Source organism: Proteus sp. G4380 (assembly GCF_963885725.1).
GTDB classification, from domain to species: domain Bacteria; phylum Pseudomonadota; class Gammaproteobacteria; order Enterobacterales; family Enterobacteriaceae; genus Proteus; species Proteus mirabilis.
In genome coordinates this window covers 1-54,395 of the sequence record NZ_CAWPAV010000047.1, presented here as the reverse complement: position 1 = coordinate 54,395, position 54,395 = coordinate 1, and the positions used below count along the sequence as shown (strand labels likewise).

Sequence of the window (54,395 nt, the reverse complement as noted above, 5' to 3'; positions counted from 1 at the left end):
TTTTAATCCTTTTCAAATTGCCCCGCGTATTTTAATTAATCTTGCTGATGTTGAAGCGACTGGTGCCGTTCAGCCGGGAAGCCGCTTAACTTACCGTTATATGTTTGCGGGTAATGAAGCATTAATTGATGAATACCAACAACGCTTTGATCCCTTATTAAAACCTGACCAGCGTTGGAATAGCTTAAAACAAGATAATGGTGCGCTATCTCAATCAATGGAGAGAGCAAAAAACTTTTTACTATTATCTGCATTATTAACACTATTATTGGCGATTTCTGCCGTCGCGGTTTCAATGACACATTATTGCCGTAGTCGACATACGCTAATTGCGGTATTAAAAACCTTAGGTGCCGATAATCATGCATTACGTAAATGGATTATAGGGCAGTGGGGGGTGATTATTGTTGCGGCTATCGTGGTCGGCTCACTGGTCGGTTGGGGCTTTGAATTAGTATTGTTGCAGATTTTAGCACCGGTATTACCAAAAAGTTTACCTGATGCGAGCTTTATGCCATGGCTATGGTCGGTTGGCTCTTTACTACTCATCGCGTTATTGACGGGGTTACGCCCTTATCATCAATTAATGTCAACGCAACCTTCCCGCGTGTTGAGAAGTGGTACTACGGCACCTAGTTGGCCACTACGTTATTATTTACCCATCGTTGCATTGATTGTTGTTGGCGCTTTAACTCTGTTTGCCGGAACGGGTGTTTTATTGTGGTCTATTTTATTAGGTATCGTCGTCATTGCTTTCTTGCTTGGCGTGATTGGTTGGCTTGGATTATGGCTTTTAAAGCAATTTAAATTTAAGCAATTGAGTGCCCGTTTAGCGGTGACACGTTTATTACGCCAGCCTTTCCAAACCATGACGCAATTAGCCGCTTTTTCATTATCCTTTATGCTATTGACGCTATTGGTTTTGCTGCAAGGGGATTTATTGGAAAAATGGCAACAGCAGTTACCTGAAGATAGTCCTAACTATTTCTTGATTAATATGTCAAAGCCTCAGGTACAGCAGATTAATACATTATTAGCCACTTATCATGTGGCACCGACAGATGCTTATCCGGTTGTGTTAGCACGTTTAACAGCGATTAATGATCACAATGCGAAAGTGTGGGCAGATGCACGGGATGCGGGGAATAATACCGTACGAAGAGAGCTTAATTTAATGTGGCACAGTGAACTTCCTAAAGATAATGTTATTGTCGAAGGCTCATGGCCTCCCGTCGGTAATGGCGTTTCAATCGATCAGGGGGTTGCACAAAAGTTAGAAATAAAGCTGGGGGATGAGCTAACTTTTGTTGGTGATACTCGCGAGTTTAAATCTGTTGTCACCAGCATTCGCCATGTTGATTGGGAAAATATGCGACCAAATTTCTTCTTTATTTTCGCAGAAGAAGGGCTAAGCAATCAGCCTGAAAAATGGATGAGCAGTTTTTATTACAATGGTGATGGAAGTTTGATCACCGCATTAAATCGACAATTTCCTACGGTCAGTGTGCTAGATACGGGTGCATTAATTCAGCAAGTTCAGCAGATCTTACAGCAAGTCAGCCGAGCATTAGAAATTATGGTTGGATTAGTTATGCTGTGTGGGGCATTGCTATTAGTGGCACAAATTCAAGTCGGTATGACACAACGTCGTATCGAGTTGGTGGTTTATCGAACATTAGGCGCGAGTAAGTCACTATTAAGACGCACGCTTTGGGCGGAGTTTGCCTTATTAGGGTTAATGGCCGGTTTAGCTGCAGCGATAGGGGCTGAAGTTGCATTAGGGTTGTTGCAAAAATCGGTATTTAATTTCCCATGGCAACCACAATGGATGATGTGGATAGTTGTTCCCGCTCTTGCCGCCGTATTACTTTCACTTTGTGGTAGTATTTTAGGGGTTAGGCTATTACAAGATAAAGGCCAATATCGTCGTATTCAGGGGGAATAGTCGCCATTAGTTATCTAGTTATCATTAAATGAAGTGATACGTGATATTGAATTAAAAATGCTGATATTGAACGGATATCAGCATTTTTTTATCGGATGCTTATGGTGATACAGGCGATGATTTTTCAATATATACAGTTTGTGATGGGAAGGCGAAGTCAGCGCCATGTTGATGCACAATATCAATCATTTTTAAATAAACTTCTTGCTGCGCATCTAACCATTCTGCCCATACTGTGGTTTTGGTAAAACAGTACACCATAATATTTAATGATGAATCGGCGAATTGATTAAAATAGACCAATAAAGTTTGTTTGGTGTCGATTTTGTCGTTTTGTTGTAGCATTGTGCGGATATCTTCGACAATAACCCCAACTTTGTCCGAATCTTCATAGCGTAACCCTAATTCTGTTTCAATACGTCGATTGGTCATTCTGCCGGGGTTTTCAACACTAATGGAGGAAAATACTGAGTTTGGAATATATAACGGGCGATGATCAAAGGTCATTATCTTTGTGATACGCCAGCCAATCTCAACAACAGTTCCTTCGATATTGCGATCGGGTGAACGTACCCAATCACCAATGTTAAAAGGGCGATCAAAATAGAGCATAACACCTGAAAAAAGGTTACTCATAACGTCTTTACTTGCCATACCAATGGCAATACCGCCTAAGCCACCAAATGTCATTAAGCCCGATAAACTCATGCCAAAATGCTCACCGAACAGTAAGATCATGATGACAAGAAGAGTGATTTTAAATATACGCGAAATAATACGGGCTGAGGTGGGATCACTGCCTTTTTTAATTTGTGATTTTTCTAATAAATTAATGAGTAAGAAAAATTTTCTCATTAGGATTAATGCGATAGCAAGATAGCTAAAGAAATTAATCATCTGAAAAGAGATAAAGTGTAGTTTAAAATCTACCACCGCCATTTCACAGTATTGGCTTACAATAGCCACTAAACTACAAAGCAAAATAGCTTGGATGATGTGAATAATTATGTTTCTACGACGTTTTTTTTGTTTATCATGTAAAAAAGATATGGCAAGAAAGGCGATAAAACACGCCAAAGCTATGCCGATACCAATTGAGTATTTCATGATTAATTCTTCATTCATCTGCTCGATCTCTCCTCGCTAAAACCGCTTCTCTATAATATTGATTGGATTTCTAAACTAGATTTGCGGTTTTATTTTTATCTTGGCGCATTATGTTTTTCACTGGCATGTTGGAAGTTAGGATAAATTGGTGGGCGCATAAATAGTGTGATCACCAAAATAACTAAAACAGGGATAGTGAGAATTAAAAATGCAGGTGTGAAGCTGCCTGAAATATCCTTAATAGCCCCAGCAAAGAAGGGGGCTAAACAGGCCAATGTTGAGATCAGGTTCATCACCGAAAATAGTTCTAAATAAGGTGCGCGACCAAAATAGTTAGCCAGTAATACACTTGAGGCTAAGAAGGTCATACCATAACCGATCCCCACACAAAGGGTAAATAGCATTAGGTAGATCCAACTATTAGCCATACTCAGTGCTAATAGACCGATAATAATAATCGTTAAGCTGGCAATCAGTAATTTTTTAGGCTCTAACCATTCACCAATCGCCCCACCGGCTAATCGTGAGAATGCATTGATAAAAGCCATGGTGCTCAGTAGCGTTGCAGCAATAGTTTCACTAAAACCATTTTCAATAATATGTGCAACTGCAAAACTATTTACTGTGATCCCGCACCATAGAAAAGCGGTGTAAGTGGCAGCAATGACATAAAATTGCCATGTTCGTAAAGCATGACGTGCGGTCCATATCGCTTTGGTTTGATAAATACGTTTGCTACTTTGTAATTGACTGATTTTTTTCGCATGCGCTTTTTCTGCTGAGCCTTCTTGTAATACTAAAATAGTCAGCAGGGTAATAATTGATAGAATAATAGCTGAAATAAGCCAATGCATACGCCATGTGTGCCAAAGGTGTGTGGCTAAAAAATAGATCCAAGGGCCTGCAACTCCTCCCAATCCACCAATAGTAAAATAGACACCAAAAGCAAAAGACTGTTTTTCAAATAGACGCGATAGCACGTAAGTGCCCGGTACGGTTGCTAATAGTGTAAAACCTACCCCAAGTAAGGCGGTACCAAGAAAGTAGCGTGTGATGGTATTGGTTTCATATAGAAAATAGAATCCACTGACAAAAATAATCAGTCCAATGAGGAGTGTGAAGCGGACGTTTAATTTACGGATAAGTAAAGTGGGTAAAAAGCTCGCAAGTCCACAGGTTAAGCCCAATAAAGTAAAACCAAGGCCAGCTTGTGTCCAGTTCCACTCTAGTTCAGCTATCATACTAGGTAGAACCACACCTAAAGAGGTAAATGTTGTTGCGGTAGCGAGAAAGTACACTAAACCTAGCAGTATCAGTATGCTCCACTGATAGATAGGACCAAAATTTTGTTGCGTGACTGGCATCCTGACTCCATAGAACGGGTGCAGTATCCTGAATGTTCAGGAAAAAATAGCGAATAACTGGCCTTGTATTCACAGGCCAGTACATTTAAAGGCTATTATTCTCTAACTTTCTGAGTCGGACTGCTAGCTTAATTTTTCTAGCGCCCATTTAATCGGATATTGGTAGGCTTCATCGAGCAGGGGACTTAATGCACTTAAGGTCTTTTGCAGAGCTTGATGGTTATTATGTACTAAGTTGAGATGCCCTACTTTGCGGGCTGGACGCACTTCTTTTTCATACCAATGTAGATGAACTAAAGGTAATGATAGCCATTTGGTGTCGATCTCCGTTCCAATAAGATTAACCATTACCGCCGATTGGCAAACATTAGGTTTGGGCATCGGTAAATCAAGAATAGCACGTAAGTGAAGTTCAAACTGGCTAATAGAAGCACCATTTTGTGTCCAGTGACCACTGTTGTGGACGCGAGGTGCGAGTTCATTAATCAGTAATTTATCACCGACAATAAAGCATTCCATGGCCATTACACCGATATAATTTAGTTTATTGAGGATCTTGCTAAGCATATCCTCTGCTAATTGTTGTAATGCCTCGGGAGGATTTGGTAGCGCAACACTCATGCGTAAAATGCCATCTTGATGAAGATTGTGAGTGAGTGGATAAAAAACACAATCCCCCTGACGATTTCTTGCACCAACTAAAGAGACTTCTCCAGAGAAAGGAATACCTTGTTCGACAATACATTCACCATATATTTCGGCTGGTAATTGTTGTTCGTCACCTGGGTGTATCCGCCATTGACCTCGTCCGTCGTAACCACCAACACGGCGTTTAACGATAATAAACTCCCCTAGCTGATTGAATAGCTCAGGCCATTGCTCAGCCGAAGTTAATGGTTGCCAAGGTGCCGTCGCTAAATGAAGCTCATCAAGGAGTTGTTTTTGTGGTAAGCGATCTGCGAGTAATGGAAAAATATCTCGGTTAATAAAGTTAGCATGGTGCTCTAACTCATTGGTTAATGCGGTTTCCGGCCAACGTTCAATTTCTGCGGTAATAATACTCTTTTGATAAGGTACCGCTTCGGGTTCAGCATCAAGCCCCACGGGATATACCGCAATACCTAATGGCTCACCCGCTTGACGTAACATTCGACCTAACTGTCCATTACCAAGAACACAAACCGGCTTCATAGCGCCTCCCTTGGATCAGGGTGATTAAGGACTTCTTGTGTCTGTGTTGCTCGCCATTGTGTTAATGCATTAAAAATATCAGCAGAGTGTAATGCTAAAATTTGTGCGGCGAGTAGCGCGGCATTAGCAGCCCCCGCTTTACCAATAGCCAGTGTGCCAACGGGAATACCTTTCGGCATTTGTACAATAGAATAAAGGCTATCAACACCACTTAATGCAGCACTTTGTACAGGAACCCCTAATACAGGAACTAAGGTTTTGGCTGCCAACATCCCCGGTAAATGTGCAGCACCGCCAGCACCCGCAATAATCACGTCAAAACCATTCTCTTTGGCCTGTTCTGCGAAACGAAATAATTTATCCGGTGTTCGGTGTGCGGAAACAATTTCAACATGGTAAGGAAGTTGTAACGTGTCTAGGACTTCTGCGGCATGACACATTGTCGCCCAGTCACTTTTCGAACCCATCACAATGGCGATACGAGGGGATGAGGTATTGAGACCAACTTGAGAAGACATTACTTAACTGCTCCTGTAAGCATAAACGGATATAGCCAGAGAAACTGAGCATGATAGTATCACGCTAACACGTCAAGGAAAACGTTTGCGTAAAGAAAAATATGCTACAATAGCCGAAAAAGTATCATCTATTTAAAATGGAAATTGGATCAGTTCGATTTTATCTGAGGTGACTTTAAACATTGAGCCTTCCGTATGCCAAGCTCCTAATACACCTCGATAATGTGGTTTCCCATCAATGTCGACGGTGTGGATCGCCGGTCGATGAGTATGACCGTGGATCATCCATTGGGTATTAAATTGTTTAAAGGTATTGATAACGGCTTGAGCATTAACGTCCATTATCGCTTCAGATTTGTATTGGTTGCTACTTTGACTACGAGAGCGCATTTTTTTAGCAATACGTAATCGAATGGTCAGAGGAAGGAGTAGGAATAAGCGTTGAATAAACTTATTGTGGACTTTTTTACGATAGCGTTGATAGGCATCATCATCGGTGCAAAGCGTATCACCATGTAAGATTAAAATGCGATGTTGCTCTATCTCAAGCACTTTTTCTTGTGGTAGCAGTGTCATTCCGCTCTCTTTTGCAAAGCGAGAGCCGATTAAGAAATCGCGGTTACCATGAATAAAATAGCAGGGCACTCCCGCATTTTTTAATGCCATTAATGCTTGGGCTATGCGCTGATGTAGTGGATTAGGATCATCATCACCAATCCAAAAATCAAAAAAATCACCCAAAATATAAAGTGCATTTGCGTGGATCGCTTGCTCTTGTAAAAAGCGAAGAAAACCGGCAGTAATTGCCGGTTCGTGCTCACTTAAATGCAGATCTGCAATAAACAGGGTGCACATAAAAAGCGCTACTTATTCGCTAACAGTAACACTGTTAATGATAATATCTTCACGAGGAACATCTTGGTGGAAACCACTGCGACCAGTAGAAACGGCTTTGATTTTGTCTACAACATCCATCCCTTCAACAACTTCAGCAAATACACAATATCCCCAACCATTGGCATTTTCTGCACGGAAGTTTAAGAAGTCGTTATCTGCTACGTTGATAAAGAATTGTGCTGTTGCAGAATGTGGATCGTTGGTACGAGCCATCGCTAATGTACCACGATTATTGGCAAGACCGTTGTTTGCTTCGTTTCTTACCGGGGCTTTAGTTTCTTTTTGCTTCATACCAGGTTCAAAACCACCACCTTGGATCATAAAACCATTAATAACACGGTGGAAGATAGTGTTATCGTAGAACCCTTCTTTACAGTAATCTAAAAAATTTTCTACGGTTGCAGGTGCTTTATCTGCAAATGTTTTAATCACGATATCGCCGTAATTGGTATGAAAAGTAACCATATTCAGATCCTAGTATAATTTTAGTTTTACCCAGATGTGGGCTGAAACAATAGACCGTTTTTTTATACCACAGTTACCTTATTTAGTCAGTATTCATCTTTTGTTCATGGCGACTTTCACGCTAAAAAGCGCGAAAATAGTAATAGAAAACATTTTTCGCCAATTATTTCACCAATAAACTCAATTTGGCGCCTTACTGTTAACGATTGAACAGTGAAAATAAACGCAGAGCAGAGTAATATAAGAGACTATTAATTGGATTACCTTTGAGTTTAGGCATTAAAACCCTTATAAAGGTAATGTTATGTGGTTATTTTTATCGCTGTAGTCGTTATTTTATATACATAAATACGTAATCAACACGTACAGTTAAAAATGGGAACGTCCTCTGATGCTAAAGATTTTTAATACTCTTACTCGACAAAAAGAAGAATTTAAACCTATCCATAAAGGAAAAATAGGTATGTACGTGTGTGGCATCACTATTTATGATTTATGTCATATTGGTCATGGACGTACATTTGTGGCATTTGATGCCATAACCCGCTATTTACGTTATTTAGGGTATGATGTGAATTATGTGCGCAATGTCACCGATGTGGATGATAAAATCATCAAGCGTGCGATTGAAAATAATGAAACTTGCGAACAATTAACGACACGTATGTTAGCGGAAATGCATAAAGATTTTGATGCATTGAATATCTTACGCCCTGATTCAGAGCCACGAGCCACACATCATATTGCAGAAATTATTGCTCTTACCGAGACATTAATTAAACGTGGTCATGCTTATGTAGCAGAAAATGGTGATGTGATGTTTGCCATTGATACCGATCCGGATTATGGCTTGCTTTCTCGTCAAGATTTAGAGCAACTACAAGCAGGGGCTCGGGTTGAAGTCGCTAACGTAAAACGCAATCCTATGGATTTCGTGCTTTGGAAAATGTCAAAACCCGGTGAACCAAGTTGGACATCACCATGGGGAGAAGGGCGACCAGGCTGGCATATTGAATGTTCAGCCATGAATGGTAAAGAATTAGGTCATCATTTTGATATTCATGGCGGTGGTTCAGATTTAATGTTCCCGCATCATGAAAATGAAATTGCACAATCAACCTGCGCTCATGATGGTCCTTATGTTAACTATTGGATGCATTCCGGTATGGTGATGGTAGACAAAGAAAAAATGTCTAAATCACTGAATAACTTTTTTACTATTCGTGATGTTCTTGCCTATTACGATGCTGAAACGGTACGTTATTTCTTATTATCAGGACACTATCGTAGCCAACTAAATTATACCGAAGAGAACTTAAAACAGGCGCGTACCGCATTAGAGCGTTTATATACTTCTTTACGTGGCACTGATGCAAATGCTCAACCTGCTGGTGGTGAAGCGTTTGAAGCGCAGTTTATTGAAGCAATGAACGATGATTTCAATACACCAGAAGCCTATTCTGTGTTATTTGATTTAGCACGCGAAGTGAATCGCTTAAAAACCGTCAATATGGAGGCGGCTAATGGTTTAGCAGCGGTGTTGCGTAAATTGGCCAAAGTATTAGGCCTATTAGAGCAACAACCAGAACACTTCTTACAAAGTGGTGCGCAAGCAGACGATGCTGATGAAGTAGAAAAAATTGAAGCGTTAATTCAACAACGCAATGATGCTCGTAAGAATAAAGATTGGGCAGCTGCGGATGCCGCTCGTGATGCTTTAACAGCAATGGGAATTGTATTAGAAGATGGCCCACAAGGTACAACATGGCGTCGTAATAGCTAATATTGCTACCTATTGATAAAGCAGATAAAGTCAAAAATATCGGGTAATCATTATCCGATATTTTTTTTAGATTTTTAGTGGCGTTAATTCAACTTCGGTCATCATTCTTGCCAATTGTTCACGATCAGTTATTCCAACATTGGTTTGACTGACGGCAAGAGCTGAAATTGCTGTAGCAAGACGTAAGGTATGTTCACTGGTTTGCCTCATCATCAAACCATAAATCAACCCACCTACCATAGAGTCACCGGCACCTACCGTGCTGACCACATCACATTTAGGCGGTTTTGCCATCCACGCACCAGTGGCGTTAACCCACATAGCGCCTTGTTCACCTAACGAGATAACAACATGAGCAATACCTTGCTGGCGTAATTCATGGGCGGCTTGTACCACGTCAGAGAGTTCAGGTAAGGGTCTACCTGCCCAAATTTCTAGTTCATGATGATTGGGTTTTACTAACCAAGGTAACGCTTTTAACCCCGCGACAAATGCTTCTCTGCTACTATCAAAAATAAGGCACATACATTCGCTACGTAGTCGCTTCATCCAAGCAGTAAAATCATTTAAATCAATACTAGGTGGTACACTTCCACTGACACAAATCATATCAAATTGACCCGCCCAGCTGAGTGTGTCATTTACAAAACGAGTCCAATCTTGTTTAGTGATTTCAAACCCTGAAAAGTTAAAATCAGTTACTTTACCGCTGGGTTCAGTCAGTTTGACATTGATACGTGTGCGACCTTCAACCATTTGGAAGCGATTAGCAATCCCGGCTTCACTAAACTCTTTTTGAAAGCCATCTTGATTCTCTTTACCTAAAAAACCGCCAACAGTGACATCAATACCAAGGCTTTTTAATACTTTGGCTACATTGATACCTTTACCGGCAGCATGAAATCCCGCCGTTGTTACTCGGTTAACTTCACCCAATTCAATAGGGGTACTTAATCCCACAAGATCATAAGCAGGATTTAATGTAATGGTAGCGACTCGACGTCTCATGCTTGTACCTTACCTGTAGTAAAATCATAGGTATCACTTTTCTGTTGCAAGAAAAGCAGAGAGACACCTTGGATTGGTAGGTTAAACATAAGAACTCCTATTAGATTAAGGATCAAATACAACATAAAAATTAAAAATAACGCTTCATACTTTATTATCAGGCTGAATCGTTTCAAACTATAATGTCTAATTTAGTATAAACAATGTTCTTTTGCCTAATAAAACAAAGGAAAAGTTAGATCTAAATCACGTTTTAGCATATTAAAGCGATTATTAATACGTAAAAATCATCCAACGGAAAAGGTTGCTGAAATTCTTACTACAAGCCAACTAAGCATTATTTATATAAAAAATAATAGGTTATGTAATCAATATTTAACTTATTCTTTATCAAAGCGTTAATGTGCTGAAGCGAGATAAAGTATTATCACTGATATGAATAGCAAAAATAATAACCTACTATTATTATCTTAAATTGATGCAATTAAATCAATTTAAAATCAATGGATTAGTCCACTAATTTTACAGACTTAAATAAAAGCTCGAAAAATAGCGTGTTTAGTAAAAAAAGGGTAGAAAGATAAAAAAAGCGTTACTAAAGAGTAACGCTTGAGTAACGAGTATGATTAGCTGAACTAGTTGCTGACAGTGACAGCAAACTCACCGAGTGTGACGACTTTACCGGCAGTAATTTTACAGCGTTTACGTGTTTCTACTTCACCATCAACGCAAACGAGGCCTTCAGCAATAATATTTTTTGCAGCGGCTCCGCTTTCTGTCCAGCCTTGGAGTTTTAATAGATCACACAGTTCTACATAGGGGTGACCATCTAATTGAAATGTTTCCATTGATTAATTATTTCCTATATCAGGATCGTGATATTCTTCGCAGGCTTGCAACGTATTTTGAATCAAAGTCGCTACAGTCATTGGACCTACACCACCCGGAACAGGAGAGATCCACCCCGCGCGTTGAGAGGCTTGTGCGAAATCAACATCACCAACCACTTTACCGTTTTCAAGGCGATTAATACCGACATCAATGACAATAGCGCCAGGTTTTATCCATTCACCAGGAATAAAGTTAGGTTTACCAACTGCCACAACCACCAAATCAGCATGTTCAACATGAAAACGTAAGTCTTTAGTAAAACGATGAGTGACAGTCGTTGTACAGCCTGCAAGCAGTAGCTCTAAACTCATTGGGCGACCAACAATATTTGAAGCACCAATAATTACCGCATTTAAGCCATTCATTGGAATATTGCAACGCTCTAAGAGTGTGACAATACCACGAGGGGTGCAAGGACGTAGCTTAGGTGCACGTTGGCACAACCGACCAATATTGTAAGGATGGAAGCCATCAACATCTTTATCAGGATGAATACGTTCTAATACTTTGACGTTATCAATTCCCGCAGGTAAAGGGAGCTGCACTAAAATACCATCAATAGTATTATCTTCATTTAGAGTATCAATGAGATTGAGTAAATCTGCTTCACTTGTAGTATCCGGTAGATCGTAAGAGCGAGAGATAAATCCTACCTCATCACAAGCTTTACGTTTACTAGCAACATAGATTTGCGATGCAGGGTTATCACCGACTAAAATAACCGCTAAACCCGGTGCACGTTTTCCTATCTTAATACGTTGTTTTACTTTTTCTGCCACTTCACTTCTGATGGTCTGCGCAATCGTTTTCCCATCTATAATTCTTGCTGACATCTATACATCCAAATTATTCAATTATGGTATTGCTCTATTTTGTCAGATCATAAGCAATCTGTCAGTTGATTACTTACCATATTTTAACCATCTAGTTTGATTTTGTGGAAAAATCGTTGACTCTCAGAATGTTGAAAGTATAATTCACACCCGTTATCAGCATAAATGCTAACGTCTATTTCCCCTCTAGGCGCCCTTAGCTCAGTTGGATAGAGCAACGGCCTTCTAAGCCGTAGGTCACAGGTTCGAATCCTGTAGGGCGTACCATTTAAAATCAAACACTTACACTCATTTTAAATTCTCTACTTTTCTTAAGTGGGACGTATTTGGGACACAAGTGCCAAAAATACTGTCTATTTGCTTTGCATGTTCAGTTAAATGATTAGGCGCTAGGTGAGCATACCTTCTAACCATATCAACTGATTCCCATCCGCCCATTTCTTGTAATACTGAAAGTGGAACTCCGGACTGAATTAACCAGCTTGCCCATGTGTGGCGCAGATCATGAAAGCGGAAGTTTTCTATTCCTGCTCTTTTTAACGCTGCTCTCCATGCTGTGTTAGAATCAACTCTCATTTTCCTAACACTTGGCGTTAATGTTCCGTCTGGTCTCTTCTTTGATTCAGTATGAACAAATACCCACTTGTGATGGTTTCCTATTTGTTCCTTAAGAACCTGACAAGCAGTGTCATTTAAAGCAACACCAATTGCTTGGCCTGATTTGCTATCCTCTGGGTTTATCCATGCAACTTTCCTTTGCATATCAATTTGACTCCACTCTAAATTGATAATATTGGATCGCCTTAATCCAGTGGCCAATGCAAATGTAACTACGGATTTCAGTGGTTCAGGGCATTCTTGAATCAGTCTTTTAGCTTCATGATGTTCTAACCACCGAACCCGCTTTTCTCTGATTGTTGGGACTTTGATGACGGGAGATTTTTCTAACCATTTCCAGTCACGTTCAGCAGCTCTTAACAGAGATTTCATGATGGCAAGATGCTTTGCTTTGGTTGCGTTACTGACAGGGATATCAGTAAATGCGGGGATTTCCTTTCCCTTTCTTTTAGCTGATTCCGCTTGTTTTTCCCATCTCTCCCTTGCTTTTCTGTTTACCATCTTATTGATAACGGAATATATTTTTGCTTCTGTAATATCCTTAAGTCGGTAACCTTCAAAGTGATCTAACCAAAAAGAAAGCCGACCTTTATCGTCATCCAGTGATTTTTTGTCTGCTTTCTCTTCAATCCATCGAACTATAGCCTCTTCGAAAGTAACATCAGGAAAGTCACCAAGACGTTCTATGCGCCATAACTCGACCTTTCTTGTGTCGTGCAACTCCTGCGCGAGCTTCTTGTCCTCTGTGCCAAGAGATTCCTTGATTCTTTTACCGCTTGGCGTCGTGTAGTTTCCGTACCATATTTTACCTCTTCTGAATAAAGACATGATTTTCCCTCTCGTGTCTCACCAGCGTTCACTGGTATATTGTGAATTGATTTATTAGCCGCCGCAATACACGCGGCTCTCGTAAATAGGTATGGCGAGTTTTTCTTTGATGGGTCCTTTCTTGTGTATGCAATCAATCCTAGCTTACACCAGCGAGAAAGGGTATCTTCTGATATACCAATATATGCGGCAGCTTCTTTTCTTGGCATGGTCATCCCTTCCATTTTACCCTCCTATCCATTCTTCCGTTTATATTGCTCATGGTCATCACCGCAATCTTTACTGCAGTATGCGCTATTAGGTGCTACAGGTTCTTCGTGACACCAGATACACATTCCGCTATATGATTTAATTGCTGCCTTGCGATTTGATAATGACACTTGAATATATAGTTCGTTTGTTTCATTTGCTGAGTCGATAATGTCCATAATTCACCTATATTAATTGAATGCTTTCTTCCGCTTGGTCGCCATATACATCCCAATCACCGTATTTCTCACGAGCGAATAGTTCGAGGCGTGGAACATCTCCGTATAATTCCTCTAAACGATGATGTATTTCTTTTGGCTTTTCGCTATGCTCACCTAAGCACGAGTAAATAACCTGTCTCACTCTTGCAGATTGACGAGGTAATCCATTTCCTCTTGTGGCTATTAAACACATTTCGACATTTTGACGGGTGTAATTACCGCAATTAATCTTTGTCTCATTGTTTAATATTTCCATGAAATCGAAAAAGTCTTCTGGCGGTTTTTTATTTATTCTATCTCCTGCATTTTTATTTAATTTAACCCATGCGAACCCGAACATGTTTTTAACTTTAAAATCCCACGCTTCGGCTAATTTAATAGCTTCGAGTGCAAAGTTGCCTGTGTACCACATAAACAGTACGGAATTTTTAGAGGAGTATTTTTCTACTGGCAATCTAGAGAGGGGGTATAAGCCTGTGGTGTTGTAATGATTATCTGCTGCGCCATTTGAAACTTTGTTATTGTAAGACCAAGGAGGGTCAGCAAGAATTAAGTCATACTTCTTCATTCTCCGCATCCTTCATACACAAGAAAATAATCATTGCTGCTTTTAATGGGTTGGCAATACAGCACTCTATATTCCCGTCATTAGTTGCAAATTGGAATTTCCTATCTTGATATATAAGGCTAATGCCATATTCGTTAATAATCGGCATTGCATCGGCTGGATTGTTGCATGGATTGAATTCACGCCACTGCTCTTTATTGCTCATCCTTGTAACCACGCCGTACCTTGTGACTTCGTACGCCAGTCCTAACTTTTCAGCAACCTTTTTATTAACTTCGAAGTCAGATAGTTCGGTGTATTTATTCATTGATTAACTCCAGCATTTTCTCATTGTACCAATCTCGGTTGTCCCACCAATCGTGCACTAAGTAGGGCGCGTAAAGTCCTTCTCGAACCAATTCAATAACCCCAATTTTCTCATACCCCTTAACTTTAACCTTATTGCCGACTTTAAATTTCATCTCCACACCTCACCACAAACTATCTCAACATTCCGCACCTGCATTATTTGCATAGCACGACTCTCGCATTCTTGCTGTGTGTATATTTGCTCAGTTACAGGTACAGCAGAACCCTGTATTACAAGCAGTAATACATATCCGATTATTAGTTTCATATTTAATCTAAAATAAATAGAGGGTAAATATCGTCTTTTATTTCTGGGTTTTTATTATTAAATTCTACCCATTCATTTAATACTGTATGAGATACAGTTAAATCCAGAGGTCTTTGCATTCCTGTATGTCTGGCAAATGCTACTGGCTCTAAATTAGTTATTCTCTCCAACTCATTACACAATGCAATAATAACTTTCTTTTCTGGCTCCTTATTATCTGCAATCATTCCTTTGGTATAATCGATTAATACTTGAAGTTCATTTTTATTCATTTTTTATTTTCACTCCGTTATCTAATAATGAATTTTCACATGCTGATATTCCACTGTTATATCCATCAGTGAAAAAATCATAATTTCCTTTATTCTTTTCTCTTTCTGGTAGGTCTAATACGAGTGACTCGCGTGATGCTTGCCATACATCGAATAGATTTATCGTTGATGATTTATTCTTACTGCGCCACTCTTCAAACTGCTGTCTTGACTTATCCATCACTCCACCTTTATTTGTTTTAATGCCTCACGAACAGCGTTTAATCGTGATTCCATTCTGAGATATTGAGGGTTAGGAGTAGTGGGCCAATAGTTATACCAAGCATCATCACCAAACAAGCTAAGCAATTTACCGCCTAAAAAACTATTACAGCACTCATCTTTAACATTGTCTGATGCTTCGATTAAATCCCAATATTCCCTTGCTTCATGTTTATCTATTTCATCATCGTTGCGTAGTTTGATAACTTGTTTTTTAGCGTATTCAGCATTTGCATCGTTATCAGCATCTATCTCAGAGATTAAATTAGAATCTAGTTTTCCTATCCAGTAGTGGTTGTTGATACGTTGAATAAAATCAACTAGTGAACTACCCATTGAACCCCAAAAACAAGACCATGAAACACCATATTCACTAATAGTGACTCTGCCGTTTTGATTATCACCGTAATCTTCAAGATAAACATGAATTGGGTCGTGATTTTTAACCTCTGAAATAACTAGCTTAGTAACTTGAGATTGTTCAACTTTCATATTCATTCCTCTTCATTGCATCCCTGCGAGTTAAAATAGCGATCATGTCCGTTTTTTCGTAGCATTCTATCTATTAGCCGAATATGTTTACTCCAAATCCTATCAGCTTCCTCGCATCCTCCACCAATCATTCCCGCGCAATCATCAGTAAGAGACTTGATAGCTTCAAGTTGAGCCTTGGTTACTTCCAATTTCATATATCTATCTCCTGTTTGCATCCTTGCAAATATATCCTTTGGTTAAAGGGGTAGGGTGGTTAGAAGGGTATTTCTTGGTCATCCCAATCTCGAGGTGGCTCACTTTGTGGTGTTTGATTACTCGATGCTTGTTTTGGTGCTTGCGGTTGCTGTGGTTGGCCCCATCCTTGATTCTGCTGTTGCTTCTGGCTTCCTGCCTGATTACCACCGTTACCACCAAAATCTAATTGATCAACGATAATTACCGGCGCTGATTTTTTCTCACCGTTCTGGCTTGTCCATTCTTCCATAACGAACTCACCAGTAACCGTAACCTTTGTTCCTTTGGTTAGGTGCGGAGGTAACTTTTCAGCTTTAGGGCCAAACATCTTGCAGATAACCCAAGATACTTTTTCGTGCTCTCCGTAGCCTTGTTTCACTGGTAAACTAAAAGATGCAACCGCCTTACCATTTGGCGTCCATCGCTGTTCGCAATCTTTACCTAAGTTTCCACTTGCCGTTATTGTGTTAATTGCCATATACACTCCATTGATTGCCAAATTGAATGCCTAACTTGTTTAATCCCTGATCCATCACCTCAATGAACTCAGGTACTAACTCGTCAAATTCTTTCATCATTTTTTCGTCACGCTCAACAGGGAAATATGCTATTTCTTTTCCTGCAGGCATTCGTGGGTCAAAATTTGCAAAATGCCAGATATCCTTACCTGTAACCCACATGGAATATTGAACTTGAGCCACATATTCCTTTTTCATTGCATCGATTCCATTCAATGCTAAGTCTATAAATACGTCCGTGTTATTAGGACATTTAAGCTCTAATCCAGAGCCATCACTGCAAATGCCGTCTGGTGAGCAAGCCATCCGTAGTTGCTCATCTTTAAATATTATTGGCACTTCCTTTGCCGTTAATCCGGTGTAAAACTCGAATGTCATCCTTGCTTCTAATTCGTAGTTTTTACCCCATTCCAGCGTCCTTGCTGATACCTCCTTGTAAACTCCCGTACAGACTTCACCAATAAGGGTGTTTAAATATGTTTTCTTTGTGTCTGTCCATTTTTTCCCTGACTTAGGCTTAGAAATAACTTTCCATGCCTCAGAGGCAGTTACTACACCGAGCCTGATAGACATCCATTCCTCGCTTCCTTGCTCTACTTTGGTTAAATCGATGCCTGTTTTGCTTAGAATGATGTCATTACTAATCATTTCCCTTCTGCCTTTTTCCTTAGCATGTCGATAATGGTATTGGCTTCAAATGCGGTTAATTGCTCTGGATGGGATATTTGATGGTTGAATTTTTTACTAATGAATGTGAAGAATGCGTCACTCCATTCGCCATTAACTTTAAGCATCAAGTCCGTGATAGCTTTTAGTTGATCCTCGCTTGCTGGCGTTATGTCCTTTGCTTTATTTGCTGGCACATCAAAATCATTGCCTTCGCCTGCCTCGGTGTTCACATAATCAATGGCTTGATCTAACCTTTCACGACGAGGCCAGTATTTGCTCGCTCTTTTCACAATTGTTTTACGAGCCATCTCATCCCACCATGTTTTCCATGGGCCATTTCTTGACTTGCTCGTAGCCTCAACAGCCTTTATCTCATCCAATCGCATCTCTTCCGTGAGATAGTCGCCACTTGCTGTTTTTACTGTGCAATAACCACCAATAACACTACCTCTATCACTGAATGCGTTATATTTGTGGGTTGGCGGGGTGTCTAGACCATTAGATTCATAAACGTCATTTTCATGGACTAACTTGCATTGACCCCATTCGATAGCTTGAGTGGCCTGAGCTAGGTGCATGAGACCCATATAGCTGATATCAAGGCAAACAAAACCCTTTCTTGGCACTAAATACGCCAACTTACTTGCTGGATTTAATGTAATCCCAATAGCCGCCACGTTAATAATGGCATTCTGAGCACTAGCGGGGTTTTCCATAGCCACTCTTGCTAGCTCGTCATTTCGTTGGAATGCCTGAATTGCAAACTGGCTTTCCTTAGCCCATGATATCGTTTGATCTGTTAGTGCGTTGCAAAATAATGACTCTTGTTGTTGCACAAACTCAATAATTGACGTGCTCACAATATCTCCTTGTCTATCCCAATCTGTATTGCTGTTCTAATTCCATCTAAAACCGCATCCAGTGCTTGGGGACTAATTTCAAATACAGGATTTAACTTCCTTGCTAAATCCATACATAACAGTTCTTCTGGCAGGCTATCCATAACCTCATCAACTGATATTTTCTCTTCATGAGAATTAACAAACGCTTGTTTTTCCATTTGGCGTTCGTACCAGTCGTTTCTGAGTCCGTAGGTATTCGTTAACATAAAGACTCCTTAGATAAACGCGCGCTCCTTGCGTGTGTTGATTTCATGCTGAATGAGGTTTGTGCGTTCCATAGACACTTTCATTTTCCATTGAAAAACTAAGTCGTCGATTTGCTCATTTGTCATTTCAGACTCTCGCAATAGTGCGAATATCTGATGTTTTGCGTGTTTCTGCTTTGCGTTCATGCTGTACTCCGTATGCCTTTTTTAATGTTTCGTTTGCTTCGCGCCATCCGTTCTCATCCTTGAGATAATGTGCAATTCCAGCTTGCGATTGAGCTAAACAAAGTTTGTATTTATCAATATTCATGCTTACCTCTGGATGTGCGAAATCTGCGCTAATCTTGCGATAGCGATAGGGTGGTTATCTGGTGTTGGTGCGGTGGGTTAAATTCCGAGGCGTTTTACTAACTCAACAGCCTTAAATAGACCACCTCGTTTAACGCTTCGCTTGTGCTGATATTTGTTTGTTGTTGGATAAAATAGAACCTTTCCTTTCTTTGTTTGAAAGTGAATAGTTCCACTTGAATCTCTGGTGTACGGAATATCTATATCCTTTAGTTGTTCCGTGTTATTTTTTAGTCGCTCCAATTTCCGCTCTTTTACCATTTCCTTGTATGCTCGAAAATCGTCTCCTACATCACCCATAATTAATTCCTTATGTGCTAGTAATTCATTGTCATATGAGGGATTTGTTTACTTGCGACTAGCTTAATAAATTCAGTTGCTAATTTTTCATCAAATCCGTTACTGACTAACGCCTGTAATGTTTCTTGGTTATACTTGCGACGATGCTCCTTATCAGCCTGACGTTTAGCTTCCTCCTGACGCTTACGTTCTTCTTCTGCTAATCGCGCTTGTTCTGCTTCCTGTGCTTTCTTGCGTTCGGCTTCGATAGCTAATTGTTTCTCACGTTCGGCTCGCTCCTGAGCTTCTTTAGCATCACGTTCAGCCTTTTCCTTAGCTTCTTTTGCTGCTTGCTCTGCACGTTGAATTGCTTCCTGCTTTTCACGCTCTGCACGTTCAGCGGCTTCTTTTGCTTCACGCTCACGCCGTGCTGCCGCTTCAATTTCTTGCTGTGCTTTGCGCTCAGCTTCAAGTCTTGCCTGTTCCGCAGCTTGTCGCTTCATTTCTTCTTCACGAGCAATGCGTTTGCGTTCTTCTTCAGCTTTGCGTAAATCAAACAGCTCGTTCATTTGCAGAGCTTCTTCATGATCAACTTCGATTTGCTTCTTAAGCGCTTCGGCTTCTTCGCGAGCTTTTTCTTGTGCTTCCCACTCTGTTAGTGGCTTGCGAATATCTGTGCTTAATGCATCTAGCTCGTCACGAAATATCTTACGACTAGCATCAACTTTTTTGGGTAACTCTTTTAACTTATCGACAACTGCTTTACCTTCCTTGTCGATATACGTTTTTGTTTGAGCAACTTTGTACGCCAGAGATGCAAAAGCCTTTCGGTTTTTAGCTACTGAGAAATCACTGTCGAGTTCTTTACGCTCTTCTTCTGCAAGAGACTTAATGTGCTCTAGCATCTGATTTACTTTTTCTGGTGCTGTAAATAAATCTAGCGCTGTTGCTTGTTCAATTACGACTAATTCATTTGCCATTTCCTATGTTCCTTATGTGCGTATTCCTCACTATTAATAGCGATATGAATGATTAAGTGGTGGGTTACTGCTGACCGAGGGCTTTTGCGATTGCCGCTCTGGCTTTATTCATCATATTTTCGTGTTTAACTGGAGCGCTTTCACCAGCGTCTATCTCATATCTCACCATTGCTGAAACTAGCTCTCTAAGGGATTCTAATAACTCTGGTGCTGCTGCGATTAGATGAGCATCTTCTTCTTTAATTTCAGTGAGAAAGGATGCTACAACGTTATGATTATCATCAATCAAAAGAGAGTTTTTAATTACTCCACCCCTTAAATACCACGGCGCTGGACTATGCTTAAATTCCATATCACCCCCTAGCCTTTAACATTGCATCTGCCATGCGGTAGGCTTCCTCAGAAATTTCATTCATAGAATAATCGCTAAATGCCTGCTCACCGAAATATGCAATCATTGGTTGCATAGCCTTAGCGGCTAGATAATCACGCAAACTCATGCCTGTGGTAGTGCCATGTAACTCTGTTGCTGGAACTGGAAAAGCCGCTCCACCTGTTTTATCTTCCATACTCCCTCCGTTATTAACTAAACACGATGCTATTTGGTTTCGCATTTCACGCCACAGAAAGGGCAGAATGAGAACGTAACAGGGAAATCCTGCTTTGTTAGGCGGGCTTTCGGCGTGCCGTCCTTTTTGATTTCTTGATAACTGGCGTTGTATTCAATGAAATAATTAACTGACATGATGCCACCAGACATAAATAATCCTGATTGTTTCCAGCCAGAAGACTGTAGGCTTGCACCTTCTGGTAGTTTCGCTTTAATGCGACTTTCCATGTCATCGCCTAATTTCGTAAAGCAATCACACATATCTCTATCTCCTATCTATTAATCAACTCACCACAGCCCACAGAATGGACTGTAATTAGTTAACTGTGCCTGCTTTTCTGATTCTCAAGCTCTCTTGCTATCATTGCAGTGGTGCGTATTGCCCATTTATCAATAATTACCCCGTTTTCCTTCACTAGAGCCATTTCCTCTGGTTTAACCATGCACTCCGCATCAAGTTTGCAGCCTTTGCATTTCTTGAACTGCCCACACCATTGGTTTGTGTCAATAGTCATGTTCATACGGATAATCCTGATATTGACTCATGTCATCGTCTGGATGTTCGTCGAATTCTTCGATATCGTCTTCCACATCTATCCCCTTACTGTGACTGAACTGTCACTCATAATCGGCTTGCGTAGCCGTTGTTGTTTGTGTGTGTCTATGCTCTTGCTGTCACTTCACCAGACTCTAATAATGTTCCTGACTTACGATATTTAGCTGAGTAAATACTAGAATTTGGCAAGCAACAGTTATCTCCACTTGGATAATGCTTTGTTGGTTTGAGAGAGAGAACAGGGCGTTCTTTCTTTTCAACGCCAAATATCGAATCCCAAATTTCTTCCACTGAGCGACTTCTCATAGCTATCTTTCGAGCCAAAAACTCACCTTGCTTTCTGCGTCTGCGAATTTTTGAGTTCTCTTTAAAAGTTATTGTTGCCATATTTGCCTCCTAAGTGATCTTTGGTGATTGGTGGTAGGTGCTGATCTCCTACTTGCAAGCCATGCCGAGGTAAACAGCTTTCGCCTCCCTCAATATCAGTTATTACGATCCAGTACCCGAAGGCATATGACGCTACTTAGCTGGTATCGCTCGCTTGCGGAAACTGTTAGCTTTTAAACCTGCCAATCAGCCTTAGCATTCACCAATCCCAAAAACCACTCAGTGGTTGCTCTGAAAATTTATTCTGAGCGTTCCTAATTGTAAAAGAGCGAACATCCTGTTTATCTATGGCTCCTTGCCTTCGATGTGATTAACTATACAAGCATTACTTTATTAAGACAAGTAAAACTTGTGTAAAAACTTGAGTTAATCTTTATTTAAACAATAAATGCTTGTTTTTGTTTGTGTTATTTTTTGTAAAAAATTTAAATTTTTTATTCTGTTGGCAGTTTTTGTGATTTGTGGGCATAAAAAATCCCTCATTAAAGAGGGATCTGTGATGTGGTAGGTGAGAGGTAGCTAGTTTTTACTTGATGTTATTTCTGCGAAATCCAGTAGTGCTTTCTGGCAATCGTTGGTCATATCAATTAAGGTGCTGTTTTTCTTTTTTGCTTCATTGCTCATGAACTTATCTATAAACTCATCCCCATTTGGCACATTATTTTCTTGCTGAAATTTATATAAAGAAGAGTAAGCGTTGCACTCAGATGCTTTCATGATTGTAGTTATCAATTTGAAGTCATCTTCATTAGTGATATCAATCTTATTAGTAGCATGGGCAGATATTGAAGAAACAGCAATTAGTAATAAAATTATATTTTTCATTTAGTTACTACCTGATAATTAAATAAATTTCTATCCATGAAATTTGTATTTTATAGATTGGCTAACTAAAACTTTGGCATGAATGTAGAGGCTATTGATACTATCTTCTTCTAAATACCAAGTTTCATATCTTGCGTTATCCGATATGACAGCCAGTCTCTTATATTGCTTTTGAAGCCTTTTTATATATAGCTGATTATCTAATACAAAGACATAAATTCCATCACCATCAAAAAAGTTAGTGGTGATATCTACGAATATTTGATCTCTGGGCTCAAATGTTCCAGCCATAGAGTCACCTTTAACAGTGATCATCTTGATTGTGGATGCAGATCTCCCACCAAACAGTCTTTTTGCTTCATCTGCTGAATACTCAATAGCCGTTATTGTCTCAATAAAATCATCAAGAACCATCACACCTGGCCCTGCACTAGCTTGGATATCCAGCATCTCCACCTTGTAGGTATTTTTATCTGAAACTTCAATATCTTGATTTATTTGAATACTACTGACTTTGTTTCTTTCATCAATATCAGTTATTCCGAATAACAACCAATTGGTATCAACTTCAAGTATTTCAGCAATTTTAATAACTCTGTTTTTTCTTGGCTCAGTACTGGTCTCCCACTGCTGTACTGATTGTGGTGACACTCCTACCAACTCAGCTAACTCAGCTTGGGTCATGTTTTTTGCAAGTCTAGCTTGCTTGATTCTTTCGCGCATAGTTTTCATTCGCTCAATATACAAGTTGTGCTTTTATTTTTCCAACAAGTAATACTTGCTTAAATAAAGCGTTTCTTGTATTCTTCTTGTTGTTAATCAGTTAAAGGAATATCTTTATGAATGCATTGGAAACAACAATTAAAAAAGCAGGTGGAATTCCAGCTTTAGCTAAGAAGCTAAAGATTAGCGATCAGGCCATTAGACAATGGGAGCAAAAAGGTCGCATTCCTCCTGCAAGATACGCTCAAATCAACGAACTATTCGGAATACCATTTGAGCATTTAGTAAAAGATAAAAATTAGTTTCACCCGCTCTTTAACATCGCTAGACCGCTCAGAGTAAATTCTCAGAGCAAACAATCCGCTCATATGGAATGAGCCACGGATCATTACTGCTGTTCTCTAACGAGAAGTAACCTAAGAAGGAATTTAACAAATGGAATTATCAAACGAACGCAAATTTCGAGAAATCGAATCAAAAATCATGAAAGGGATACTTGTTACTGGCGCTAGAGAAGTAGCGAAAAGAACGGGTATTCACGAATCACAAATATCTCGCTGGCAATCTCAACAATCTAAAACGCAATTAAGCTTCATACAACGTTGTGCAAGGCTTTTAGTTGCTATTGGGTATGAGACACCAGATGACACAGTGATATTGCAAGGTGATGAGGCTAGAGCATTAATTCAGATGCTTGAGCATATCAAAGCACCAAAAAGAAAAGCCCCAGCGGTAACTGAGGCTTCTCAACAAATGGACTTAATTTAACAACAACCCAATGAGGTAATTATGAATCAAATAACTACTTTAGTAAACAGTGGTGAATTAACCATGACTAGCTTAGAAATATCTGAACTAGTCGAATCAAGGCATGACAAGGTTAAACAATCAATCGAAAGACTGTCAGAAAGAGGGGTAATAACTTTACCCCCAATGGGGGAAAAGCCCACAGCAGGCAGACCGAGCACTTTTTACATTTTTTCAGGCGAAAAAGGAAAGCGCGATAGCATTATTGTTGTCGCTCAATTATCACCAGAGTTTACAGCGCGATTAGTTGATCGCTGGCAAGAGCTTGAATCTCAAAAATCCATCATCCCTCAAACGCTGCCAGAGGCTTTACGTCTAGCGGCAGACCTAGCAGAACAGAAACAAATCGTTGAGCAGAAATTAGCAATCGCAGCGCCTAAAGCTGAATTTGTTGATCGGTATGTTCAAGCAACTGGCTTACTGGGTTTTAGAGAGACAAGTAAATTACTAAAAGTAAAAGAGAACTTCTTTAGAGAGTTTCTACTTTCAAAACGAATTATGTACAAGTTGGCTGGAAAATTAACACCTTATTCAGAACACCTTGACGCAGGGCGTTTTGATGTAAAAACAGGTGAAAATCAAATCAACGGTCACGCATACACACAAGTTAAATTTACGCCTAAAGGAATTCAGTGGATCGCTGGGTTACTGGCTAGAGAGCAATTGGAGGCAGCATGAGTAACGTTGCATATGCTGATTTTGGTAATCAACGACGGCAAGAGAGGCCTACCGTGGCAGATCTTGATAATGGCTATACAAAACTAGCCAATGAACTTTACGAAGAATTAATTGGTGCAAACCTAACAAAGAATCAGGCAAAAGTTGCTCATGCTATTTGCAGGAAAACTTATGGGTTTAATAAAAAAACAGACCGCATATCAGACAGTCAGTTGGCAGAGTTAACTAGACTACCAAGGCAGAAAGTTAACAAGGCAAAAAATGAGCTTATCGCTATGAAAGTTATAGTGAAAGTTGGTATGGCGATAGGGCCTAATAAAAACCTAACTGAGTGGGATATTCCTGATTGTCACCAAAACGGTGACATTGTCACCAAAACAGTGACAAAAAGTGTCACCAAAAGCGTGACAGCGCTGTCACCAAAACAGGGACACACAAAAGAAACTATTACAAAAGAAAAGAAAGAAAGTAATACACCCCTTACCCCTCACGAGGTGAAAGGGGGAGAATCGGCAAAACCTACCAAGAGAAAATCAACTCCAATTAACTACGATGAATATCTCAATGCCTACAACGAGGAAGTTGGTGACAGACTGCCTCATGCTGTGGAAGCTAACGAGAAACGTAAAACACGGATCAGGAAGATAATCAAAAACCTTGCAACGTCAAATGTTGATGGTTGGCGAGCCTACGTTAGAGCCTTTGTCCGAATGGCTAAGCCATTTTATTTTGGTGACAACGATACAGGCTGGACGGCTGATATTGATTATCTGCTAAGAGAAACAACGCTGACAGGTGTTCGAGAAGGTAAATTTGCTGACAGGGGGTTTTAAGTGATCAATACGGAATTTGAAGCAAGTGTTATTGGCGGTTTGTTAATTTCAGGGTTAACACCTGATGCCTCGGATGTTTTGGCCACTTTAGAGCCTGAATCATTTTCAGTTAGGTTCTATCGAGAAGCCTACCAAGTTATTCAAAAACAAGCTAAGTCTCGCGGTGTCATCGATATGATGATGGTTGCTGAAGGAATGGGCAGTGAGCACCTAGCAAACATCATCCAAACAGCCAAGGATTGTCCGAGCGCAGCCAACCTAAAAGGCTATGCCAAGATGGTGACCGATAATCATAACCGTAGAGCTATGATCCAGTTAATGGATTCTGTGCGTGGTGTGATTGAAAACGGAACCATTGAGCAAGCCAGTGAGGCAATGGAAAGTTTTCTTGCTCAGGCATCTGATATGCATTCCTCAAAAGGTGATATTGCTCCCGTCCATGTTTCTTCGTTAATCGAAGATTACACCGAAGTTTTACAAGAACGTGTTAACAAAGGCGAGGAATCTGACACGCTAAAAACTGGGATCCGCGAATTAGATGAAATTATGGGGGGCATCAACCCTGTTGATTTAGTCATTATCGCCGCTAGACCAGGAATGGGTAAAACAGAAATTGCGCTGAAAATTACAGAGGGCGTTGCCTCTCAAAATGTTATCGGGTCTGACACCAAGAAAGGCGTTTTAATTTTCTCAATGGAAATGGACTCTCAGCAAATCGTAGAGCGTCAGATTGCAGGATCCGCAAACCTATCTGTTGGTGCATTGAGAAACCCATCTCGTATGAGTGACGAAGATTGGGGCAGGGTGTCAATGGGTGCAGGTAATTTACTTGGTCTGAATGTCTGGGTTGTCGATGCCAGCAAGTTAACCGTTGAACAAATCACCGCAATTTCAACACGACACAAGAAACGCCATCCTGAATTATCGTTAATCATGGTTGATTACTTAGGGTTAATCGAGAAGCCTCGTGCAGAGCGTAACGATTTGGCTATTGCTCATATTTCAGCAACGTTGAAAGGGTTGGCTAAAAATATCAGAACTCCTGTTATTTCACTAAGCCAGCTATCTCGTGATGTTGAAAGAAGACCTAATAAACGACCTACCAATGCGGATTTAAGAGACTCAGGAAGCGTAGAGCAAGATGCAGATAGCATCATCATGCTTTACCGTGATGCAGTTTATAACGAGAACTCCCCTGCAGCAGATTACGCAGAAATAATTGTGACAAAAAACCGATTCGGGAAACTGGGTACGGTTTATCAATTATTTAAAAACGGTCACTTTCTTGATACTGATCAGGCGCAGGCATCAAGCATCTGTCAACAAAGTAGCAGACCACAGCAACGCCGATTCCAAGGTGCCAACGTTTAACACGCAAGAGGATTTTTAGATGAAAGGAACAACTAGCGCTGTTTTGATGTGGATGTACGCATCAGAAGCAATGAGCCGAAAGTTAAAATATGTAAAAAGCGGTGGGGGAAGAGTTGATTACAATCGAACGTTACATAAAACATATCGCAGCGAACGAGTCTTGTATCGCCTAATGAAATTAGATGCAGATGTGTTTTTTAAATCGATTAAATCCATCCATCAGGAGACATCTAATGCAGGGAACTAATTGGGTTAAAGTGAGTGAGAGATTACCTGAACTGGACACGCCGGTATTTGCAGGTTGGTTTTGGAATGGCAAGTTTGTGTGGCATGTGTTCATGCGTTCAGATTCATGTTTTGAAGGTTGGATTTGGTCTCGTTCTTACAGCCATTTTATCAGCGATAACGATGAGTTTATTGAAGATGACGATTATCCAATAACTCACTGGATGCCACTCCCACCAATGTCAGAGGGTGAATGATGAGTAGAAAAAGATTTAAAAGCTGTCCAATGTGCGGCGGCGACAATGTTAAGCTATTTTACCCATGCCCTTTATCCGGTGGGCATTATATGAAGTGTTTGCAGTGCGGTCTAAAGATAGAGCGAGCATCTGCACATGAAACCATAGCAGCATGGAACAGGAGATCTAACAGTGAGTGAGCCAGTAGAAGTCATGGTCTATTACGTCAGCTTCAATACGAATAGCAGATTTTGGATGTTAAAAATAAATGTAGGCTGGATTGAGGAGCACTATAAATTCCCATGCAAACCAACTAAAAGACAAATCCGCAAAAAGAAAAAAGAATGGATCCAAGAAGCTAAATATTGGATAGAGGTATACGCAGAAATGCAAGGAGGTTAACTTGGAAAACTTCTGTCTACACGAATCAACGAAAAAGCTATTTGATAACAACGTAATTGAACTACTTAAGTCCCACCAAAAACTCAGCGTCACCATCAAGCCTTACAAACCAAAACGAAGCCTCTCTCAAAACTCATTAAGCCATGTTTGGTACAAAGAAATCAGCGACTATCTGATTAAGTCGGGTCGTGAGTTCTGTACTGAAGCGTGGGTGAAGGAAAGTTTAAAGGCCACTTACCTTGGATTTGAAGTAACTGAGTACACCGATGTGTTAACGGGTGAAAAAACGCAACGAGAGACACTTAGGCACACTTCAAAACTAGATAAAGGGGAAATGCATCACTTCTTACAGAGAGTTGAAGCATGGGCATCACAGTTCGGTTTAATACTAACTACTCCGGAAGATAGCGAGTATATGAAATTGAAAAGGAAACAGGAAGAATGAACCCAAAACTAAAGCTAATAGATGACTCAGTTGATTTTGTAATCATCGGTGAGAAGTCATTTAAAAGATGGTGTGTTGTTAAGAGAGCATTTAAATACCTATTTTTATCTGTCTTTGGTAAACAGGGCGCAGTTGATTATCTTGGCGTAATGTTTCGCCTCGGGTCTGTTCATACAGCGGAACGATTGAATGAGCTAACTGGATTTGATGCGACAAGGAAAATCAAATGAACTGCATGTCATGCAATAGACCGCTAACAGATGAAGAAATTTACGTGTGTAGCAAGTGTGCTGATGAATACGCTCATTTGGAAGTGATGGATAAAATCAAAGGAGAGGGAGATGGCGAACTTACGCAAAGAAGCTCGGGGTCGTGAATGCCAAATTAGAATACCGGGAGTGTGTAACGGTAATTCTGAAACTGTCGTCTTAGCTCATTATCGAATGTCTGGCATTTGCGGTACTGGAATAAAGCCTAATGATATTTTTGGCGCGTGGGCATGTAGTGCTTGTCACGATGAATCTGATAGGCGCACTCACTACGTCGATGCTGAATACGCAAAGCAATGTCATTTAGAAGGCGTTATTCGTACTCAGGATATTCTAATCAAGGAGGGTAAGATTAAGGTATGAATGAGTATCACTTAAAACTACCGTGGCCACCGAGCAATAATACGTATTGGCGACACTGTAGAGGACGGCATTATATCTCATCCAAAGGCACCAGCTACCGAAAGCAAGTAACAGATTACATCAAGCAACATAACCTAGACGTCAAAACCACTTCCCGCATCAAAATAGTCATCACAGCAAATCCCCCAGATAAACGACAAAGAGACCTCGATAACTTGCCTAAAGCCGTTTTCGATTCGTTAACTCATGCCGAATTTTGGGTAGATGATAGCCAAATTGATGATATGCGGATCCGTCGAGGTGAAAAGGTTACTCATGGCTCATTAGATATCAAGGTATGGGAGATAGATGATGTTCACTGACTTAATCGCAGCTATTGAAGAGTGCCGATACCGAGCAGAGACAGAGGCGACAGGAAATAAGCCTAAGCGTTACTTATCTATAGTTCAGAAAAAGCATGGCTTCATGGAAGTTGTAGAAACGGGGTGGGCTAGAAGAGCAAACCTACCGATCATGTATTCAGTAGGTTGCGATAGATATCACACAGTATTACCGGAGGCGAGATGAGGGAATGTGATCCGTTCAATCTACTGTCTCTTTATTCAAGTAAAAATGAATTAAGGCGGATTTGGGGTTCTAATCGAAAAAACGCATTAGGCAGTAAGCGAGTCTGGGTTCGCTACATGCTAATGACGTGGGGAAAGGAGTACGGTGGCAATGACTACCCTCATTCTGGGTCAGATAGTGTCATTGGACGATTAATGATTAGGACGGAATGGAGCGAAACAGAAGGGGAGAGAATAATAAAAGTTGTAAAAGACTTGTATAAAATGGGATATCAAGGAGAGGAGTTATTCAAAAAGTCACATGAGATATTAAATCCTAAAAATAAAATAAGCGACCTCATTGCTCTCGCCAAAGAATCAGATGATGCCGCTTTTGTAGAAAATGTAATAACGAAGACATTTGCTAAAAACAATCCGATTCGTCATGTAGCTATTAAACGATATTGTGAGCGCAAATACCCGCAAAAGATGGCGCGTGAATTGAGTTATCAAACTAAAATCAGCATACAGCAAGCGGTGAGGAGGATCGGCTGGGCGGAAAGCATTCTTGAAGAGGAGATGTTTTACGCAATGAAACATGAATTAGAAAGGGAGTTATGTCTGATTTCATAAATATTTAAAATATATATTGCAAATGCGAATTTTATGTGTATAGTTTGTGATATGCTCGGGCAGTAAAACAAAGAGCACTGAAAGCCTGATAGAGATATCGGGCTTTTTTGTATCTGAAATCCGAACAGTGCCCCTCATAACCTCTACGTAGAACGGAGAAATCTGGTTTGCGATACGTTTGGGGCTTTCTATTTTAATTCCCCCGAATTCGAGGGAATAAGTTATTGATATTTATCCAGAGTGCTTATTTGCATTGTGGTAATCCAACTCTCCGGAATTTCCGGATAGTTCACATATTCGGTTATTCCGAACAACTCATTCAGAAGATCGCTTAGGCGGTCTTTTTTCGTATATGCCGACCACAGAATCAATCACAACACCTCACGTTCACACAAGAGCTGTGAGTCGGCTCCTATTAACTAATCAGGACTACATATATGCAAGAGCCGTTAACAGGCACAGCAACCGCCTCGTTAGCGGGTGTCTCTATTGTAGGTCTCTATTCAGGTATGGACGCAGGCGTTGTAATCGGTGCGTTCGCAGGGGCGGTGATATTTGTATTGTCTGCTCATGATATCCGTCTGTTAAAACGATGGGCGTATTTCACAGTTGCATTTGCGATTGGGATATTAGGCGCTGATTTCATGTCGTCACTACTGAGTGGCATTATCGGAGATAGAGAAGTCGATCGCTCTGTTGGTGCTATGTTCTCATCGGCTGGTTTGGTTGGCGTATTGGTAACAATATCTAAACCCGGTGCTCTCACAGACAGTATCAACAACGTTATTAACAACCTGATAGATAAATTCAGAGGAGGTGGAAGATGACCATCTCAATGTTTTGGATTTACGTCAATTTTTTCTCATGCTTATTCGCTGTTATTCGCCTTGTTAACTATGAGCGTAACGGCGCTAAATACAAATTCTTTCCGTCACTTATAGCATGGGTTCTCATTGTTATGCTGGGTTCTATCCCACTACGCATATTAACGAATGACTACGCCCATGCAGATCCATTTGAAGTCGGAATCAATATCACGCTATGCGCACTAATAATTCTTAGCCGTGGGAATGTAATGCAAATATTTAGAGGGGTTAGTAAAAATGACACTCGGTGAGAAACAACGAAAATTCACTCGCATGATTGCGGACTTAATTATCTTTGCTTATGACAACGGCTATGAGCTGACGTTTTCAGAAGCATACCGAACGCCTGAGCAAGCACAGTTAAATGCCAAATCAGGTGCTGGTATTAAAAACAGCTTACACACACAACGCCTAGCTGTGGATTTCAACCTATTTAAAGACGGTAAATATCTAACAGCATCAAGTGATCATAAATTGCTTGGCGAATACTGGGAATCTATCGGCGGTACGTGGGGCGGTCGTTTCAATGACGGTAATCACTACTCGTTAGAGCACAATGGCGTTAAGTGATATGAACACGCTAACTAAGGTATTAGCTGGGCTACTGGCAATATCTGCATTCTGGCTTTGGTGGGTAATAGATGATTACGACAAATTAAGCAAAGATTACAACACAGCAACCACTCAATTATCACAACAAGTCGAAATCAACAAAGACTATCAAGCCCGTATCACTCGTTTAAATCAACTCGATATTAAATACTCACAGGAGTTAGCCAGTGCAAAGAATGAAATCAACACTCTTCGTGATGCTGTTAACTCTGGTTCTAAGCGGGTGTACGCCAAAGCTGAGTGTCCAGCAGCCACCAAGAATTCAACCGAAAGCGGAAGCGATGAAACCACCGCACGACTTAACAAAGCAGTTGAACAAGATTATCTACGTCTCAGAGAAATGATAGTTGAGAACGAACAGCAAACTTTGTATTTGCAGAATTATATTAAAACGGAGTGTTTACGATGAATGAGCAGGTTTCAAGGGCGCTTACTGATTTATTGGAAAAAGCATCAAATGGCATTGATTCAACAGTTGCATTTAGTCAAGCCAATTTGCCAGAGGTAATTCATCAATTACTGACGTGGAAAATGACAATGGGAGTTATCTGGTCTGTTGTTGGTGTAGCTCTTATTGCACTGGCGATTTTTATGCCTATATGGGCTAAGAAAGCTAAATCTAACGGTGCTATATGGACTTATCATGCAGGAGAAATAAATTATAACATTAACTCAGTTATGTATGATTTATTCAGGGCGATATTACCAGTACCAATTCTGTTTCTTGGTGTCGTTATTTTCATAGGCGGTTTTTCTATGTGGTTAAAGATACTTTTAGCTCCAAAGCTATATCTAATCGAATACACAGCTTCACTAATTAAGTGACAAAACGACAAATACGGGAAATTGAACAACAACGAGCCTCGCAATAGCGGGGCTTTTTAATGGAGAAATATCATGGCAGTAGAAGGTTCAGATAATCCAGTTAAATTCCGTGAAGAATTGGATAAAAGCATTCCCAAAGAATAACCCCGACAAGGTAACAGGAGGTGATCCTTCTTGCTGACGGGTAAGCCGTAAGTGACCAAAGTAACGTAGTGATACGTGATGATGGTTGCGATTAACTTCACACAGGAACATCAAATGACAGAAATTACAGCACAGAATCAAATGCGCTTAGAGCTATTACGGTTAGTTGGCAATGATACCGCAGCGGCTCAGGCAGCTATCGAGTTCGTAAAAGACGATGCACTCAAGTTTGAGTTATTCAAAGATGCATATAAGCAGTGCCAGACTGAAAGTGAGTTTGTATCACGAGCACAGAAAGCTGCGCGAGAAGCTCAAGAAGCACTAGACCTATTCACATAGGAGTTAACAGTGATATATCCATGGCCCGTATTTTCGGACGGTGAAAAATTAGTATCCGGCCAAAAAATTACCTCTATTAAAAATAGAATCCTGAGTAATGACGTTTATATCGAATTGCTTAATGTGCATGAATTGGTTTACGTCACATTTGAATTTCTTAAGCGCACACAATTACAGGTTGGTTGGTTTTATTTTAGAGATGAATCTGGTCAAGATTTCGCAATTCCAGAAAGTGAATTCTTGGCTAAGTTCAAGCCTGTTGCGGGTGGTAATGGCGCCAAAGGAGATAAGGGCGATAAGGGCGATAAAGGTGATTCTGGTAAAGATGGCGTTAATGGTAAAAACGGAGTTGATGGCGTGGGTATCAAAACTATCACTGCGTCACAGGAAGGCGGTGTTGTTACTTTAAACATTGAAATGACCGACGGAACACAACAAACGCCTAGCTTCACATTACCATCAGCTTAGTTAATTACACAGCTCATTTACGAGTGGGCTGGATAATTGATTAAAGGGGGATATGTGAAATTACATAAAAAAATAAAAGTCCCCATATACGGACTTAACATTCATATCTGCGCTACTGAGGATGTTGCAGGCGGTATCTATGGTTCGGACATACATACCCCATCAAATATGGGGCAGGTTGTTCAGATTGAAAATACAAAAACTGGCGAGATGATAATCCTCATTAGCTTTAAAGATGTCGATTGTTTTAATGCCGACACTATATCTCATGAGTCAGTGCATGCCGCATGGAAGGTGTTAGAAATAGTTGGTATTAAAGTAGACTATGAAAATCATGAGGCGTTGGCGTATCTAACTGGTTGGATTAGTAATGAGATAAATAAGTTTTATTACAAAATTAGTGCTAATGATTAGGTGGATATATGGCAGCACCAAAAGGAAATAGATTCTGGGAGGCTAGAAGTAGTCACGGAAGAAAACCCATATTCGAGTCTCCTGATGATTTATGGAACGCTTGTTGCGAATACTTCGAGTGGGTCGAAGAGAATCCACTGCATGAAACTAAGGCGTTTGCATTCCAAGGGGCAGTGACTAAAGAGACATTGCCTAAAATGCGAGCTATGACGCTATCAGGGCTTTGTTTGTTCTTGGATATACATGAGGACACATGGCGACTGTATCGAGACAGAGAAGATTTTATCGAGGTCACTACGCGAGCTGAGAAAGTTATCTACGATCAGAAATTCTCAGGCGCAGCCGCTGACTTGCTGAATGCAAATATTATTGCTCGTGATTTAGGTCTCAAAGACAAACAAGAGGTCGAGGATGTAACTCCAGATAAGGGAGACCGTGACAAGCGACGCTCTCGAATTAAGGAGTTATTCAACCGTGGAAAATCTGGATCAGATACTTGATAACCTGAGCGACGACGAACAATACGAATTGCTTGAGTTATTGGAAGAAGAGGAAGAGTACAGGAAAACGCACCGCTTATTTGAATACTCTCCCTATGACAAGCAAAGAGAATTTATTGAGGCAGGTGGTAATTATTTCGAGCGTTGCTTTATGGCTGGTAACCAATTGGGTAAGTCATATACAGGTGGTGCCGAGGTTGCATTTCACTTAACCGGAAGATATCCAGGCACTAAAGGTTACCCTGAAGATGGCGCTTGGAAAGGAGAGTGGAAAGGTAAGCGGTTTCTTGAGCCTAATGTGTGGTGGGTTGGCGGTGAAACCAACGAAACAGTAACCAAAACAACTCAGCGTATCTTGTGTGGGCGTGTGGAGGAAACGGGTGAAATAGGTTATGGCTCAATTCCAAAAGAGGATGTTATTAGCTGGAAGAAATCACCGTTTTACCCAAATCTTGTAGATCACATACTTATCCGACACCGCAATGCTGAAGGCGTGGAAGATGGGATGTCAATCTGCTACTTCAAACCTTACTCGCAAGGGCGCGCTAGATGGCAGGGTGACACAATACATGGTGTGTGGTTCGACGAGGAACCGCCATATTCCATTTACGCTGAAGGGCTCACTCGCACCAACAAATACGGTCAGTTTTCAATTCTAACATTCACCCCTTTAATGGGGATGTCTACGGTAGTAGAAAAGTTTCTCAAGAACCCATCTAAAGCTCAGAAAGTAGTCAACATGACTATCTATGATGCTGATCACTACACCGAAGAAGAAAAAGAGCGAATTGTCGCTTCATATCCAGAGCATGAAAGAGAGGCTCGTGCTCGCGGTATTCCAACAATGGGTAGTGGTCGAATTTACCAAATACCTGAAGAGTCTATTAAGTGCCAGCCTTTCGAATGTCCTGAACATTTTTACGTTATCGATGGTCAGGATTTCGGCTGGAATCACCCACAGGCTCATATCCAGTTGTGGTGGGATAAAGATGAGGATGTCTTTTATCTCGCTAGAGTGTGGAAGAAATCGGAAAACACAGCAGTTCAAGCGTGGGGGGCTGTTAAGTCATGGGCTAATAAAGTTCCTGTGGCATGGCCTCATGATGGTCATCAGCACGAGAAAGGCGGTGGTGAGCAGCTAAAAACTCAGTATGCGGATGCTGGCTTCTTAATGCTGAAGGAGCACGCAACATTTGCAGAGGGTGGCAACTCAGTTGAGTCAGGCATTAATGAGTTACGTGATCTGATGCTTGATAACCGATTCCGTGTATTTAATACCTGCGAGCCATTCTTTGAAGAGTTCAGGCTATATCACCGTGATGAAAACGGGAAGATAGTCAAAACAAACGACGACGTGCTTGATGCTGTTCGCTACGCCTACATGATGAGGCGCTTCGCTAAGCAGTTGCGTGATATCAAAAAGCCTAAAGAAAAGAGAATTCCCGCCCCAATTAGACCTATTAGGAGATAGAGATGGTCGATAGAAACGAGCGGCTTGAGAAAATACTTCGCAAATTCGACCTCGATTACTCTGCATCTGAAAATGCCAGAACGGAGGCGAGAAGCGATTTATTCTTTAGTCGCGTTAGTCAGTGGGACGACTGGCTGGAAAATTATGTCACATTGCAGTATCGCGGACAATTCGATGTCGTGCGCCCTATGGTGCGTAAGCTCGTCGCTGAGATGCGCAAGAATCCTATTGAGGTTCATTATCGACCGAAGGATAACGCGCCAGCCGATGCCGCCGATATTCTTATGGGTATGTATCGAACTGACATGCGAAACAATAGCTCAAAGATTGCCGTTAACGTGGCAGTTAGAGAGCAAATCGAATGTGGTTACGGTGCTTGGCGTTTAGTTACTGAGTATGAGGACGATAACCCAACCAGTAATAATCAGATTATCCGACGAGTTCCAATGCATGAGTCTTGCACTCACGTTATCTGGGATTGTAATGCTAAGGCAATGGATAAGTCTGACGCTAAGAATTGCACCATCATTCACGCAATGAATATTAATGGATGGGAAGAATTCGCAGAACAATACGGGTTAGATCCTAGCATTCAACCATCATTCCAATCACCGAACAATGACTTACTTTTCACTTGGTCGAATGGAAAGACAATTCATGTTGCTGAGTATTACGAAGTTGAGGAAAAGAAAGAATTAGTATTTGTCTATCGTGACCCGCTAACCAATGATCTCCAAACGTACCCAGCAAAAGAAGCGAAAGAAAAGATTGATGAACTGGCTGATGCTGGTTATGAAAAAGTAGGCGAGCGTAAAGTTAAAAAGCGCAGAGTCTATAAGTCAATCATCACTAGCACTGGTATTTTGAAAGATAGAATGCCGATAGCTGGCGAGCATATTCCAATCGTTCCCGTGTATGGTGAGTGGTCATTCTTTGATGATAACGAGCTATACGAAGGCGTGGTTAGGTTATCAAAGGATGCTCAACGACTACGCAACTTTATCTTATCCAAGTCTGCTGACACGGCCGCTAAATCGCCTAAGAAAAAGCCGTTTTTCTATCCTGAGCAGATAGCAGGGTATGAACACATGTTTAGCGGTGAGGACGATTACCCTTACTATCTACTCAACCGTACTGATGAAAATAATAATGACCTACCTCCTTCACCCGTTGCTTATATGGAGAATGCCGAGGTTTCACAGGCTGATGCATTACTACTAGAAGTGGCAACGGAGGCGGCTAAATCAACTGCTCGTGTCGGTGTCGATACTGAGGCAGCTAATGGTCAAGTGGCGTTCGATACCGTTAATCAGCTCAATAGTCGCATCGACCTAGAAACATACGTGTTTCAGGACAACTTAGCTATCGCAATGCGCCGTGATGGTGAAATTTACGCATCAATCGCGGCTGAGATATACGACACCAACCGAACAGTAACAACAACTGCTGAAGATGGAGGTGAGAATCAGATTGAGCTAATGCAAGAAGAATTAGACTTCCGCAAAGGTGAAATGATTGTTCGCAATGATATCCGAGGCAAGTACGAAACATTCACTGATGTAGGGCCATCTTTCCAATCACAAAAAGATGCTGCTAGGGCTGAGATAGGCGAGCTTATCACCAAGTTTCCAGTGGAGCATCCAATGTGGAATGTCATGATGCTGACATATGCAAATATGATGGAAGGTAAAGGGGTCGAATACATCAGAGATTACGCCAACAAGGAATTGATTGTTAATGGCTTGAAGAAACCAGAGACCGAGGAAGAACAACAATGGTTGATGGAAGCTCAGCAAGCAGCACAAAGCAATCAAGATCCAATGATGGTAGCAGCACAAGCCGAGCAGAAGAAAGCAGAAGCCGAACTGGTTAACGCACAGAATCGCATGGCTGAAACACAAATCAAAGCATTTACCGCTCAGAATAATGCGCTTGAATCACAGGCAAACACTACATTGACCTTAGCTAAGGCTGAGGACTTGAAGCAAGGTGCAGTGATGCAAGCAATTAAACTTCTGAACGAGGTTGCACAACAGCAACAACAAAATATTCCTACCGACAATAACGTCGAGAACAATCCTCAATCCATGTAAGAGAGTTAAATATCATGAGTACAACCACCGAAATTCAGAATAACTCTGAAGAATTAAACCTGTCCGACGATCAGGCGGCGGCATCCGTAGAAAGTCAGTCTGCTGAAAATGCCAACTCAGCAGCAGGACAGGAGGAAGGCTTCGAGATTGTCCTGAAAGACGATGAGAAACCACAGGAAGGAAAACCAAGCAATAATGCTATCCAAGCAGCGAAACGCATAGCTCGTAAGCGTCAGCGAGAAATTGAGCAACAGATAGCAGCAATTGAAAATGGCGAACTTCCTGAAAACTTGCGGGTAAATCCTGAGCTACCAGAAATGCCTAAACTGGATGATTTTTTATCTGATGAGGCACTTAGTAAATATGACTATGACACGCATAAGGCTAACGCTGCGTTTCAGGCTGAGTTGCTGAAATGGCAAAACAAGGCTTTAGATGCAAGAAGTAAAGCTGTGGCGGATCAGGGTCGTAAAACTCAGGAATACACACAGCAAGGTCAACAAATCGCTAATGCAATCAAGGCTCATTATGATGCGGCTGAGAAGTTAAACTTGCCTGACTATCAGGAAAAGGAAGATTCAGCGTTGCAAGTGTTACCTCAAGGTGTTTATGAGGGTATCGCGCAGAACTTTCCCGAAAAATCAGCCGCTATCATTTACTACCTAGGTGCAAACCCTGAAAAAGCACAAGATCTATTTAGCAAAAATCCAGTTCAAGTCACTATCGAACTCACTCGATTAGCTGATCGTTTAACTCTCAAGCCTCGCGGTACACAACGTTCATCTGCACCACCCGCTGACGAGCCTATTAGCGGTGATGTTACGGCGGCAAATGTCGCGGCATTACAAAAGCAAATGGATGATGCAGCAAGTAAAGGTGATGTTCAAAAGTACCGCGCAATCAAGGCTAAATTACAAGGAATAAAATAATGGCTTTAAATGAAGGTCAAATCATCACCTATATGGTGGATGAAGTAGTAAACACTATCGAAAATAACTGTCCAATGGCTCAGCGTGTAGGTAAATACACACCTCCAGCCGGTGATATGCAACGTTCACAAAACACTATCTGGATGCCAGTAGAGCAAGAAGCGCCAACGCAGAAAGGGTGGGATTTAACAGATAAAGAAACTGGCATCTTGGAATTGTCTGTTAAATGTAACATGGGCGTTCCTGATAACGATTTCTTCGGTTTACGTGCTGATGATGTTCGTGATGAAACGTCGTTACGTCGTCGTATTCGTGCATCAGGACTTAAGCTGGCAAATAACGTCGAAACATCCATTGCTAAACAGGCGGCAGAAACTGCCTCACTGGTTATTGCTGATGCAGGTGATTTATCTAATGGAGCAGATTCTTGGGGTTTTGTATCTCAGGCTGAATCTCTTATCTTCTCTCGTGAGTTAAACCGCAATGAAGGATTGAGTTACTTCTTTAACCCTGATGATTATCTCAAAGCTGGTTATAACTTGGTGGGTAAGGATTTATATGGACGAATTCAAGAGGAAGCGTATAAATCAGGAACCATTCAAAAGCAAGTTGCAGGTTTTGAAGATGTTCTTCGCTCACCTAAGCTTCCAACTCTAACCGCTGGAACAGCAACTGGTGTTACTGTTGATGGCGCGCAGAAGTTTAAACCTGAAGCATGGAAGGAGGATGTTGACGGCAACCGTGAGAACGTTGATAACCGCACAGCAGTAGTTAAAGTTAGTGACGGTTCAGCATTTAAACGCGGTGATAAGATCAGTTTTGCTGGTGTTAAGTTCATCTCGCAAATGGCGAAAGACTTACTGACTCAGGATGCAACATTTGCTGTTGTTGGTGTTGAAGGTAACAACATTACCATTATGCCTAAGCCGATTGCGCTTGATGATGCAGATTTAAAACCAGAACAACGCGCATATGCTAACGTGAATACATCTCTTGCAAATGGCGCTGCGATTAATGTTCTTAACGTGAAAACGTCTAAGACAAACATCTTCTGGGCTGATGATTCAATCACTCTGCTATCCCAACCTATCCCACTTAACCATGCGCTGTTTAGTGGCATGAAGACAGAGGCATTTAACATTCCTTCTGTTGGTTTAAATGGCGTTGTTGCATATCAGGGTGATATCTCAACACTGGAAGGCAAATGCCGTATTGCCGTTTGGTATTCTGCATGTACCAAACGACCTGAAGCAGTTGGTGTTGGGCTGACAGGTCAAAAATAAACCCTCGTTGTTATTCGGGAGCTTCGGCTCCCTTTTTTTATTGGAGATGACAATGAAAACGATGCTTTATAAAGCTAATGGTGATGTGAAAGTTTGGGGTATGAACCTTCAGATTGTCACTGTTAACGATGATGAAATTGAAGATTATCTAAATGATGGTTGGCATAAAAACCCAAATGATACACAGGAACTGCCAGAACCAGAAAAGAAACCCGCTACCAAGAAAAAGGCGGTGAAAGATGCAGATCACAACGAAGGGTGAGTTAGTTGTAGCGGCGTTACGTAAATTAGGCGTTGCTTCCGATGCTACATTAACCGATATCGAGCCTCAGTCATTAGAAGATGGCGTAGTTGATTTAGAATCAATGATGTACGAATGGTTTGAAGATGGTGCAGGAATTCATACTGGCTATAAGTTCGCTGATGAAGACACTCCTATCGATCAAGGTGATGAACACGGGTTAAACAAGCAAGCCATCAACGCAGTTATCTACAACCTAGCTACTCGTATCGCTCCCGATTATCAAATTGCGCCGCTTGATAAGGTTATTACAACTGCTAGATACGGCAAAGAAAGACTTATGCGAAGCTGTGCGTTAAAGAGAGCTAAAAATGCCAGATCTCATCATCCAGATGGTTTCCCTATTGGCTCAGGTAATCGATTATTAACGATGACTGGTCAGCGATACTTCCACAGGAGAAAACCAAATGCCAAGGATCCAGATACCTCTTGCTAGAGGTTTGCGAAAAGACCCGCACACAGCAGATTACATTGACGGTCTTCCGGTTAATATGTTGGCCACACCGAAAGAAGTATTGAATGCGTCCGGTTATTTGCGTTCGTTCCCTGCATTAGAAAAGCGTCATAGTGTTGATGGTGTGTCTCGTGGTGTCCAGTACAACACGAAAAACAACACGGTCTATCGCGTGTGTGGTAATAAGCTTTATCGTGGACAGAATGCTATTGCTGACATTCAAGGTAAAGACAGGGTTACCATGGCGCACTCGGGTTACAGTCAAGCAGTGGCGTCAGGCGGTAAGTTAAAACTCTATCGCTATGACGGTGAGGTTAAAGAATTATCTAACTGGCCTGAAGAAGAGGTAATTACCGAAGGCTATAAACGTGACGTTAAAAAATGGACTCACAAAGAAGGTAATGATGATTTTGTACCACTCACAAAGAATGATCTGGATGGGTTCTTAACGTTAAAAATCACGCCTAAAACTTCTGATGGTAAAACCGGTAATGAGATGCTTATCACTGAGCAAATGGTAGGCGTTAAATTATCTCAGCAGGAAGAAGATGATAAGCCTTATCTTACTGATGTTCTTGTAGAAGGTGTTAAGCGTGCAGGTGGTAAAATTACAGTCACGTATAAAATGAACCTTGCTAAATCTAGCGAGCAAACAGCCAAAGACGTTACTGAATTTATAATGACACAAGAGGTACTAGAGGTAGTCGAAAAATACCCTCAATACGAATTAGGTGACGTTGTTGATGTTGCTCGTAACCGAGGGCGTTATATTTGGTTACAGAAAGGAGGTGAAAGGTTCGGAGTTACTGACTTAGAAGATGAGTCTAAACCTGATCGCTATCGTCCATTTTACACCGCTGAATCTCAACCTGACGGCATCATTGCTATCGATTCTTGGCGTGATATGGTGCTTTGCTTTGGTTCTTCAACTATCGAATACTTCACAATTACCGGTTCAACGAGTGCGTCACAAGTAATATATGCGTCACAACCATCTTATTTTGTTCAGATGGGTATTGCTGGTCGTGATGCTAAGTGTAAGTTTGGAGAATCATTCGCATTCATCAGTAACCCTGCAAACGGCGCGCCTTCTATTTATATTCTTGGTGCTGGAACGGCTAGCCAAATTTCCACAGCAAGTGTTGATAAGATCATTCGTAGCTATACGTCAGACGAGTTATCACATGCGGTTCTTGAGTCTATTCGATTTGATGGTCATGAGTTACTCATTGTTCACTTACAGCGTCACACGCTTTGCTTTGACGCAGCAGGCAGTCAGCAATATCCGCAGTGGTGCATTCTAAAGTCTGGACTGTATGAAGAAACCTATCGTGCAATTGATTTTATGTACGAAGGTAATCAGATCACTGTTGCGGATAAAGCCGAGGGGATTGTTGGTAATCTTGCTTTCAATAAATCATCTCAGTATGACAAGCAAGTAGAGCATATTTTATACACGCCTATGGCTAAAGCCGATAACGCAAGGGTGTTCGATTTAGAGCTTGAGGCATCAACGGGTGTCGCTCAAATTGCTGATCGTTTATTTTTGTCGGCAACGGCTGATGGCATTAACTTTGGTCGAGAGCAAATGATTGAACAGAACTCACCATTCCAATATGACCGACGTGTTTTGTGGCGCCGAGTAGGAAGAGTGAGAAAGAACATAGGGTTTAAAGTTCGCGTTATCACTAAGTCACCTGTAACGCTGAGTGATCTGTCTATGAGGGTTGAATAATGGCAAATGAAAACCTTTCTACCCCCATAGAAATTCAAGCCTCTTATATTGTTCCAAATATCCTACCTGATAACTTTAGCGAAGCCTATCGACGTATAGTGTTGAGTGGTGCTGATGATATGGCAAAGGTAGCTGGTCGTGCAAATGAGGCTGGCGCTGAGGCTTTTGATGCTCAAAAGAGGAATGATGAGCAAGATGTTGTTCTTGAAGATCATGAGGAAAGACTTGGTGAAGCCGAACAAACAATTGTTGAGCATGGTATTCAGCTAGCAAATCATGAAGAGAGAATCACAAAAACGGAAGAGGATTTATCTAAGTTAGAGGCAAGGGTCCTTAACGTTGAGCAAGACATTGATGGGCTGAAAATAAAGATACAAGACCTTGATGGAAGAATATCTGAAATTAAAGTTGATTACGTTTCTCTCAGCAAAACAGAAAAACAAAAGCTTTTATCGCCCATCGATGTTTCAACATCCTACTCAGTAAACGGAACTAAAGTTGTTGGCTCTCGTGTTACTGGCTTTACATCAGCAACGGGTACGGCATTTAAAGGCTCGTTTAATGCTAACCAATCCTACTCATTCAGCGCCGATTACACACGGTCAGAAATACAAACTTTGGCTAATGGATTAGTAGAGGCAAGGCAACGAATCAAGGCGCTAGAAGATGCACTTCGCTCACACGGATTAATAGACTAATGGAAATTAAAATTATTGATAACCCCATTCGGCTATCTGAGTTTTTAAATGATAAGTCGAACACGGGGAATATCGTTGATAGCAATGATCAGTATTTCATTAAACCTGATGCGCTTTACTTAGGTATTTATGAAGGAATTCTGTTGGTTGGTGTTTTCGAGGTACGTAATTTTTGGCATACAGTTGTTGAGTGTCACGCCATATTTGATGCTGGATTCCGTGGTAAATACGCCTTTGATGCGCACAAATTATTCTGCAAGTGGTTGCTGGAAAATAGTCAATTCACTAACTCAGTAACTATGGTTCCTGATACCACAAAATACGGTCGCGTTATTGTGAAAATGCTTGGTGCTACACGTGTCGGTCATTTAGATGATGCGTACATCAGTAATGGTAAACCGGTAGGTGTCACCATTTATCAACTAAAACGCGAACAGTACGAGGAGTTATTTAAATGCTGATTATTTCAGAGAAATTCAGAAATTCACTGCTACCCATGCATGGATATATGAAAGGGGGCGGTGATGGTGGTGCGGGCGCTCAAGCTGATGCGACTCGTGAAGCCACAGCGTTACAGCGTGAAATATGGCAGACAACCATGAATAACTTGGCGCCTCTTACACCTATGGCGCAACAGTACATTGGACAAATGCAAAACCTGTCAACATTAGAAGGGCAAGGAAACGCACTAAACCAATACTACAATTCTCAACAGTTTAATGATTTAGCAAACCAAGCCAGATACCAGCAATTATCCAGTGCAGAAGCTACCGGTGGGTTAGGCTCAACAGCAACAAGCAATCAACTTGCATCTATCGCTCCTACGCTTGGTCAAGGTTGGTTGGCTGACCAAATGAACAACTATCAGAATCTGGCGAATATTGGTCTAGGCGCATTGCAAGGGCAGGCAAACGTAGGTCAGAGTTACGCCAATAATACAGGGCAGTTACTACAACAGAATGCAGCTGCTCAAGCGGCCATGGCTAACCGTCCTTCATCTATGCAACAAGGAATTATGGGTGGATTAGGTGGTGCTACTGCCGGCATGGCTATTGGTGGTCCATGGGGCGCTGCAATAGGTGGTGGTCTTGGTGTTCTTGGTTCATTATTTTAAGGTGATGATATGGCTACATGGAACCAGCAGGGATCAGGGGGATTTCTTGGCGGTATTGGTTTAAATAATACTAATGCCCCCAAAGCAAGTGACGCAAACGCAACTCTTGCTATGATCCGAGAAAATAATGACCTACAACGGTCTGGAGCTAATAATATCGGGTTGCAGTTAGCTCAAGGGCTTGGTGGGCTTGGTGAAATGTACAAGCAACAGCAAGCTCAGGAGAGAGATAAGGAATTCCAATCTTTGTGGGGTAAGGCGTACGCGTCTGGAGATAGAGACGCTATGAGGCAGTTGATGGCCATATATCCAGATCAGGCTGAGAAAATAACCTCAGGTATGCAGGGAATATCAGAGGATGTCAGGGAATCTTTAGGAAACATAGCATCTGGCTACCGGATGGCTATTAATAGTGGTAATGCTACTGATTACATCCGTAAAAACGCTGATGAGTTAAGACGATTAGGTATTGACCCTCAGCAGGCTCTGGCAATGGCAAATGAAAACCCCAAAGGGGCTATAGAGTTAGCTGACCATATCGGCATGTCTGCATTAGGCCCTGATAAGTATTTTGATATTCAGGATAAAATCGAAGGTCGTTCTATTGATAGAGATAAGCTTTCCGAGACAGTGCGTAGTAATCAAGCCAGTGAAGCGTTGACACGAGAAGGTCATCAAATACAAATTAGAGGGCAGAATATCTCCGCTCAAAACTCTATTAGGTCAGCTAACTCTTCAGGAAGTAAGCCTGCATCTGTGCAAGAGTACGAGTACATGGTATCTCTTACCCCTGAAAAACGTAAGCAGTTTTTAGCGTTAAAAGGTAGGGGAGAGAGTGAATTACAACAGGCTCAGTTATCCAATGGGCAAACTGTAATGATTGATCCTAAAGCTCAAGGTGCAGGAGACTCTAAATATTACAAGGGGTTCGACGCTAACGGTAATGTAGTAACCATTCCTGTCAATGCTTTATCATCTGTTTCCGATCCTTCTGGCAATGCGGGTAAAAACTTAATGAATGACGATTTATCCATGTTAGCCAATGCTACAGATGAACAATTGAATGCAATAACAGGAATTACAGGCGGTACTGGCTCTAACCCTCTAACAGCTGATATTGGAACGAGGACATTAAACAAGGACGCTAGACCTTTATATAATTCGGCTCAAAGAATACAAGGATACATGCAAAACCAAGGTATTGGTGCAGCAAGAGCTATGGGTGCTAGCGGTATTAATACTGTTGATGAAGCTAAAATGTATTTCCAATCTATGCCTCAGCTTGATTTTTCAACACCACAGGCATTAAGAAACTCTATCAAGATTATTAATAAATACACGCAAGATTACAACGCAAGAAATAATGCTAACCTAGGCGCACCGTCAAATAAGCAAGCAACACAGCAACCGGCTAGCAGTAATCAAAGCGGATATTCTTCATTATGGGGTGATTAATGGCCAAACCATGGAAAGAGGTGATCGCATCACCTCAGTACCAGTCACTATCTAGCGAACAAAAAGCAGAAGCGCAAGAGCAATATTTTAATGATGTGGTCGCTCCTAATGTTGGTAATGATATAGATAATGCAAAGCAACAGTTTTATAAGGCATATCCGCCTCCTCAACCTCAGCAAGAACAAGAAACCCAACCAGCACAGCCAGAAAATAGTTATATCTCCGGCATGAAGCAAACCAATCAGAATCTTTCTCAAGGTTTACAGAAATCGTCTGATGATGCTAAAGGGTTCCGTGAAAATGTGATAGATGCTTTTACTGGTGAAAGCAAAATGACTCCTGAAGTTCAAGGACTAGAGGGGATCATGTCTTCGCCAGAAATGAATGCATTTAATACTGATGCAATGAAAGCGGCTTGGGTACAAATGTTCGGCAACGACAACGACTTTGTAAAGGTGATAGGTAATATGGGGGGTAAGGTATCTCAAGATGAAAAGGGGAACCTGTTAGTTGACTTACCATCTGGCCGATATGCATTAAATAAGCCTGGTCTATCAGCTGAAGATATCATGCCGTTTATCGCGAACGCGGCCGCATTCACTCCAGCGGGTAGAGCATCAACTGTACTAGGCGCTACCGCAAAATCAGCAGGAACAGACTTGGCCCTACAATCATCAGTAAACATGGCTGGCGGGGGTGATATTAACCCGCTACAAACAGCATTATCAGCAGGGCTTGGAGGTGGGTTTAAAGCAGCAGAGAAACTTGTTAATAGTGGCTATCGAGTAGCAACTGGTAAGCCAACTCAAGAGGCATCTGAGCTGTCAGAATTCGCTAAGCAGAATAATGTTCCTTTATACACAACTGACGTTGTACCTCCACAATCAAAAACTGGAAGGTTAGCTCAAGGGGCTGCTGAGAATATTCCTTTTGCTGGTACGGCAGGTTTACGTTCAAATCAACAAGAGGCGAGGAGTAAACTTGTTCGTGATTTCGCAGACAGGTTTGGCGAGTACGATCCTAGCCAAGTTGTTGAGAGTTTAAAGCGAAAAACATCAACAATAAAACAGGCGGCTGGCGAAAGGTTAGAGTCAATCCAGAATGCGTTATCTGGTGTGCCTATCACACCTAACCGAGCAATAAATCAGATTGATAGCGAAATATCTAAATTATCTAAACTTGGTGAGGTTGCTGACACACAGACCATCTCAAAATTGCAGTCTTACAGGAATGAGCTTGCATCTGGTAACGTTGATATTTCTCAATTACGAGATTTAAGGACTCAATTTAGACAAGACGTTAAGGGTGAGAGAATAGCTATGCCTAATCGCTCTGACGCTGCGATAAATAGAGTTTATAAAGCCATGTCTGATGATGCTAGTGATGCAATATCAACAAACTTAGGCGCTGATACTTTACGTAAATATAACCAAGCCAATGCTATCTATGCAGATGAAGCAAATAAAATATTAAATACTCGATTGAAGAACATCTTAACCAAAGGTGATTTAACGCCAGAGGTAGTTAATAATATTTTATTTAGCAAAAACAGATCTGAAATTAGGAGTTTATATAACTCAGTTGACACCCGAGGTCGTGCTCAAATGAGGAATGCCATTATTGGTAAAGCAATTGAGAAAGCTGGTGATTCTCCAGATCAGTTCTTGAGGCAACTAAATATCATGTCAAACCAAACAGGGATAGCATTTAGAGGTCAAGATGCTATTTATATAAATGGCTTGAAGAAGTATTTAGAAGCAACAAAACAAGCCGCAAAAGCTGGTGTCACAACGCCTACTGGTCAGCAAGCAATTCCTTTCATACTTGGTTTAGGTGCAGCCATAAAACCATCAACTGCAATTGGCGCTGGAACTTATGGCGCACTAGCTCGCATCTATGAAAGTAAACCAGTTAGAGAGGCTGTAATGAGACTAGCAGGAACTCCAGCAGGAACAAGTAAGTTCGAAAAGGCAGTCTCTACAATATCACAAAGTTTAAGTGCTGGTTCGCAGGCTGAATTACGAGACTGATCGCTTCATATATCTATTCATTACAATATAATATAAATAATAAATTTTATTTACGTTGGGATTGTGATGAATAGAAGGCAATTAATATCTAAATTATTTACAGGAACTTTAACCTCTTTGTTTGGGGTTAAAGCGTTCGGTTATTTAAAGGAAAAAGAAATGATTCCAAATATTGTCGTCAGCATGCCGTCACAATTATTTACTCTCGCTAGGAAGTTCCAAGCGGCGAGCAACGGTAAGATTTTTATTGGTAAAATAGATACTGATCCAACACTGCCTGAAAATCAAATTCAGGTTTATGTTGAGAAAGAAAATGGTGGCTTACTTAAAGCCACTCAACCAATCTCCATAAATCAAGCTGGTTTTCCTGTTTACAATGGACAAATCGCTAAATTTGTGACAGTTGAAGGTCACAGCATGGCAGTGTATGACAGTTACGGTGTGCAACAATTCTATTACCCAAATGTATTGAAGTATGACCCAGACCAGTTTGAGAAAAGATTCCTTGATGAGTTATCATCGGAAAATGGAGCTGAAATGATTGGTGCAAAGCCATCAGGAACAGTACAAGACAATCTGAGCAGGTTAAATGAAAAGTTTTTATTAGGATTATCTTCTATCCCTAAAATTAACATACCTACATCGATAGCTTCCAATCCATCAATTAATACTAGTGAGCTTATTTTAGGGAAAAATAACTCACTTAATGAATTTGTTGAGTTGATTGTCAAGGTAAACAAATCAGATGATATTGATGTTTATATACATGGAGATTTGGCGTCAAAAGTTAATACATCACAAGCAGCAACTCATGTTGTGTACGGCGGGTGCGACAACCTAGATCGTAGTGGTTATATAAATATTCCATCAGGCGCTGATATTATTAATCAGTCTGATGATAAGTTGCACGTCAGGTTAGATATTAGCTCGTTAACAAAAGATTACTTAGCGTTTAGTTATAGAAATCAACCTAACTCAACCTCAACGCAAAAAATATTAAAAATCATTGTAAAGCAGTCTGGATCAGTGATCGCTAGAACGCAATTTGATTTTATTGGTAGTAGTGATGATTGGAAGCCATCTGGAACATCAACTAAAAATATCAACTTTAACAATGAATTCGCTCAGCGATTACAAATTGATAGAAATGTTTCAAGATTAAAATCATCAGGAATACTCAAAATTTCCCCAGATGGTGCAGATAGATACAAAGGGGATAATTTTGGACTTAAATTTGCCTATAATGTTATTCGACCATCATTTATGGCTAATATTAAGGAGATTCAAGTAACTGCGGGAGAATATAAAGAAGGTGGAATATCGCAGGCTTTCCTTATTAATTCACCAACAAGAATTATTTCTATTGGAGGATATGCGGATATTTATCTTGGTCAATATCCATCCACGGATAGTTGGGTGCAAATACAATCATCGCCAAGATATACCTTTAGCGCCCCTTACGATTGGAAAACCAATCCTGATCTTGGGGTTCAGAATGGAACTAAACAGCCTTACCTTGGGGTAGAGGTGCCTATCTGGAAAACTAAATCAATGAGAAGTTACAAGCTTAAGCAAGTTGGATCTAAGTCACTTGTGTTAAGTACTGATTTTAGCTACTGGTATGATTGGGAAAATAAAACCATTTATTGGTCATTTGGTAAGGAGAACGATACCGCTTATATCTTTATCTCTGAATCTGATTATGGGCTAAATATTGAGTCTAGCGTTGTCTGCTCGATGCATGGGGTTCGTTTTTATGGGTGCAAGGATAATCCTGTACGTGCTAATTCTGGAACTTACCTGCCATTTAAGAGAGGTGGTGGATTGCTATCATTACACAACTGCGAAGTTCATGGTAGTTACACTGGTAATGGGTTCGCTACCAGCAATATCGATTCCGAGTTAATTAACTGTAAATCATTCAGTGTGAATAATGACGGTTTTAACGCTCATAGCGCTGGAATTATGAATATTGTTGGCGGAGGCGCGTATCATTCAGGTGACGATGGGGTATCGCCACATGAAGACTGTGTTTTATATATGAAAGATGTTGACTTGCATTACTCATACGCAGGAAACGCAACGATAGCATTTGGCGCTAGATCCTATGGGTATCGACTATCATCAATTGCAGCTAACGAATTATCATCTAAACCCTACTCAGGTACATTATCCTGCATTTCTGGTCAAGGCAGGAATGCGACAGCTTTTTTTGATGAGTGTTATACTGATGCTAGAGGGGTTGCTCCTAGTGAATATTATGCTCAAAGCCAAGAGCAAGGAAAGATAGCAACATTAAACATCAGTCGCAGAAGAAGAGCTTCTGATATCGAAAATAGTGTCATTGGTGGTGACGATACCAGTATAAACATTTCTTAATAACAGCGCCCAAGAGGGCGCTATTTTCTTTAAGACACAAAACTTTTCCTATCAATCTTCTTAACAACAAGAGAGAATACTAAACTAGAAAATAATACTATAATAGTTATAGTTGGGATCATGATTATAGCGCTCATATTTTGGTACGGCAGGAGCTTTTTGATTACAGCTAATATAAACGCGTGTATGCCAAATATAGCTAATGAATTTGACGATATTAAAGAAATAATTCTATTTTGTTTCTCAAATCCTATCTTCATTAACAAAATAAATGCCGTTATCGACAAAAGGAAAACAAGTGGTGAGGTGTAAGAGTAGAAATCGAACTGCTTATTCAATCCCATGTTAAATGATAGGGAGTTCAGGTAGAAAATAGATAGAGTTGCAAGAACAATAATTAAAATAAGTGATGTTACACTCATGCTAATAATTTTTATTTTGCTTAGTGCGCCACCAATCACAGCATAGAAGAACAAGTAGAAAAATTGCCCATCTATCATTAGGAATAAACTCACATCTAAACCAGTTGTAAATTTAATGAGGTTTGCCGTTTCTGGATTTGCAATTATGAAAATAAAGAATAGAGATAAAATTAACCCTTTATTACTTACAACTCTACAACTGATTATGTATGAGATTGCATAGATCACTATTAATGGGTAAAAGAACCATAAGTGATAAAATGACGGTGATGAGAAGAAATTAAACTCATCATATGATGAGTTTGGAAACACTTTTTTTGTAGTTAGGTAAAAAATGAGAGCTATAAGGCTGTAAAATAGTAACGAGAAAATTAACCTTAGAAAATTTTTTGCTTTTGGTTTTTTATCTGAAAAGAAAAAATATCCAGAAATCATAAAAAATAAAGGAACACACATTCTTGAGAATGAATCAAACAGGTTTGCCACTTCCCAGTTTAATGTAGATATTTTCCCATAATTGTTTATATAAAATGAAGACGTATGTAGTACTATTACTAGTACACAGGCAATAGCTCTGATGTAATCTATCCAAATAATTCTATTTTTCATATAAGTCCCAACGGAATTTCTTGATTTGGTGATCATAAATTATTTATTGATATTTTCAATTATTACTCAACCTTCAAATACTGCACCGATTTTCCATCTGGCAGTTTCTTACTTCTCTCACGATAAAACGCTAATCGTTCATTAAAGTACGCTCTCAAATGTGCTGGTTGTTGTCGTTCAACTTCGGACGCAACAACTGGCATATTGAGGCGTTCTTTATATGCGACACCGCTTGCAGCTAAATCGACGTTGATTTTATCTTTTTCTTCTTGAGTTAGGTTTGCGAGGTTCATAATGGATCCGGTTAGTTTTTGGAGAGTATAGCAAGGTGGGGGAATTAATGGGACGGATTTGGGACAAGCAACATGAAGTAGCATAAGACAACTTCAAGTAACTTTAGGTAAGGTGGGACGTGTGAACGCTTGGTGAGACTGTATTTAGTTGATATTAAAGCATAATTCTACGCTCTTCTAAGCCGTAGGTCACAGGTTCGAATCCTGTAGGGCGTACCATTCTCAAGTATTTCAACGTCTACAACAGTCCATAAAACCCTTATAAAATCAGCTATTACAAGAATTCCTAGTATTTCAAGGTCTAGTTACGTCTATTGAAATCTACATATATGTGGGGGCATAATTGGGGGCATTACCCCGTTCAATGAAAATTGGTGCCCCCAGATGAAGCTAACAGCCAGACAAGTAGAGACTTCCAAGCCAAAAGAGAAAGCTTATAAACTTTCTGACGGAGGGGGCATGTATTTAGAAGTTGCTCCGAATGGTTCTAAGTATTGGCGTATGAAATATAGATATGCTGGTAAAGAGAAAAGGCTGGCTTTCGGTGTATACCCATCAATATCACTCGCACAAGCTAGGGCGAAGAGAGAAGAAGCCAAGCGCATATTAGCGTTAGGTGATGATCCATCTTTAGTTAAGAAAGCAGAAAAGAGAGAGAAAGAATCTCAAGTAAATAATAGCTTTGAAAAAATTACGCTTGAATGGCATGACTATAAAAAGCCGAATTGGTCAAAAGGTTATGCGGATGATTTACTAGAAGCCTTCCAGAAAGATATCTTTCCTTATATTGGTAAAGTTAGCATTACGGAAATTAAACCGTTAGATATGTTAGAAGTGCTTCGGAAGTTAGAAAAACGCGGCGTGTTGGATAAGCTTAAAAAGATAAGGCAGGCATGTAACCAAGTATTCCGCTATGCAATTGTGACAGGACGGGCTGAGTATAATCCCGCATCAGAATTAGCCGGCGCACTGTCTACTCCAAAAGCTAAGCATTTTCCTCACTTAAATGTGAATGAGTTACCTGAGTTTTTACAGGCACTATCTGTATGTAGTGGAAGTAAGATCACTCAGATTGCGACAAAGCTATTAATGATAACAGGTGTTCGTACTATTGAGCTTAGAGCTGCTGAATGGTCAGAAATTGATTTTGATAAAGCTATTTGGGAAATTCCAAAAGAACGTATGAAAATGCGTCGCCCTCACATGGTGCCATTATCTACACAGGCCTTAGAATTATTCAAAGAAATACAAACCATAACAGGAAAGTTTAAGTATATCTTTCATGGTAGGAATGATGCTTCTAAACCAATGAGTGAAGCGGCCATAAATCAGGTTATCAAGCGTATTGGTTATGATGGTAGAGCCACAGGTCACGGATTCAGACATACAATGAGCACCATCCTACACGAACAAGGCTATAACACTGCATGGATTGAGACTCAACTTGCACACGTTGATAAAAACTCTATTCGTGGAACGTATAACCATGCTCAGTATATTGATGGCCGTAGAGAAATGCTTCAATGGTACGCTGATTATATGGATACTTTAGAGAACGGGGATAATGTTGTGCACGGTAACTTTAAACGTGCTTAACCCACCAGCAGGCACATACAGACCAGACTATTAAAGGTCTGGTTTTTTTGTGCCTAAAATAATCATGACTGGACAAATAGACAGTAATTATAGACTGTAGTAGACTTGCATAGACTATAAAGAATAAAGCTATGCCTAGGCTGATCTCCGAAAACTAGTACACCTCTACTAGCCGGCATAGCTCCTATCAAAAGAGGGCGTGAGGTAGCAAAATGGATAATAATTATAATTCTTTTACGATGCTAAAGAGTATGGTTTCTGATAAATCGAAGAAAGAAATGCTACTTGAAATATTACCATCTGTGAGTAAAACTGAAATTGACTATTTTTTACTCAATGGATTCATTAAATTTGTTGAAGATGATCATATTGATATTACTGACCTATTTTTTAAGATAATTGAATTTGCAGAAGTAGAAATCAGACAGTCAGGTAATCAGAATCTTTGTTTGATGATTGATGAATTAAAAAAACTTGCTGAATTATCAAGAAATGATCAGCATAAATTATTTGAATTAGCTAATTATTTTAAAGAATTATCATCAAAATATAATGATGCTGGGTTGATTTATAAGACCTTTGATGATGATTTTATTGATGAAGGTAGTAGATATTTTTTATTAGTGATTAATAAATATTTTATTAAAGAGATTCCGCCGTCTGATGAAGTATTAATTTCATTCTTAAAAAAGAAACCGATTACTGGATATGAAGATTATTACTCTCGTCTAGAACAATCTACAATCGATATGGTTAATCTACTAGGGCTACCAGTTAATGTATTCAAGCCAATAGTTTATCAAATAGTTTTGCATTTAAAAAACAAAGAACACCTTTTAGCCAAAGAGTTAGCTAAACTATGCTTTTATCATACGTTGTCGCTTGAGCATGCCTATAAGATAGGAAAAAGTGCCCCTAAAAGACTTGGATCAAAGGGGGGGAGAAGAGAGCATTTAAGAAAGACCTATTGCTTAAAAGAAGCGGAGCTTAAATGGGGGGAGAATCCATCACTCTCATTAGAGGAAATGAGTTTATTAGTACACGATAAATGCAAATCATTGTATAACGATTCTCCCAAAGCGAAAACGATTAAAGATTGGTTAAGAAATTCTAGTTTCAGACCAAAATAAACCGCTTAAGGTATACCGTAACCGCTTTAGGTATACCTTAAGCGGTTTATATCAATATTAT

Annotated in this window: 73 protein-coding genes and 1 tRNA gene (1 of these 74 running past the window's edge); 41 read left to right on the top strand and 33 right to left on the bottom strand. The window is 40.5% G+C overall.

Features of this window, described 5'->3' with window-relative positions; all coding sequences use genetic code 11:
• Window positions 1-1,945, top strand: the 3' portion of a protein-coding gene (gene ybbP / locus AACU98_RS03955) for a putative ABC transporter permease subunit YbbP (RefSeq protein WP_161735575.1). 497 nt of this gene lie to the left of the window's left edge; only the last 1,945 of its 2,442 coding nucleotides appear in the window; the start codon falls outside the window, past its left edge; the stop codon is at window positions 1,943-1,945.
• Between the two features lie 99 nt (window positions 1,946-2,044).
• On the opposite strand, the gene AACU98_RS03950 is transcribed toward ybbP, so the two are convergent.
• The 6 genes from AACU98_RS03950 to ppiB form a co-directional block, all read right to left on the bottom strand.
• The gene (locus AACU98_RS03950; RefSeq protein ID WP_004244256.1) at window positions 2,045-3,070 is read right to left on the bottom strand and encodes a mechanosensitive ion channel family protein; all 1,026 of its coding nucleotides are present in this window, start codon (window positions 3,068-3,070) and stop codon (window positions 2,045-2,047) included.
• 77 nt (window positions 3,071-3,147) lie between these two features.
• Complete coding sequence (locus AACU98_RS03945; RefSeq protein ID WP_161735573.1) at window positions 3,148-4,416, bottom strand: MFS transporter; 1,269 nt, start codon at window positions 4,414-4,416, stop codon at window positions 3,148-3,150.
• 123 nt (window positions 4,417-4,539) lie between these two features.
• Window positions 4,540-5,607, bottom strand: coding sequence for a 5-(carboxyamino)imidazole ribonucleotide synthase (purK, locus tag AACU98_RS03940; protein ID WP_004244253.1), 1,068 nt, complete (start codon window positions 5,605-5,607; stop codon window positions 4,540-4,542).
• Window positions 5,604-6,125, bottom strand: a complete 522-nt coding sequence (gene purE / locus AACU98_RS03935) for a 5-(carboxyamino)imidazole ribonucleotide mutase (RefSeq protein WP_012368268.1) — start codon at window positions 6,123-6,125, stop codon at window positions 5,604-5,606. The genes purK and purE overlap by 4 nt, the downstream gene beginning before the upstream one ends.
• Before the next feature lie 132 nt (window positions 6,126-6,257).
• Window positions 6,258-6,980 carry a UDP-2,3-diacylglucosamine diphosphatase gene (locus tag AACU98_RS03930; RefSeq protein ID WP_004244250.1) on the bottom strand — a complete coding sequence of 241 codons (723 nt, stop codon included), beginning with the start codon at window positions 6,978-6,980 and terminating at the stop codon, window positions 6,258-6,260.
• Window positions 6,981-6,992: 12 nt separating this feature from the next.
• Window positions 6,993-7,487: a peptidylprolyl isomerase B gene (gene ppiB, locus AACU98_RS03925; RefSeq protein ID WP_004244249.1), complete on the bottom strand. Its 495-nt coding sequence runs from the start codon at window positions 7,485-7,487 to the stop codon at window positions 6,993-6,995.
• Between the two features lie 391 nt (window positions 7,488-7,878).
• Here ppiB and cysS point away from each other — a divergent pair, with 391 nt between their 5' ends.
• On the top strand, window positions 7,879-9,270 hold the full coding sequence (gene cysS, locus AACU98_RS03920) for a cysteine--tRNA ligase (protein WP_004244247.1): 1,392 nt from the start codon (window positions 7,879-7,881) through the stop codon (window positions 9,268-9,270).
• Window positions 9,271-9,336: 66 nt separating this feature from the next.
• Here cysS and fruK read toward each other — a convergent pair whose 3' ends face one another.
• From fruK to folD, 3 genes are all read right to left on the bottom strand, one after another.
• Window positions 9,337-10,278, bottom strand: coding sequence for a 1-phosphofructokinase (gene fruK / locus AACU98_RS03915; protein WP_161735571.1), 942 nt, complete (start codon window positions 10,276-10,278; stop codon window positions 9,337-9,339).
• A 635-nt stretch (window positions 10,279-10,913) separates the two neighbouring features.
• Window positions 10,914-11,126 (bottom strand): ribosome-associated protein YbcJ, encoded by a 213-nt coding sequence (ybcJ, locus tag AACU98_RS03910; protein WP_004244244.1) that lies wholly within the window; start codon window positions 11,124-11,126, stop codon window positions 10,914-10,916.
• 3 nt (window positions 11,127-11,129) lie between these two features.
• Window positions 11,130-12,002, bottom strand: coding sequence for a bifunctional methylenetetrahydrofolate dehydrogenase/methenyltetrahydrofolate cyclohydrolase FolD (folD, locus tag AACU98_RS03905; RefSeq protein ID WP_004244243.1), 873 nt, complete (start codon window positions 12,000-12,002; stop codon window positions 11,130-11,132).
• Between the two features lie 190 nt (window positions 12,003-12,192).
• On the opposite strand from folD, the gene AACU98_RS03900 reads away from it, so the two are divergent.
• A tRNA-Arg gene (locus tag AACU98_RS03900) sits at window positions 12,193-12,269 on the top strand.
• A gap of 21 nt (window positions 12,270-12,290) precedes the next feature.
• On the opposite strand, the gene AACU98_RS03895 is transcribed toward AACU98_RS03900, so the two are convergent.
• The 22 genes from AACU98_RS03895 to AACU98_RS03790 all read right to left on the bottom strand — a co-directional run bounded on the left by AACU98_RS03895 (window position 12,291) and on the right by AACU98_RS03790 (window position 23,376).
• Window positions 12,291-13,448, bottom strand: a complete 1,158-nt coding sequence (locus AACU98_RS03895) for a tyrosine-type recombinase/integrase (RefSeq protein WP_049206334.1) — start codon at window positions 13,446-13,448, stop codon at window positions 12,291-12,293.
• Between the two features lie 435 nt (window positions 13,449-13,883).
• Window positions 13,884-14,486: an MT-A70 family methyltransferase gene (locus AACU98_RS03890; protein ID WP_161735569.1), complete on the bottom strand. Its 603-nt coding sequence runs from the start codon at window positions 14,484-14,486 to the stop codon at window positions 13,884-13,886.
• On the bottom strand, window positions 14,473-14,793 hold the full coding sequence (locus AACU98_RS03885) for a phage protein NinX family protein (protein WP_161735567.1): 321 nt from the start codon (window positions 14,791-14,793) through the stop codon (window positions 14,473-14,475). The genes AACU98_RS03890 and AACU98_RS03885 overlap by 14 nt, the downstream gene beginning before the upstream one ends.
• Entirely contained in the window at window positions 14,786-14,947 is a 162-nt protein-coding gene (locus AACU98_RS03880; RefSeq protein ID WP_161735565.1) for a hypothetical protein, read from the bottom strand. The genes AACU98_RS03885 and AACU98_RS03880 overlap by 8 nt, the downstream gene beginning before the upstream one ends.
• A gap of 157 nt (window positions 14,948-15,104) precedes the next feature.
• Window positions 15,105-15,374: a hypothetical protein gene (locus AACU98_RS03875; RefSeq protein ID WP_161735563.1), complete on the bottom strand. Its 270-nt coding sequence runs from the start codon at window positions 15,372-15,374 to the stop codon at window positions 15,105-15,107.
• Complete coding sequence (locus tag AACU98_RS03870) at window positions 15,367-15,594, bottom strand: hypothetical protein (RefSeq protein ID WP_161735561.1); 228 nt, start codon at window positions 15,592-15,594, stop codon at window positions 15,367-15,369. The genes AACU98_RS03875 and AACU98_RS03870 overlap by 8 nt, the downstream gene beginning before the upstream one ends.
• Window positions 15,594-16,127, bottom strand: a complete 534-nt coding sequence (locus AACU98_RS03865) for a DUF2384 domain-containing protein (protein ID WP_161735559.1) — start codon at window positions 16,125-16,127, stop codon at window positions 15,594-15,596. Before AACU98_RS03865 ends, AACU98_RS03870 begins: the two co-directional genes overlap by 1 nt.
• A 2-nt stretch (window positions 16,128-16,129) precedes the next feature.
• The gene (locus tag AACU98_RS03860) at window positions 16,130-16,324 is read right to left on the bottom strand and encodes a hypothetical protein (RefSeq protein WP_046334322.1); all 195 of its coding nucleotides are present in this window, start codon (window positions 16,322-16,324) and stop codon (window positions 16,130-16,132) included.
• Between the two features lie 59 nt (window positions 16,325-16,383).
• Window positions 16,384-16,842: a single-stranded DNA-binding protein gene (locus tag AACU98_RS03855; protein ID WP_161735557.1), complete on the bottom strand. Its 459-nt coding sequence runs from the start codon at window positions 16,840-16,842 to the stop codon at window positions 16,384-16,386.
• Complete coding sequence (locus AACU98_RS03850; protein WP_110706709.1) at window positions 16,832-17,530, bottom strand: lambda exonuclease family protein; 699 nt, start codon at window positions 17,528-17,530, stop codon at window positions 16,832-16,834. Before AACU98_RS03850 ends, AACU98_RS03855 begins: the two co-directional genes overlap by 11 nt.
• Window positions 17,527-18,411, bottom strand: a complete 885-nt coding sequence (locus tag AACU98_RS03845) for a RecT family recombinase (RefSeq protein WP_104731796.1) — start codon at window positions 18,409-18,411, stop codon at window positions 17,527-17,529. Before AACU98_RS03845 ends, AACU98_RS03850 begins: the two co-directional genes overlap by 4 nt.
• Complete coding sequence (locus AACU98_RS03840; protein ID WP_104731795.1) at window positions 18,408-18,659, bottom strand: hypothetical protein; 252 nt, start codon at window positions 18,657-18,659, stop codon at window positions 18,408-18,410. The genes AACU98_RS03845 and AACU98_RS03840 overlap by 4 nt, the downstream gene beginning before the upstream one ends.
• Window positions 18,660-18,786: 127 nt before the next feature.
• Window positions 18,787-18,969 carry a host cell division inhibitory peptide Kil gene (locus tag AACU98_RS03835; RefSeq protein WP_072013132.1) on the bottom strand — a complete coding sequence of 61 codons (183 nt, stop codon included), beginning with the start codon at window positions 18,967-18,969 and terminating at the stop codon, window positions 18,787-18,789.
• 77 nt (window positions 18,970-19,046) lie between these two features.
• Complete coding sequence (locus AACU98_RS03830) at window positions 19,047-19,307, bottom strand: hypothetical protein (protein WP_161735555.1); 261 nt, start codon at window positions 19,305-19,307, stop codon at window positions 19,047-19,049.
• Between the two features lie 17 nt (window positions 19,308-19,324).
• Window positions 19,325-20,266 (bottom strand): cell envelope biogenesis protein TolA, encoded by a 942-nt coding sequence (locus AACU98_RS03825; protein WP_161735553.1) that lies wholly within the window; start codon window positions 20,264-20,266, stop codon window positions 19,325-19,327.
• A 64-nt stretch (window positions 20,267-20,330) separates the two neighbouring features.
• Window positions 20,331-20,618 (bottom strand): hypothetical protein, encoded by a 288-nt coding sequence (locus AACU98_RS03820; RefSeq protein ID WP_202611352.1) that lies wholly within the window; start codon window positions 20,616-20,618, stop codon window positions 20,331-20,333.
• Window position 20,619: 1 nt separating this feature from the next.
• Window positions 20,620-20,880: a hypothetical protein gene (locus tag AACU98_RS03815; protein ID WP_202611355.1), complete on the bottom strand. Its 261-nt coding sequence runs from the start codon at window positions 20,878-20,880 to the stop codon at window positions 20,620-20,622.
• Window positions 20,865-21,104 carry a hypothetical protein gene (locus tag AACU98_RS03810; RefSeq protein ID WP_161735551.1) on the bottom strand — a complete coding sequence of 80 codons (240 nt, stop codon included), beginning with the start codon at window positions 21,102-21,104 and terminating at the stop codon, window positions 20,865-20,867. Before AACU98_RS03810 ends, AACU98_RS03815 begins: the two co-directional genes overlap by 16 nt.
• 92 nt (window positions 21,105-21,196) lie before the next feature.
• Window positions 21,197-21,397, bottom strand: coding sequence for an antirestriction Ral family protein (locus AACU98_RS03805; protein ID WP_161735549.1), 201 nt, complete (start codon window positions 21,395-21,397; stop codon window positions 21,197-21,199).
• A 140-nt stretch (window positions 21,398-21,537) separates the two neighbouring features.
• Window positions 21,538-21,819: a hypothetical protein gene (locus tag AACU98_RS03800; protein ID WP_161735547.1), complete on the bottom strand. Its 282-nt coding sequence runs from the start codon at window positions 21,817-21,819 to the stop codon at window positions 21,538-21,540.
• A 519-nt stretch (window positions 21,820-22,338) separates the two neighbouring features.
• Window positions 22,339-22,644: a hypothetical protein gene (locus AACU98_RS03795; protein ID WP_161735545.1), complete on the bottom strand. Its 306-nt coding sequence runs from the start codon at window positions 22,642-22,644 to the stop codon at window positions 22,339-22,341.
• Window positions 22,645-22,674: 30 nt separating this feature from the next.
• Window positions 22,675-23,376: an XRE family transcriptional regulator gene (locus tag AACU98_RS03790; RefSeq protein ID WP_012367615.1), complete on the bottom strand. Its 702-nt coding sequence runs from the start codon at window positions 23,374-23,376 to the stop codon at window positions 22,675-22,677.
• Between the two features lie 107 nt (window positions 23,377-23,483).
• Between AACU98_RS03790 and AACU98_RS03785 the strand changes: the two genes are divergently transcribed.
• The 36 genes from AACU98_RS03785 (at window position 23,484) to AACU98_RS03615 (ending at window position 50,284) form a co-directional block, all read left to right on the top strand.
• Complete coding sequence (locus AACU98_RS03785) at window positions 23,484-23,669, top strand: Cro/CI family transcriptional regulator (RefSeq protein WP_012367616.1); 186 nt, start codon at window positions 23,484-23,486, stop codon at window positions 23,667-23,669.
• 133 nt (window positions 23,670-23,802) lie between these two features.
• Window positions 23,803-24,135: a CII family transcriptional regulator gene (locus tag AACU98_RS03780; protein ID WP_161735543.1), complete on the top strand. Its 333-nt coding sequence runs from the start codon at window positions 23,803-23,805 to the stop codon at window positions 24,133-24,135.
• 21 nt (window positions 24,136-24,156) lie between these two features.
• The gene (locus tag AACU98_RS03775) at window positions 24,157-24,852 is read left to right on the top strand and encodes a phage antirepressor KilAC domain-containing protein (RefSeq protein WP_161735541.1); all 696 of its coding nucleotides are present in this window, start codon (window positions 24,157-24,159) and stop codon (window positions 24,850-24,852) included.
• Complete coding sequence (locus AACU98_RS03770; RefSeq protein WP_161735539.1) at window positions 24,849-25,685, top strand: replication protein; 837 nt, start codon at window positions 24,849-24,851, stop codon at window positions 25,683-25,685. The genes AACU98_RS03775 and AACU98_RS03770 overlap by 4 nt, the downstream gene beginning before the upstream one ends.
• 3 nt (window positions 25,686-25,688) lie before the next feature.
• Entirely contained in the window at window positions 25,689-27,056 is a 1,368-nt protein-coding gene (locus AACU98_RS03765; RefSeq protein ID WP_161735583.1) for a DnaB-like helicase C-terminal domain-containing protein, read from the top strand.
• 19 nt (window positions 27,057-27,075) lie between these two features.
• A complete protein-coding gene (locus AACU98_RS03760; protein WP_124725242.1) occupies window positions 27,076-27,303 on the top strand; it encodes a MarR family transcriptional regulator in 228 nt (75 codons plus the stop codon).
• Window positions 27,290-27,538 (top strand): DUF551 domain-containing protein, encoded by a 249-nt coding sequence (locus AACU98_RS03755; RefSeq protein ID WP_161735537.1) that lies wholly within the window; start codon window positions 27,290-27,292, stop codon window positions 27,536-27,538. Before AACU98_RS03760 ends, AACU98_RS03755 begins: the two co-directional genes overlap by 14 nt.
• A gap of 171 nt (window positions 27,539-27,709) precedes the next feature.
• Complete coding sequence (locus tag AACU98_RS03750; protein WP_071233478.1) at window positions 27,710-27,919, top strand: DUF7279 family protein; 210 nt, start codon at window positions 27,710-27,712, stop codon at window positions 27,917-27,919.
• A 1-nt stretch (window position 27,920) separates the two neighbouring features.
• The gene (locus tag AACU98_RS03745; protein ID WP_161735535.1) at window positions 27,921-28,364 is read left to right on the top strand and encodes a recombination protein NinB; all 444 of its coding nucleotides are present in this window, start codon (window positions 27,921-27,923) and stop codon (window positions 28,362-28,364) included.
• Window positions 28,361-28,594: a hypothetical protein gene (locus AACU98_RS03740; protein ID WP_161735533.1), complete on the top strand. Its 234-nt coding sequence runs from the start codon at window positions 28,361-28,363 to the stop codon at window positions 28,592-28,594. Before AACU98_RS03745 ends, AACU98_RS03740 begins: the two co-directional genes overlap by 4 nt.
• Window positions 28,591-28,740: a protein NinF gene (locus AACU98_RS18410; RefSeq protein ID WP_442958957.1), complete on the top strand. Its 150-nt coding sequence runs from the start codon at window positions 28,591-28,593 to the stop codon at window positions 28,738-28,740. The genes AACU98_RS03740 and AACU98_RS18410 overlap by 4 nt, the downstream gene beginning before the upstream one ends.
• Window positions 28,706-28,996 (top strand): DUF1364 domain-containing protein, encoded by a 291-nt coding sequence (locus AACU98_RS03735; RefSeq protein ID WP_063108505.1) that lies wholly within the window; start codon window positions 28,706-28,708, stop codon window positions 28,994-28,996. The genes AACU98_RS18410 and AACU98_RS03735 overlap by 35 nt, the downstream gene beginning before the upstream one ends.
• Window positions 28,993-29,358 (top strand): RusA family crossover junction endodeoxyribonuclease, encoded by a 366-nt coding sequence (locus AACU98_RS03730; RefSeq protein WP_161735531.1) that lies wholly within the window; start codon window positions 28,993-28,995, stop codon window positions 29,356-29,358. The genes AACU98_RS03735 and AACU98_RS03730 overlap by 4 nt, the downstream gene beginning before the upstream one ends.
• A gap of 201 nt (window positions 29,359-29,559) precedes the next feature.
• Window positions 29,560-30,174, top strand: coding sequence for a DUF1133 family protein (locus AACU98_RS03725; protein ID WP_161735529.1), 615 nt, complete (start codon window positions 29,560-29,562; stop codon window positions 30,172-30,174).
• Between the two features lie 437 nt (window positions 30,175-30,611).
• Window positions 30,612-31,001 carry a putative holin gene (locus AACU98_RS03720; protein WP_014656499.1) on the top strand — a complete coding sequence of 130 codons (390 nt, stop codon included), beginning with the start codon at window positions 30,612-30,614 and terminating at the stop codon, window positions 30,999-31,001.
• Complete coding sequence (locus tag AACU98_RS03715) at window positions 30,998-31,291, top strand: phage holin family protein (protein ID WP_004918415.1); 294 nt, start codon at window positions 30,998-31,000, stop codon at window positions 31,289-31,291. The genes AACU98_RS03720 and AACU98_RS03715 overlap by 4 nt, the downstream gene beginning before the upstream one ends.
• The gene (locus AACU98_RS03710) at window positions 31,278-31,610 is read left to right on the top strand and encodes a M15 family metallopeptidase (protein WP_036976899.1); all 333 of its coding nucleotides are present in this window, start codon (window positions 31,278-31,280) and stop codon (window positions 31,608-31,610) included. The genes AACU98_RS03715 and AACU98_RS03710 overlap by 14 nt, the downstream gene beginning before the upstream one ends.
• 1 nt (window position 31,611) lies before the next feature.
• A complete protein-coding gene (locus tag AACU98_RS03705) occupies window positions 31,612-32,061 on the top strand; it encodes a lysis protein (RefSeq protein ID WP_161735527.1) in 450 nt (149 codons plus the stop codon).
• Window positions 32,058-32,477, top strand: a complete 420-nt coding sequence (locus tag AACU98_RS03700) for a hypothetical protein (protein ID WP_161735525.1) — start codon at window positions 32,058-32,060, stop codon at window positions 32,475-32,477. The genes AACU98_RS03705 and AACU98_RS03700 overlap by 4 nt, the downstream gene beginning before the upstream one ends.
• Window positions 32,478-32,735: 258 nt before the next feature.
• Window positions 32,736-32,960 (top strand): DUF2560 family protein, encoded by a 225-nt coding sequence (locus AACU98_RS03695; RefSeq protein ID WP_063108511.1) that lies wholly within the window; start codon window positions 32,736-32,738, stop codon window positions 32,958-32,960.
• A gap of 9 nt (window positions 32,961-32,969) precedes the next feature.
• Entirely contained in the window at window positions 32,970-33,428 is a 459-nt protein-coding gene (locus tag AACU98_RS03690) for a hypothetical protein (protein ID WP_202611351.1), read from the top strand.
• Between the two features lie 54 nt (window positions 33,429-33,482).
• Window positions 33,483-33,842 (top strand): hypothetical protein, encoded by a 360-nt coding sequence (locus AACU98_RS03685; protein WP_161735523.1) that lies wholly within the window; start codon window positions 33,483-33,485, stop codon window positions 33,840-33,842.
• Between the two features lie 8 nt (window positions 33,843-33,850).
• Window positions 33,851-34,342, top strand: a complete 492-nt coding sequence (locus AACU98_RS03680; RefSeq protein WP_161735521.1) for a DNA-packaging protein — start codon at window positions 33,851-33,853, stop codon at window positions 34,340-34,342.
• Window positions 34,317-35,813 (top strand): terminase large subunit, encoded by a 1,497-nt coding sequence (locus AACU98_RS03675; RefSeq protein ID WP_112842889.1) that lies wholly within the window; start codon window positions 34,317-34,319, stop codon window positions 35,811-35,813. Before AACU98_RS03680 ends, AACU98_RS03675 begins: the two co-directional genes overlap by 26 nt.
• Window positions 35,814-35,815: 2 nt before the next feature.
• Window positions 35,816-37,906, top strand: a complete 2,091-nt coding sequence (locus AACU98_RS03670; RefSeq protein WP_161735519.1) for a portal protein — start codon at window positions 35,816-35,818, stop codon at window positions 37,904-37,906.
• A 14-nt stretch (window positions 37,907-37,920) separates the two neighbouring features.
• On the top strand, window positions 37,921-38,835 hold the full coding sequence (locus tag AACU98_RS03665; RefSeq protein ID WP_049220815.1) for a scaffolding protein: 915 nt from the start codon (window positions 37,921-37,923) through the stop codon (window positions 38,833-38,835).
• On the top strand, window positions 38,835-40,118 hold the full coding sequence (locus AACU98_RS03660) for a P22 phage major capsid protein family protein (protein ID WP_161735517.1): 1,284 nt from the start codon (window positions 38,835-38,837) through the stop codon (window positions 40,116-40,118). Before AACU98_RS03665 ends, AACU98_RS03660 begins: the two co-directional genes overlap by 1 nt.
• 52 nt (window positions 40,119-40,170) lie before the next feature.
• Entirely contained in the window at window positions 40,171-40,380 is a 210-nt protein-coding gene (locus AACU98_RS03655; protein ID WP_080047867.1) for a hypothetical protein, read from the top strand.
• Window positions 40,358-40,855, top strand: a complete 498-nt coding sequence (locus AACU98_RS03650) for a packaged DNA stabilization gp4 family protein (RefSeq protein ID WP_094960068.1) — start codon at window positions 40,358-40,360, stop codon at window positions 40,853-40,855. The genes AACU98_RS03655 and AACU98_RS03650 overlap by 23 nt, the downstream gene beginning before the upstream one ends.
• The gene (locus tag AACU98_RS03645) at window positions 40,827-42,608 is read left to right on the top strand and encodes a packaged DNA stabilization protein (protein WP_337247564.1); all 1,782 of its coding nucleotides are present in this window, start codon (window positions 40,827-40,829) and stop codon (window positions 42,606-42,608) included. The genes AACU98_RS03650 and AACU98_RS03645 overlap by 29 nt, the downstream gene beginning before the upstream one ends.
• Window positions 42,608-43,306 (top strand): phage tail protein, encoded by a 699-nt coding sequence (locus AACU98_RS03640; RefSeq protein ID WP_161735515.1) that lies wholly within the window; start codon window positions 42,608-42,610, stop codon window positions 43,304-43,306. Before AACU98_RS03645 ends, AACU98_RS03640 begins: the two co-directional genes overlap by 1 nt.
• Window positions 43,306-43,767: a DUF2824 family protein gene (locus tag AACU98_RS03635; protein WP_161735513.1), complete on the top strand. Its 462-nt coding sequence runs from the start codon at window positions 43,306-43,308 to the stop codon at window positions 43,765-43,767. The genes AACU98_RS03640 and AACU98_RS03635 overlap by 1 nt, the downstream gene beginning before the upstream one ends.
• A complete protein-coding gene (locus AACU98_RS03630) occupies window positions 43,761-44,420 on the top strand; it encodes a hypothetical protein (protein ID WP_001966786.1) in 660 nt (219 codons plus the stop codon). The genes AACU98_RS03635 and AACU98_RS03630 overlap by 7 nt, the downstream gene beginning before the upstream one ends.
• Window positions 44,421-44,429: 9 nt before the next feature.
• On the top strand, window positions 44,430-45,875 hold the full coding sequence (locus AACU98_RS03625; RefSeq protein WP_161735511.1) for a phage DNA ejection protein: 1,446 nt from the start codon (window positions 44,430-44,432) through the stop codon (window positions 45,873-45,875).
• Window positions 45,875-47,905, top strand: a complete 2,031-nt coding sequence (locus AACU98_RS03620) for a lytic transglycosylase domain-containing protein (RefSeq protein ID WP_161735509.1) — start codon at window positions 45,875-45,877, stop codon at window positions 47,903-47,905. The genes AACU98_RS03625 and AACU98_RS03620 overlap by 1 nt, the downstream gene beginning before the upstream one ends.
• Before the next feature lie 159 nt (window positions 47,906-48,064).
• The gene (locus AACU98_RS03615) at window positions 48,065-50,284 is read left to right on the top strand and encodes a phage head-binding domain-containing protein (protein ID WP_161735579.1); all 2,220 of its coding nucleotides are present in this window, start codon (window positions 48,065-48,067) and stop codon (window positions 50,282-50,284) included.
• A gap of 29 nt (window positions 50,285-50,313) precedes the next feature.
• Here AACU98_RS03615 and AACU98_RS03610 read toward each other — a convergent pair whose 3' ends face one another.
• Window positions 50,314-51,315: an acyltransferase gene (locus AACU98_RS03610; protein ID WP_161735507.1), complete on the bottom strand. Its 1,002-nt coding sequence runs from the start codon at window positions 51,313-51,315 to the stop codon at window positions 50,314-50,316.
• Window positions 51,316-51,377: 62 nt separating this feature from the next.
• A complete protein-coding gene (locus AACU98_RS03605) occupies window positions 51,378-51,608 on the bottom strand; it encodes a DNA polymerase III subunit theta (RefSeq protein ID WP_161735505.1) in 231 nt (76 codons plus the stop codon).
• Window positions 51,609-51,992: 384 nt separating this feature from the next.
• On the opposite strand from AACU98_RS03605, the gene AACU98_RS03600 reads away from it, so the two are divergent.
• Both AACU98_RS03600 and AACU98_RS03595 read left to right on the top strand, forming a co-directional pair.
• Window positions 51,993-53,204 (top strand): tyrosine-type recombinase/integrase, encoded by a 1,212-nt coding sequence (locus AACU98_RS03600; protein ID WP_115286933.1) that lies wholly within the window; start codon window positions 51,993-51,995, stop codon window positions 53,202-53,204.
• A 212-nt stretch (window positions 53,205-53,416) separates the two neighbouring features.
• On the top strand, window positions 53,417-54,334 hold the full coding sequence (locus tag AACU98_RS03595) for a hypothetical protein (RefSeq protein WP_161735503.1): 918 nt from the start codon (window positions 53,417-53,419) through the stop codon (window positions 54,332-54,334).
• Window positions 54,335-54,395 lie beyond the last annotated feature (61 nt).

What these genes read in the sequence shown, in the direction of transcription:
- AACU98_RS03950 (WP_004244256.1), bottom strand. Translation starts at nt 3,070, where the DNA reads ATGAATGAAGAATTAATCATGAAATACTCAATTGGTATCGGCATAGCT.
- AACU98_RS03945 (WP_161735573.1), bottom strand. Translation starts at nt 4,416, where the DNA reads ATGCCAGTCACGCAACAAAATTTTGGTCCTATCTATCAGTGGAGCATA.
- purK (WP_004244253.1), bottom strand. Translation starts at nt 5,607, where the DNA reads ATGAAGCCGGTTTGTGTTCTTGGTAATGGACAGTTAGGTCGAATGTTA.
- purE (WP_012368268.1), bottom strand. Translation starts at nt 6,125, where the DNA reads ATGTCTTCTCAAGTTGGTCTCAATACCTCATCCCCTCGTATCGCCATT.
- AACU98_RS03930 (WP_004244250.1), bottom strand. Translation starts at nt 6,980, where the DNA reads ATGTGCACCCTGTTTATTGCAGATCTGCATTTAAGTGAGCACGAACCG.
- ppiB (WP_004244249.1), bottom strand. Translation starts at nt 7,487, where the DNA reads ATGGTTACTTTTCATACCAATTACGGCGATATCGTGATTAAAACATTT.
- cysS (WP_004244247.1), top strand. Translation starts at nt 7,879, where the DNA reads ATGCTAAAGATTTTTAATACTCTTACTCGACAAAAAGAAGAATTTAAA.
- fruK (WP_161735571.1), bottom strand. Translation starts at nt 10,278, where the DNA reads ATGAGACGTCGAGTCGCTACCATTACATTAAATCCTGCTTATGATCTT.
- ybcJ (WP_004244244.1), bottom strand. Translation starts at nt 11,126, where the DNA reads ATGGAAACATTTCAATTAGATGGTCACCCCTATGTAGAACTGTGTGAT.
- folD (WP_004244243.1), bottom strand. Translation starts at nt 12,002, where the DNA reads ATGTCAGCAAGAATTATAGATGGGAAAACGATTGCGCAGACCATCAGA.
- AACU98_RS03895 (WP_049206334.1), bottom strand. Translation starts at nt 13,448, where the DNA reads ATGTCTTTATTCAGAAGAGGTAAAATATGGTACGGAAACTACACGACG.
- AACU98_RS03890 (WP_161735569.1), bottom strand. Translation starts at nt 14,486, where the DNA reads ATGAAGAAGTATGACTTAATTCTTGCTGACCCTCCTTGGTCTTACAAT.
- AACU98_RS03885 (WP_161735567.1), bottom strand. Translation starts at nt 14,793, where the DNA reads ATGAATAAATACACCGAACTATCTGACTTCGAAGTTAATAAAAAGGTT.
- AACU98_RS03880 (WP_161735565.1), bottom strand. Translation starts at nt 14,947, where the DNA reads ATGAAATTTAAAGTCGGCAATAAGGTTAAAGTTAAGGGGTATGAGAAA.
- AACU98_RS03875 (WP_161735563.1), bottom strand. Translation starts at nt 15,374, where the DNA reads ATGAATAAAAATGAACTTCAAGTATTAATCGATTATACCAAAGGAATG.
- AACU98_RS03870 (WP_161735561.1), bottom strand. Translation starts at nt 15,594, where the DNA reads ATGGATAAGTCAAGACAGCAGTTTGAAGAGTGGCGCAGTAAGAATAAA.
- AACU98_RS03865 (WP_161735559.1), bottom strand. Translation starts at nt 16,127, where the DNA reads ATGAAAGTTGAACAATCTCAAGTTACTAAGCTAGTTATTTCAGAGGTT.
- AACU98_RS03860 (WP_046334322.1), bottom strand. Translation starts at nt 16,324, where the DNA reads ATGAAATTGGAAGTAACCAAGGCTCAACTTGAAGCTATCAAGTCTCTT.
- AACU98_RS03855 (WP_161735557.1), bottom strand. Translation starts at nt 16,842, where the DNA reads ATGGCAATTAACACAATAACGGCAAGTGGAAACTTAGGTAAAGATTGC.
- AACU98_RS03850 (WP_110706709.1), bottom strand. Translation starts at nt 17,530, where the DNA reads ATGATTAGTAATGACATCATTCTAAGCAAAACAGGCATCGATTTAACC.
- AACU98_RS03840 (WP_104731795.1), bottom strand. Translation starts at nt 18,659, where the DNA reads ATGTTAACGAATACCTACGGACTCAGAAACGACTGGTACGAACGCCAA.
- AACU98_RS03835 (WP_072013132.1), bottom strand. Translation starts at nt 18,969, where the DNA reads ATGAATATTGATAAATACAAACTTTGTTTAGCTCAATCGCAAGCTGGA.
- AACU98_RS03830 (WP_161735555.1), bottom strand. Translation starts at nt 19,307, where the DNA reads ATGGGTGATGTAGGAGACGATTTTCGAGCATACAAGGAAATGGTAAAA.
- AACU98_RS03825 (WP_161735553.1), bottom strand. Translation starts at nt 20,266, where the DNA reads ATGGCAAATGAATTAGTCGTAATTGAACAAGCAACAGCGCTAGATTTA.
- AACU98_RS03820 (WP_202611352.1), bottom strand. Translation starts at nt 20,618, where the DNA reads ATGGAATTTAAGCATAGTCCAGCGCCGTGGTATTTAAGGGGTGGAGTA.
- AACU98_RS03815 (WP_202611355.1), bottom strand. Translation starts at nt 20,880, where the DNA reads ATGCGAAACCAAATAGCATCGTGTTTAGTTAATAACGGAGGGAGTATG.
- AACU98_RS03810 (WP_161735551.1), bottom strand. Translation starts at nt 21,104, where the DNA reads ATGGAAAGTCGCATTAAAGCGAAACTACCAGAAGGTGCAAGCCTACAG.
- AACU98_RS03805 (WP_161735549.1), bottom strand. Translation starts at nt 21,397, where the DNA reads ATGAACATGACTATTGACACAAACCAATGGTGTGGGCAGTTCAAGAAA.
- AACU98_RS03800 (WP_161735547.1), bottom strand. Translation starts at nt 21,819, where the DNA reads ATGGCAACAATAACTTTTAAAGAGAACTCAAAAATTCGCAGACGCAGA.
- AACU98_RS03795 (WP_161735545.1), bottom strand. Translation starts at nt 22,644, where the DNA reads ATGAAAAATATAATTTTATTACTAATTGCTGTTTCTTCAATATCTGCC.
- AACU98_RS03790 (WP_012367615.1), bottom strand. Translation starts at nt 23,376, where the DNA reads ATGAAAACTATGCGCGAAAGAATCAAGCAAGCTAGACTTGCAAAAAAC.
- AACU98_RS03785 (WP_012367616.1), top strand. Translation starts at nt 23,484, where the DNA reads ATGAATGCATTGGAAACAACAATTAAAAAAGCAGGTGGAATTCCAGCT.
- AACU98_RS03780 (WP_161735543.1), top strand. Translation starts at nt 23,803, where the DNA reads ATGGAATTATCAAACGAACGCAAATTTCGAGAAATCGAATCAAAAATC.
- AACU98_RS03775 (WP_161735541.1), top strand. Translation starts at nt 24,157, where the DNA reads ATGAATCAAATAACTACTTTAGTAAACAGTGGTGAATTAACCATGACT.
- AACU98_RS03770 (WP_161735539.1), top strand. Translation starts at nt 24,849, where the DNA reads ATGAGTAACGTTGCATATGCTGATTTTGGTAATCAACGACGGCAAGAG.
- AACU98_RS03760 (WP_124725242.1), top strand. Translation starts at nt 27,076, where the DNA reads ATGAAAGGAACAACTAGCGCTGTTTTGATGTGGATGTACGCATCAGAA.
- AACU98_RS03755 (WP_161735537.1), top strand. Translation starts at nt 27,290, where the DNA reads ATGCAGGGAACTAATTGGGTTAAAGTGAGTGAGAGATTACCTGAACTG.
- AACU98_RS03740 (WP_161735533.1), top strand. Translation starts at nt 28,361, where the DNA reads ATGAACCCAAAACTAAAGCTAATAGATGACTCAGTTGATTTTGTAATC.
- AACU98_RS18410 (WP_442958957.1), top strand. Translation starts at nt 28,591, where the DNA reads ATGAACTGCATGTCATGCAATAGACCGCTAACAGATGAAGAAATTTAC.
- AACU98_RS03735 (WP_063108505.1), top strand. Translation starts at nt 28,706, where the DNA reads ATGGCGAACTTACGCAAAGAAGCTCGGGGTCGTGAATGCCAAATTAGA.
- AACU98_RS03730 (WP_161735531.1), top strand. Translation starts at nt 28,993, where the DNA reads ATGAATGAGTATCACTTAAAACTACCGTGGCCACCGAGCAATAATACG.
- AACU98_RS03725 (WP_161735529.1), top strand. Translation starts at nt 29,560, where the DNA reads ATGAGGGAATGTGATCCGTTCAATCTACTGTCTCTTTATTCAAGTAAA.
- AACU98_RS03720 (WP_014656499.1), top strand. Translation starts at nt 30,612, where the DNA reads ATGCAAGAGCCGTTAACAGGCACAGCAACCGCCTCGTTAGCGGGTGTC.
- AACU98_RS03715 (WP_004918415.1), top strand. Translation starts at nt 30,998, where the DNA reads ATGACCATCTCAATGTTTTGGATTTACGTCAATTTTTTCTCATGCTTA.
- AACU98_RS03710 (WP_036976899.1), top strand. Translation starts at nt 31,278, where the DNA reads ATGACACTCGGTGAGAAACAACGAAAATTCACTCGCATGATTGCGGAC.
- AACU98_RS03705 (WP_161735527.1), top strand. Translation starts at nt 31,612, where the DNA reads ATGAACACGCTAACTAAGGTATTAGCTGGGCTACTGGCAATATCTGCA.
- AACU98_RS03700 (WP_161735525.1), top strand. Translation starts at nt 32,058, where the DNA reads ATGAATGAGCAGGTTTCAAGGGCGCTTACTGATTTATTGGAAAAAGCA.
- AACU98_RS03695 (WP_063108511.1), top strand. Translation starts at nt 32,736, where the DNA reads ATGACAGAAATTACAGCACAGAATCAAATGCGCTTAGAGCTATTACGG.
- AACU98_RS03680 (WP_161735521.1), top strand. Translation starts at nt 33,851, where the DNA reads ATGGCAGCACCAAAAGGAAATAGATTCTGGGAGGCTAGAAGTAGTCAC.
- AACU98_RS03670 (WP_161735519.1), top strand. Translation starts at nt 35,816, where the DNA reads ATGGTCGATAGAAACGAGCGGCTTGAGAAAATACTTCGCAAATTCGAC.
- AACU98_RS03665 (WP_049220815.1), top strand. Translation starts at nt 37,921, where the DNA reads ATGAGTACAACCACCGAAATTCAGAATAACTCTGAAGAATTAAACCTG.
- AACU98_RS03660 (WP_161735517.1), top strand. Translation starts at nt 38,835, where the DNA reads ATGGCTTTAAATGAAGGTCAAATCATCACCTATATGGTGGATGAAGTA.
- AACU98_RS03655 (WP_080047867.1), top strand. Translation starts at nt 40,171, where the DNA reads ATGAAAACGATGCTTTATAAAGCTAATGGTGATGTGAAAGTTTGGGGT.
- AACU98_RS03650 (WP_094960068.1), top strand. Translation starts at nt 40,358, where the DNA reads ATGCAGATCACAACGAAGGGTGAGTTAGTTGTAGCGGCGTTACGTAAA.
- AACU98_RS03645 (WP_337247564.1), top strand. Translation starts at nt 40,827, where the DNA reads ATGCCAAGGATCCAGATACCTCTTGCTAGAGGTTTGCGAAAAGACCCG.
- AACU98_RS03640 (WP_161735515.1), top strand. Translation starts at nt 42,608, where the DNA reads ATGGCAAATGAAAACCTTTCTACCCCCATAGAAATTCAAGCCTCTTAT.
- AACU98_RS03635 (WP_161735513.1), top strand. Translation starts at nt 43,306, where the DNA reads ATGGAAATTAAAATTATTGATAACCCCATTCGGCTATCTGAGTTTTTA.
- AACU98_RS03630 (WP_001966786.1), top strand. Translation starts at nt 43,761, where the DNA reads ATGCTGATTATTTCAGAGAAATTCAGAAATTCACTGCTACCCATGCAT.
- AACU98_RS03625 (WP_161735511.1), top strand. Translation starts at nt 44,430, where the DNA reads ATGGCTACATGGAACCAGCAGGGATCAGGGGGATTTCTTGGCGGTATT.
- AACU98_RS03620 (WP_161735509.1), top strand. Translation starts at nt 45,875, where the DNA reads ATGGCCAAACCATGGAAAGAGGTGATCGCATCACCTCAGTACCAGTCA.
- AACU98_RS03615 (WP_161735579.1), top strand. Translation starts at nt 48,065, where the DNA reads ATGATTCCAAATATTGTCGTCAGCATGCCGTCACAATTATTTACTCTC.
- AACU98_RS03610 (WP_161735507.1), bottom strand. Translation starts at nt 51,315, where the DNA reads ATGAAAAATAGAATTATTTGGATAGATTACATCAGAGCTATTGCCTGT.
- AACU98_RS03605 (WP_161735505.1), bottom strand. Translation starts at nt 51,608, where the DNA reads ATGAACCTCGCAAACCTAACTCAAGAAGAAAAAGATAAAATCAACGTC.
- AACU98_RS03600 (WP_115286933.1), top strand. Translation starts at nt 51,993, where the DNA reads ATGAAGCTAACAGCCAGACAAGTAGAGACTTCCAAGCCAAAAGAGAAA.
- AACU98_RS03595 (WP_161735503.1), top strand. Translation starts at nt 53,417, where the DNA reads ATGGATAATAATTATAATTCTTTTACGATGCTAAAGAGTATGGTTTCT.